The sequence below is a fragment of the Paracoccus sp. R12_2 genome, from assembly GCF_017744015.1.
Classification (GTDB): domain Bacteria; phylum Pseudomonadota; class Alphaproteobacteria; order Rhodobacterales; family Rhodobacteraceae; genus Paracoccus.
The window spans coordinates 1-55,432 of sequence record NZ_JAGHRA010000015.1; the positions used below are offsets into that span (position 1 = coordinate 1).

The 55,432-nt window shown below is 65.5% G+C and carries 54 protein-coding genes, 1 tRNA gene and 1 pseudogene (1 of these 56 cut by a window edge); 22 read left to right on the forward strand and 34 right to left on the reverse strand.

Annotated elements, in window-relative coordinates:
- Nucleotides 1-105: 105 nt before the first annotated feature.
- From J7359_RS15605 to J7359_RS15625, 5 genes are read right to left on the reverse strand one after another with little or no spacing between them, the layout of a single operon-like run.
- Nucleotides 106-1,959, reverse strand: coding sequence for a prohead protease/major capsid protein fusion protein (locus tag J7359_RS15605; protein ID WP_247740457.1), 1,854 nt, complete (start codon nucleotides 1,957-1,959; stop codon nucleotides 106-108).
- A 5-nt stretch (nucleotides 1,960-1,964) separates the two neighbouring features.
- Nucleotides 1,965-3,521: a phage portal protein gene (locus tag J7359_RS15610; protein WP_209057995.1), complete on the reverse strand. Its 1,557-nt coding sequence runs from the start codon at nucleotides 3,519-3,521 to the stop codon at nucleotides 1,965-1,967.
- Nucleotides 3,521-3,730, reverse strand: a complete 210-nt coding sequence (locus J7359_RS15615; protein ID WP_068765903.1) for a hypothetical protein — start codon at nucleotides 3,728-3,730, stop codon at nucleotides 3,521-3,523. The genes J7359_RS15610 and J7359_RS15615 overlap by 1 nt, the downstream gene beginning before the upstream one ends.
- A gap of 2 nt (nucleotides 3,731-3,732) precedes the next feature.
- Nucleotides 3,733-5,739: a phage terminase large subunit family protein gene (locus J7359_RS15620; RefSeq protein WP_209057996.1), complete on the reverse strand. Its 2,007-nt coding sequence runs from the start codon at nucleotides 5,737-5,739 to the stop codon at nucleotides 3,733-3,735.
- Complete coding sequence (locus J7359_RS15625; protein ID WP_209057998.1) at nucleotides 5,687-6,283, reverse strand: hypothetical protein; 597 nt, start codon at nucleotides 6,281-6,283, stop codon at nucleotides 5,687-5,689. The genes J7359_RS15620 and J7359_RS15625 overlap by 53 nt, the downstream gene beginning before the upstream one ends.
- Nucleotides 6,284-6,394: 111 nt before the next feature.
- Between J7359_RS15625 and J7359_RS15630 the strand changes: the two genes are divergently transcribed.
- From J7359_RS15630 to J7359_RS15640, 3 genes are all read left to right on the forward strand, one after another.
- Entirely contained in the window at nucleotides 6,395-6,667 is a 273-nt protein-coding gene (locus tag J7359_RS15630) for a hypothetical protein (RefSeq protein WP_036751164.1), read from the forward strand.
- A gap of 95 nt (nucleotides 6,668-6,762) precedes the next feature.
- Complete coding sequence (locus J7359_RS15635) at nucleotides 6,763-7,323, forward strand: DUF3489 domain-containing protein (RefSeq protein WP_209057999.1); 561 nt, start codon at nucleotides 6,763-6,765, stop codon at nucleotides 7,321-7,323.
- A 151-nt stretch (nucleotides 7,324-7,474) separates the two neighbouring features.
- Complete coding sequence (locus tag J7359_RS15640; RefSeq protein ID WP_209058001.1) at nucleotides 7,475-8,065, forward strand: poly-gamma-glutamate hydrolase family protein; 591 nt, start codon at nucleotides 7,475-7,477, stop codon at nucleotides 8,063-8,065.
- A gap of 28 nt (nucleotides 8,066-8,093) precedes the next feature.
- On the opposite strand, the gene J7359_RS15645 is transcribed toward J7359_RS15640, so the two are convergent.
- The 9 genes and pseudogenes from J7359_RS15645 to J7359_RS15675 form a co-directional block, all read right to left on the reverse strand.
- Nucleotides 8,094-8,309 (reverse strand): hypothetical protein, encoded by a 216-nt coding sequence (locus J7359_RS15645; protein ID WP_209058003.1) that lies wholly within the window; start codon nucleotides 8,307-8,309, stop codon nucleotides 8,094-8,096.
- Complete coding sequence (locus J7359_RS20025; RefSeq protein ID WP_247740472.1) at nucleotides 8,306-8,788, reverse strand: hypothetical protein; 483 nt, start codon at nucleotides 8,786-8,788, stop codon at nucleotides 8,306-8,308. Before J7359_RS20025 ends, J7359_RS15645 begins: the two co-directional genes overlap by 4 nt.
- 202 nt (nucleotides 8,789-8,990) lie before the next feature.
- Nucleotides 8,991-9,578 (reverse strand): annotated as a pseudogene (locus J7359_RS20030) (DNA cytosine methyltransferase); the annotation flags it as partial.
- Nucleotides 9,502-10,827 (reverse strand): DNA methyltransferase, encoded by a 1,326-nt coding sequence (locus tag J7359_RS15655; RefSeq protein ID WP_247740464.1) that lies wholly within the window; start codon nucleotides 10,825-10,827, stop codon nucleotides 9,502-9,504. The pseudogene J7359_RS20030 and the gene J7359_RS15655, both read right to left, overlap by 77 nt.
- A complete protein-coding gene (locus J7359_RS20035) occupies nucleotides 10,721-11,887 on the reverse strand; it encodes a hypothetical protein (RefSeq protein ID WP_247740458.1) in 1,167 nt (388 codons plus the stop codon). Before J7359_RS20035 ends, J7359_RS15655 begins: the two co-directional genes overlap by 107 nt.
- Nucleotides 11,888-11,900: 13 nt before the next feature.
- Nucleotides 11,901-15,032, reverse strand: a complete 3,132-nt coding sequence (locus J7359_RS15660) for a helicase-related protein (protein ID WP_209058007.1) — start codon at nucleotides 15,030-15,032, stop codon at nucleotides 11,901-11,903.
- A 31-nt stretch (nucleotides 15,033-15,063) separates the two neighbouring features.
- Nucleotides 15,064-15,489 (reverse strand): type II toxin-antitoxin system VapC family toxin, encoded by a 426-nt coding sequence (locus J7359_RS15665; protein WP_209058009.1) that lies wholly within the window; start codon nucleotides 15,487-15,489, stop codon nucleotides 15,064-15,066.
- Nucleotides 15,490-15,491: 2 nt separating this feature from the next.
- Nucleotides 15,492-15,740 (reverse strand): plasmid stabilization protein, encoded by a 249-nt coding sequence (locus J7359_RS15670; RefSeq protein WP_209058011.1) that lies wholly within the window; start codon nucleotides 15,738-15,740, stop codon nucleotides 15,492-15,494.
- Nucleotides 15,741-16,112: 372 nt separating this feature from the next.
- Nucleotides 16,113-16,202, reverse strand: a tRNA-Ser gene (locus J7359_RS15675).
- A gap of 122 nt (nucleotides 16,203-16,324) precedes the next feature.
- Here J7359_RS15675 and J7359_RS15680 point away from each other — a divergent pair.
- Nucleotides 16,325-16,513, forward strand: a complete 189-nt coding sequence (locus J7359_RS15680; protein WP_209058013.1) for a hypothetical protein — start codon at nucleotides 16,325-16,327, stop codon at nucleotides 16,511-16,513.
- Nucleotides 16,514-16,715: 202 nt separating this feature from the next.
- Nucleotides 16,716-16,958, forward strand: a complete 243-nt coding sequence (locus tag J7359_RS15685) for an FAD-dependent oxidoreductase (RefSeq protein WP_209058015.1) — start codon at nucleotides 16,716-16,718, stop codon at nucleotides 16,956-16,958.
- 140 nt (nucleotides 16,959-17,098) lie between these two features.
- Here J7359_RS15685 and J7359_RS15690 read toward each other — a convergent pair whose 3' ends face one another.
- From J7359_RS15690 to J7359_RS15705, 4 genes are all read right to left on the reverse strand, one after another.
- Entirely contained in the window at nucleotides 17,099-17,854 is a 756-nt protein-coding gene (locus J7359_RS15690) for an ABC transporter ATP-binding protein (RefSeq protein ID WP_209058017.1), read from the reverse strand.
- A complete protein-coding gene (locus tag J7359_RS15695; RefSeq protein ID WP_209058019.1) occupies nucleotides 17,851-18,885 on the reverse strand; it encodes an iron chelate uptake ABC transporter family permease subunit in 1,035 nt (344 codons plus the stop codon). The genes J7359_RS15690 and J7359_RS15695 overlap by 4 nt, the downstream gene beginning before the upstream one ends.
- Entirely contained in the window at nucleotides 18,882-19,889 is a 1,008-nt protein-coding gene (locus J7359_RS15700) for an ABC transporter substrate-binding protein (RefSeq protein ID WP_209058021.1), read from the reverse strand. The genes J7359_RS15695 and J7359_RS15700 overlap by 4 nt, the downstream gene beginning before the upstream one ends.
- A gap of 314 nt (nucleotides 19,890-20,203) precedes the next feature.
- Nucleotides 20,204-20,854: a L,D-transpeptidase gene (locus J7359_RS15705; protein ID WP_209058023.1), complete on the reverse strand. Its 651-nt coding sequence runs from the start codon at nucleotides 20,852-20,854 to the stop codon at nucleotides 20,204-20,206.
- A gap of 223 nt (nucleotides 20,855-21,077) precedes the next feature.
- Here J7359_RS15705 and J7359_RS15710 point away from each other — a divergent pair, with 223 nt between their 5' ends.
- Nucleotides 21,078-21,590, forward strand: a complete 513-nt coding sequence (locus tag J7359_RS15710) for a CAP domain-containing protein (protein ID WP_209058025.1) — start codon at nucleotides 21,078-21,080, stop codon at nucleotides 21,588-21,590.
- A gap of 48 nt (nucleotides 21,591-21,638) precedes the next feature.
- Here the strand turns inward: J7359_RS15710 and J7359_RS15715 are convergent, their stop codons facing one another.
- From J7359_RS15715 to J7359_RS15745, 7 genes are all read right to left on the reverse strand, one after another.
- Nucleotides 21,639-22,595, reverse strand: a complete 957-nt coding sequence (locus tag J7359_RS15715) for a hypothetical protein (protein ID WP_209058027.1) — start codon at nucleotides 22,593-22,595, stop codon at nucleotides 21,639-21,641.
- A gap of 99 nt (nucleotides 22,596-22,694) precedes the next feature.
- Nucleotides 22,695-23,210, reverse strand: coding sequence for a L,D-transpeptidase family protein (locus J7359_RS15720; RefSeq protein ID WP_209058029.1), 516 nt, complete (start codon nucleotides 23,208-23,210; stop codon nucleotides 22,695-22,697).
- Between the two features lie 63 nt (nucleotides 23,211-23,273).
- The gene (locus J7359_RS15725; RefSeq protein WP_209058031.1) at nucleotides 23,274-24,497 is read right to left on the reverse strand and encodes a class I SAM-dependent RNA methyltransferase; all 1,224 of its coding nucleotides are present in this window, start codon (nucleotides 24,495-24,497) and stop codon (nucleotides 23,274-23,276) included.
- On the reverse strand, nucleotides 24,494-26,338 hold the full coding sequence (locus J7359_RS15730; protein ID WP_209058033.1) for an ABC transporter ATP-binding protein: 1,845 nt from the start codon (nucleotides 26,336-26,338) through the stop codon (nucleotides 24,494-24,496). The genes J7359_RS15725 and J7359_RS15730 overlap by 4 nt, the downstream gene beginning before the upstream one ends.
- Nucleotides 26,335-27,510 (reverse strand): CCA tRNA nucleotidyltransferase, encoded by a 1,176-nt coding sequence (locus tag J7359_RS15735; RefSeq protein WP_209058035.1) that lies wholly within the window; start codon nucleotides 27,508-27,510, stop codon nucleotides 26,335-26,337. Before J7359_RS15735 ends, J7359_RS15730 begins: the two co-directional genes overlap by 4 nt.
- Nucleotides 27,507-28,097, reverse strand: a complete 591-nt coding sequence (locus J7359_RS15740; RefSeq protein ID WP_209058037.1) for a CoA pyrophosphatase — start codon at nucleotides 28,095-28,097, stop codon at nucleotides 27,507-27,509. Before J7359_RS15740 ends, J7359_RS15735 begins: the two co-directional genes overlap by 4 nt.
- Nucleotides 28,094-29,152 carry an Hsp33 family molecular chaperone HslO gene (locus J7359_RS15745; RefSeq protein WP_209058039.1) on the reverse strand — a complete coding sequence of 353 codons (1,059 nt, stop codon included), beginning with the start codon at nucleotides 29,150-29,152 and terminating at the stop codon, nucleotides 28,094-28,096. Before J7359_RS15745 ends, J7359_RS15740 begins: the two co-directional genes overlap by 4 nt.
- A gap of 163 nt (nucleotides 29,153-29,315) precedes the next feature.
- Here J7359_RS15745 and J7359_RS15750 point away from each other — a divergent pair, with 163 nt between their 5' ends.
- On the forward strand, nucleotides 29,316-29,765 hold the full coding sequence (locus tag J7359_RS15750) for an NUDIX hydrolase (protein WP_209058041.1): 450 nt from the start codon (nucleotides 29,316-29,318) through the stop codon (nucleotides 29,763-29,765).
- 6 nt (nucleotides 29,766-29,771) lie between these two features.
- Here the strand turns inward: J7359_RS15750 and J7359_RS15755 are convergent, their stop codons facing one another.
- Both J7359_RS15755 and ilvA read right to left on the reverse strand, forming a co-directional pair.
- Entirely contained in the window at nucleotides 29,772-31,067 is a 1,296-nt protein-coding gene (locus J7359_RS15755) for a fused response regulator/phosphatase (protein ID WP_209058042.1), read from the reverse strand.
- 95 nt (nucleotides 31,068-31,162) lie between these two features.
- A complete protein-coding gene (ilvA, locus tag J7359_RS15760; RefSeq protein ID WP_209058043.1) occupies nucleotides 31,163-32,410 on the reverse strand; it encodes a threonine ammonia-lyase IlvA in 1,248 nt (415 codons plus the stop codon).
- Nucleotides 32,411-32,535: 125 nt separating this feature from the next.
- On the opposite strand from ilvA, the gene J7359_RS15765 reads away from it, so the two are divergent.
- From J7359_RS15765 to mog, 3 genes are all read left to right on the forward strand, one after another.
- Nucleotides 32,536-33,762: an argininosuccinate synthase gene (locus tag J7359_RS15765; RefSeq protein ID WP_209058044.1), complete on the forward strand. Its 1,227-nt coding sequence runs from the start codon at nucleotides 32,536-32,538 to the stop codon at nucleotides 33,760-33,762.
- 61 nt (nucleotides 33,763-33,823) lie between these two features.
- The gene (locus tag J7359_RS15770; RefSeq protein ID WP_209058045.1) at nucleotides 33,824-34,339 is read left to right on the forward strand and encodes a DinB family protein; all 516 of its coding nucleotides are present in this window, start codon (nucleotides 33,824-33,826) and stop codon (nucleotides 34,337-34,339) included.
- A gap of 40 nt (nucleotides 34,340-34,379) precedes the next feature.
- Nucleotides 34,380-34,913 carry a molybdopterin adenylyltransferase gene (mog, locus tag J7359_RS15775; RefSeq protein ID WP_209058046.1) on the forward strand — a complete coding sequence of 178 codons (534 nt, stop codon included), beginning with the start codon at nucleotides 34,380-34,382 and terminating at the stop codon, nucleotides 34,911-34,913.
- A gap of 80 nt (nucleotides 34,914-34,993) precedes the next feature.
- Here the strand turns inward: mog and J7359_RS15780 are convergent, their stop codons facing one another.
- From J7359_RS15780 to J7359_RS15790, 3 genes are all read right to left on the reverse strand, one after another.
- Nucleotides 34,994-35,230, reverse strand: a complete 237-nt coding sequence (locus J7359_RS15780; protein ID WP_209058047.1) for a hypothetical protein — start codon at nucleotides 35,228-35,230, stop codon at nucleotides 34,994-34,996.
- A gap of 422 nt (nucleotides 35,231-35,652) precedes the next feature.
- The gene (locus J7359_RS15785; protein ID WP_209058049.1) at nucleotides 35,653-36,372 is read right to left on the reverse strand and encodes an LrgB family protein; all 720 of its coding nucleotides are present in this window, start codon (nucleotides 36,370-36,372) and stop codon (nucleotides 35,653-35,655) included.
- On the reverse strand, nucleotides 36,365-36,745 hold the full coding sequence (locus J7359_RS15790) for a CidA/LrgA family protein (protein WP_209058051.1): 381 nt from the start codon (nucleotides 36,743-36,745) through the stop codon (nucleotides 36,365-36,367). Before J7359_RS15790 ends, J7359_RS15785 begins: the two co-directional genes overlap by 8 nt.
- Before the next feature lie 164 nt (nucleotides 36,746-36,909).
- On the opposite strand from J7359_RS15790, the gene J7359_RS15795 reads away from it, so the two are divergent.
- The 4 genes from J7359_RS15795 (at nucleotide 36,910) to J7359_RS15810 (ending at nucleotide 42,959) form a co-directional block, all read left to right on the forward strand.
- Nucleotides 36,910-40,362, forward strand: a complete 3,453-nt coding sequence (locus tag J7359_RS15795; RefSeq protein WP_209058053.1) for an AAA family ATPase — start codon at nucleotides 36,910-36,912, stop codon at nucleotides 40,360-40,362.
- Between the two features lie 66 nt (nucleotides 40,363-40,428).
- Nucleotides 40,429-40,884, forward strand: a complete 456-nt coding sequence (locus tag J7359_RS15800) for a RidA family protein (protein WP_209058055.1) — start codon at nucleotides 40,429-40,431, stop codon at nucleotides 40,882-40,884.
- Nucleotides 40,884-41,639 carry a glycerophosphodiester phosphodiesterase family protein gene (locus tag J7359_RS15805; RefSeq protein WP_209058056.1) on the forward strand — a complete coding sequence of 252 codons (756 nt, stop codon included), beginning with the start codon at nucleotides 40,884-40,886 and terminating at the stop codon, nucleotides 41,637-41,639. Before J7359_RS15800 ends, J7359_RS15805 begins: the two co-directional genes overlap by 1 nt.
- 186 nt (nucleotides 41,640-41,825) lie before the next feature.
- Nucleotides 41,826-42,959, forward strand: coding sequence for a GNAT family N-acetyltransferase (locus J7359_RS15810; protein WP_209058057.1), 1,134 nt, complete (start codon nucleotides 41,826-41,828; stop codon nucleotides 42,957-42,959).
- 259 nt (nucleotides 42,960-43,218) lie between these two features.
- On the opposite strand, the gene J7359_RS15815 is transcribed toward J7359_RS15810, so the two are convergent.
- Entirely contained in the window at nucleotides 43,219-43,704 is a 486-nt protein-coding gene (locus tag J7359_RS15815) for a peroxiredoxin (protein WP_209058058.1), read from the reverse strand.
- A gap of 79 nt (nucleotides 43,705-43,783) precedes the next feature.
- On the opposite strand from J7359_RS15815, the gene J7359_RS15820 reads away from it, so the two are divergent.
- The 3 genes from J7359_RS15820 to J7359_RS15830 all read left to right on the forward strand — a co-directional run bounded on the left by J7359_RS15820 (nucleotide 43,784) and on the right by J7359_RS15830 (nucleotide 48,369).
- Entirely contained in the window at nucleotides 43,784-44,983 is a 1,200-nt protein-coding gene (locus J7359_RS15820) for an FAD/NAD(P)-binding oxidoreductase (protein WP_209058059.1), read from the forward strand.
- Between the two features lie 73 nt (nucleotides 44,984-45,056).
- A complete protein-coding gene (gene rsmD, locus J7359_RS15825) occupies nucleotides 45,057-45,629 on the forward strand; it encodes a 16S rRNA (guanine(966)-N(2))-methyltransferase RsmD (RefSeq protein WP_209058060.1) in 573 nt (190 codons plus the stop codon).
- Nucleotides 45,630-45,906: 277 nt separating this feature from the next.
- A complete protein-coding gene (locus J7359_RS15830) occupies nucleotides 45,907-48,369 on the forward strand; it encodes a 5'-nucleotidase C-terminal domain-containing protein (RefSeq protein ID WP_209058062.1) in 2,463 nt (820 codons plus the stop codon).
- Nucleotides 48,370-48,426: 57 nt separating this feature from the next.
- Here J7359_RS15830 and J7359_RS15835 read toward each other — a convergent pair whose 3' ends face one another.
- The 3 genes from J7359_RS15835 to J7359_RS15845 form a co-directional block, all read right to left on the reverse strand.
- Complete coding sequence (locus J7359_RS15835; RefSeq protein ID WP_209058064.1) at nucleotides 48,427-48,918, reverse strand: dihydrofolate reductase; 492 nt, start codon at nucleotides 48,916-48,918, stop codon at nucleotides 48,427-48,429.
- A gap of 5 nt (nucleotides 48,919-48,923) precedes the next feature.
- Complete coding sequence (locus J7359_RS15840) at nucleotides 48,924-49,730, reverse strand: thymidylate synthase (RefSeq protein ID WP_209058066.1); 807 nt, start codon at nucleotides 49,728-49,730, stop codon at nucleotides 48,924-48,926.
- Between the two features lie 73 nt (nucleotides 49,731-49,803).
- Entirely contained in the window at nucleotides 49,804-51,354 is a 1,551-nt protein-coding gene (locus J7359_RS15845) for a M10 family metallopeptidase (RefSeq protein ID WP_209058068.1), read from the reverse strand.
- Between the two features lie 219 nt (nucleotides 51,355-51,573).
- On the opposite strand from J7359_RS15845, the gene rfbC reads away from it, so the two are divergent.
- The 5 genes from rfbC to J7359_RS15870 all read left to right on the forward strand — a co-directional run.
- On the forward strand, nucleotides 51,574-52,134 hold the full coding sequence (rfbC, locus tag J7359_RS15850; protein ID WP_209058070.1) for a dTDP-4-dehydrorhamnose 3,5-epimerase: 561 nt from the start codon (nucleotides 51,574-51,576) through the stop codon (nucleotides 52,132-52,134).
- Nucleotides 52,131-53,168 carry a dTDP-glucose 4,6-dehydratase gene (gene rfbB, locus J7359_RS15855; protein WP_209058072.1) on the forward strand — a complete coding sequence of 346 codons (1,038 nt, stop codon included), beginning with the start codon at nucleotides 52,131-52,133 and terminating at the stop codon, nucleotides 53,166-53,168. Before rfbC ends, rfbB begins: the two co-directional genes overlap by 4 nt.
- Nucleotides 53,168-54,025 (forward strand): dTDP-4-dehydrorhamnose reductase, encoded by an 858-nt coding sequence (gene rfbD, locus J7359_RS15860; RefSeq protein WP_209058074.1) that lies wholly within the window; start codon nucleotides 53,168-53,170, stop codon nucleotides 54,023-54,025. Before rfbB ends, rfbD begins: the two co-directional genes overlap by 1 nt.
- Nucleotides 54,022-54,894 carry a glucose-1-phosphate thymidylyltransferase RfbA gene (rfbA, locus tag J7359_RS15865; RefSeq protein WP_209058076.1) on the forward strand — a complete coding sequence of 291 codons (873 nt, stop codon included), beginning with the start codon at nucleotides 54,022-54,024 and terminating at the stop codon, nucleotides 54,892-54,894. The genes rfbD and rfbA overlap by 4 nt, the downstream gene beginning before the upstream one ends.
- A 144-nt stretch (nucleotides 54,895-55,038) precedes the next feature.
- Nucleotides 55,039-55,432, forward strand: the start of a protein-coding gene (locus tag J7359_RS15870) for a glycosyltransferase (protein ID WP_348524402.1). Its footprint extends 638 nt past the window's final position; 394 of the gene's 1,032 nt are visible here — the first part of the coding sequence; it begins with the start codon at nucleotides 55,039-55,041; its stop codon lies off the right edge, out of view.

The window sequence follows — 55,432 nt, forward strand, 5'->3', positions numbered from 1 at the left end:
TCCATCTGGCGCAGCACACCCATGATCTGGGCTTCTGTGTATCGTGTCTTCTTCATCGGAATCTCCTCAGTCATCCTGCCGAGAAAATTCTACTTCCGCATCCCGTTAAGATCGGGGGGGATTACCGATCGACTGCGGCACCACGCTGGAGGTCGCGGCGGGCACGAGGTTCTGCGCGACCAGCTGCTCGGCCTTCAGTTCCAGCGAGGCGGGCACGATCAGGAAGGCGGGGCGGACGTTCAGCACCGTCTTCTTGTCGAGACCGGTCTGCTTGGCCATCGCCGCGCGGGCCGCACCCACGCTGCTCACGTCGAGCGCCGCGCCGGTGCCCGCGAGGTTCTTGTGCGTGGTGTGGAAGAGCGCGTTGCCGTCGGCCATGGCCGGGTTGGCGGTGATGATGCCCCAGACCACGTCCGACTCCAGCTGCGCGATGGAGTTGCCGTACATCGCCGGGATCCGGGTGAAGGCGTCGAGATCGTCGTTGATCAGCGTCTGGCGGGTGATCGCGACCACCCGGCCATAGGTCTTGACCTTGTAGCTCTCCTTGCTCTCGCCGAGCGTCCCGCGCTTGAACTCGCCGCTCTCGCCGACCTCGAGCAGCTGCGGCGCCTCGCCGAGCTGCACCCGGTGCATCGCCTTGAAGTCGGTGGCGAGCACCTGGCGGCAGAACAGCATGAAGGTGCGGGGATAGGCTTCGTAGGCCTGCCGCAGGGTCTTGTTGGTGACCGCCGAGAGGATCTCGGGGAAGTCCGAGGTCGAGTGCAGCGCGCGCGTCGCCACCTCGTCACGCGACAGGCCGCGCGTGTTCACCCCGGCATTGCCGAGGCTTTCGCGGGCGAGCTCCAGCAGCGTCATGCCGCGATACTGCCGGGCCGCATCTTCAAGCTGGAACAGCGTCGGGCTGTAGCGGTGCAGCAGCGCGTTCGCCACCGCGTCGCGGCGGGTGATGCGCTCGTCCCGGCCGCCGAGCGGTACGGAAACGTGCGGGAAGGTCCGGGTCTCGTCCGACTTCGCCGCGACCTGGTCGAGGATCAGGCGGCGGGACTCGTCGACGCTGACGCCGCGTTTCACCAGATCCTCGGCGAAGCCGCGCTCGAGGTTCAGCCGCCCGGCCAGATCGTAGATGGTGGAGACACGGTCGCGCTCGGCCTCGCGGGCGTTGGTGGCGACCGCTTCGGTGTCGGGCGCGGGAGTGGCCTGCGTCTTCGGCTGGCTGCGCGTCTCACTTGCGTGGACCTTCGGTTCGCTGGCCGCGACCTTCGGGTCCGGCGCAGCCGCTTTCGGCTCGGTCATGATGGTGTCCTCGGTTTCGACCGGCTCGGTCGGCTGGGTGGCGGGGGTTGCGGCGTCGCTCGCCGGGGTCTGGGTCTTGTCCGTCATCTGGGATGCTCCTTGCTCTGTGGGGGCGTCCCGGCGGTGAAGGACGCAGTCGTGGAGGGGATGCTGGGCGCGGAAGCCCGCGGCGGGGTCGGCGCCGACCGCGACGGCGGAGACCTCGAACGGCGTCCAGTCCACCGCGCGCCAGAGTTCGCGCGCGGCCTCGGGTTTCGAGACCTCGAAGCGGTGGACCTGGTAGCCGATGGAGACCGCGCGGATGTGCCCGGCCTGGATGTCGCGCCAGATTGGCTCGACATCGGCACGCTTGCTGATCCGCACCAGCGCGATGCCCCGCCCGTTCTCGATCCGCGCCGAACCCGGCACGACCGAGCCGATCACCGCATCAAGCGTGTCGAGCTCATGCACCTTCAGGAACGGCGCGCCCGCGTTCAGCCGGTCGAGCCGGACATGGGCGGGGTCGAGGCTGAGTTCCTCGTCATAGGGCTCGCCGAAGAAGGTGGCGCGACGGACGCGCGCCCCGGCCGACCAGACCACCTCGACGGTGCGGCTGTCGGCGTCGGCCGTGTTGGGCGCAAGCTCCGCCGACCGGCGCATGGCCGGCAGTTCGATCATCGTGTCCATGAAGGTCAGTCCTGTTGGTCGGCCTGCGCCGTATCGGTTTCCGCGTCGGCGGCCGGGTCGTCGGTGTCGGGTTCTTCGGCGGCCGGATCGGTCGCCGCGTCACTGCTCTGCGCGCTGCCGGTCTTGGTGACGCGGCGTGGGTCGCTGTCGAGCACCAGCCCCAGCGCGTCGAGCTTGGCGTTTGTCGCGGCGATCTCCGCCAGCACCGCATCGGGGTTCCGGCCCTGTTTCGCGATCACCTCGGCCAGCGTCATGGTGCCGGAGCGGATCGACAGCAGGTTCGCCATCGCGTCCTTCTGCGGATCGACCGCCTCGAACTTGGGCGGCGACCATTCCACCGGCACGGTCGGCGACGGGATCTGGCCCGCCGCCCATGCAGCCTCGGTGAACCACCGCCAGACGGGCGCGCAGAACATCGGGATGAACAGCTGCCACTGCACGGCGTCGATCTGGCGGCGGAACTCGACGAGCCCTGCCCGGATCGAGGAATAGTTCACCTGGCTGAGATCGCCGGTCAGCAGCTCGTAGGGCACCCGGAACCCGGCCGAGATCGTGTGCAGGCTCGCACGCTTGTATTCGCCGTAGCCGCCTGTGGCGGCGGGCTGGTTGAACCGGATGTCCTTGCCGCCCCGCGCATAGGCAATCAGCCCCGGCTCGAACTGCTCGACCCGATTGCCGTCGGCATCGACCACGGAGGGCGCGATGCCCTGCTGCGCCTCGTCGTCACCAAAGACGATGGCGGTGACGCAGGCCTCGGTCTTCTTGCGGACCAGCTCGGCCACCTCGTAGTCGTCGAGATCGCGCAAGCTGCGGATCACCGGCGCGCCCCACGGGACGCCGCGCGCCTGCGTGCGCTGCTTCTCGTAGACATGGGCGATCTCGCTCGCCGGGACCGGGCGGCTCTGCAGACCGTTCTGAAAGGCGCCATAGGCGTCGCCGGGATGTTCTGCATGGAGCCAGTAGGCCCGGCGCTTGCCGACCGGGTCGAACTCGATCCCTTGGACCAGCCGCCCCGCGCCGAGGACGCCGGATTTCGTGGCGTCGAGGAAGTCTGCCTCCAGCACCTGCAGTTGCAGCGGCACCGGCAGTCCGTCGCTCGCGCGCCGCAGTCGGCGGCGCACCAGGACCTCGCCCGCCTCGACCATTTCGCGGCAGATCAGCGTCTGCAGCCCGTAGAAGTCGAGTTGGCCGTCGGCGTCGCACTCCGCCGTCCAGCGCTCGAAGAGCGCGTCGACCTTCCGGTCCAGCTTGTCGTCGCCGCTGGCCGCGCGCGGCATGATGCCCGCACCGATGATATTGTTCACCAGCACCGCCACGGCCTTGGCCGCATGCGGGTTGTTGCGCACCAGATCCCGCATCCGGTCGCGCAACAGGGCTCCGGCGACGCCGATCTCGGTGTCGGCCGAGGATCCCGGCGCACGCCAGCCCTCGGTGCGACGCCCGCGCGCGGCGCCGTCATAGCCCCGCGTCAGGGTCTCGAACGCCTGACGCGCCATCACGCGGCGGGCGGCCATGCGCGGCGCCACCGTGGCGATGGCGTGATCGAACCAGGTCGCCGACATCACCGGTCCCCGCGCGAGAAGCCCGCGAGCCCGGCCACCGGCAGCGGCCGGGTCGTTCCCGCGATGGCGCGCTCGATGGTGCGGATGCGGGCGAGCAGATCCTCGGCGGAGCCGTAGTCGACCGACTTGCCGTCATAGCTGACCCGGGTGGTTCCGCTGGCATAGGCCCGGCGCAGCGCCGAGAGCTCGCTCTCTGTCCAGTCGGTCATGTTCAGAACCATCCTCCGCGCCGTCCGAGCCAGTCGGAGCGGCGCTTGCCCTGCGGGGCCTGTCCCGGCCGGTTGATCTGCCCGGCGGGATCGGTGTCGGTGGGGGCCGCCCCGAGCTGATCCTCGAGGTCGCGCCATTTCGCCTCAGACCAGCGATCCGCGCCCGCGATCCAGGCGGCGGCGCGGGCATAGACCCGGCAATCCAGCGCCTCGTTCCGCTCGCGCAGCTTCTGCCATTCCAGCCGGGCGAAGCCGCGTTTCGTGCGGACCGTCACCAGCTGTTCGGCAACGAACTGCTTCAGCCATTCGTTCTCGACCCAATGCGGCAGATGCACCGAGCCGGGCGGAAACTCCGCCCCGTCGCCCATCTCCTCTTCGGTCGGCCGCGCCAGCCGCAGGAAGCGGTAGGTCTCGGCCTTGAAGGTCGACACCGCCACGGTCCAGAGCCGTGCGCCGCGCCGCAGGCGTTTGCCGCCCTCGGTCGCATCGACGAATGTCGGTCCCGACACCGGGCTGGAACGATTGAACCCCTCGACACCCTTGACCGGCGACACCTGTGCGAACCCCTGCGCCCGCGACCAGGAATAGACCGCCGGGGCCTCGTAACCGGTGTCGATGGCGAGCCGCGCGATCCTGAGATGCGCGCCGCGTTCATGTGGCCAGCTTCGATCCAGCAGCGCGGTCAGCTCCGACCATGCGTCATGCCGATCCGGCCCGCCCTCGATGACGACATGATCGACGAGCCAGCTTTCGAGGCCACGGCCCCAGGCCCAGACATCGACCTCGATCCGGTCCTTCTGGACGTCGGCACCGGCGGTCAGGAACAGCCCGCCCGCGGGCACCGTGCCGGATGTCCAGCGCTCGCGGCGGTCGTAGAGCCGCTGCCAGTCCGGCGCTTCCCCGGTCTCGACCCATGTCTCGCCGAGGATCGTGTTCCGGAACGCCTTGATCGCCTCGTCCGACCCCTGTGCCGCGTTCCATGCCCGCACGATCCGCTCCCAGCTCAGCCAGCCGATCGGCGAGTAGAGCGCCGAGAGGTGATACCCGACCGTGGTCGGATCGGCGGCCGTGGCGGTTGCCCGCCATTCGCCGCCCTCCAGCATCGCCGTCTTGTGGTGTTCCGCGATTGCCGCGTCGCAGCCCTCGCAGTGGTATTCCGCCGTCTCCGGACCGCCTTTTTGCCAGCGCAGCCGGTCGAACTTCAGCCACTGCATCGCGCCGCAATGCGGGCACGGCACGAAGTACCGCCGCTGGTCGCTCGCCTCAAACTCGCGCTCGATGCGCGACAGCCCCCGGATCGTCGGGGTCGAGACCAGCAGCACCTTGCGCCGATGGGCGAAGGTCAGCGACCGCGCCTCGGCAAGCGTGACCGGATCCCCTTCCTCGTCGGCCGAGGCCGGATAGGCGTCGACCTCGTCGAGGAAGATGTACCGCGCCGGGGTCGATCGGAGCCCGATCGCCGAGTTGGCCCCCGTCATGATCAGGATGCCGCCCGCGAAATCCTTCGACAGCATCGTGTTGCCCGCATCGCGGGATCGCGCGGGCTTCACCCGCTCCCGCAGCTCGGGGCTTTCGTCGATCAGCGGGTCGATCCGCTGGCGCGAGTTGCGCTTGGCCAGCTCGACCGTGGGCTGGACCGCCAGCATCGGACCCGGCGCCTGGTGGATGGCGAACCCGATCCAGTTGTTGCCCGCCTCGGTCGCGCCGACCTGCGCGGCCTTCATGAACACGATCCGCTGTGTCGGATCGCCGGGCGACAGCCGGTCCATGATCTCGCGCATGTACGGCGTGCGCACCGTGCGATACCGCCCGGGCTCGGCCGAGGCGCGGCCCGACAGCATCCGGTGCCGGTCCGCCCATTCCGAGACGGTCAGGTCCGGATCGGGCCGGAGCCCGCTGCCCCAGGCGCGCAGGATCTCGCCCGCGCCGTCGAAGTCCGTCAGGCCATCGCCGTTCTCACCGGAAGTCGGGCCGGACCTCGGCGAGTTCGTCGAGGTGGGCGCGTACATGTCTCTCCAGCACCTTCTGCATCGCGGCTGGCTCCACGGTGATCTGCTGGCCCGTCGCGTCGCTGCACGAGGCTGACAGTTCGGCCGCCATCAGCGCCGCCGCGCGTGCAGGCCAGTTCACCCACGTGTCCCGTTCCTCCCGCGCCAGGCGGAACACCAGCGCCAGCGCCCGGGCCCGCTCGATCAACTCCCCCTTCAGCTTCTGGAGCCGGATGCGCCGTTCCTGGGCCTTCAGCACCTCGTTCGCGGTCTTGGCCTGCAGGAACGTGGTGCCGCCGCCCACCGCCGGAACCGCCAGCCCCTGTTCGCGCAGCGTATCGCCGACAGCCGCCACCGCCGCCTCGGGGACAGGCTTCAGCTTCGGCGCAGGCGGCTTTCTCGTCTTCGACGGGTCCGTCGTCTCGGCACGCCTGGCGTCGCTGGCCGCCGCGTTGATGCTGCCGTCGGGATAGAGAACCAGCCGCTCGGCGATCTTCGCCTTCTGGATCGCGCCGCGCGACAGCCCGACATGGGCGGCGTACTGGCGCTCGCTCATGCCCTGCATCGACGGCTCCGATTATCATTCAAAGTCAGGCGCTTATCGAGTTGATAAGCGTCGCCACCGGAGCGAACGTCAGTCCAACGAAGCGATGCAACTCACCAAGGAGCCACCACGATGACAACCCGACTGAACCCGATCACCACGCCGCGCCACGAACTCCGCGCCGAAAAGGCGCGCCGGAACAAGGAAGCGGCACTCGCCGCCTTCATCGGCAAGAAGGCCGAGATCGACGAGATGCTCGCCCGCCTGCAGGCGCTCAGCGACGACCATTTCAACTGCGCCCCCGACGAGGCGGGCTGGGCCATGGTCGGTACCCTCGAACACTACGCCAGCCTCCTGAAGCGCATCACCGACAGCGCCTTCGGCGAGGGCGAACACGCCCGCTGATCTCCGGCGCTGCCGGAACTCCCGCCGCGCGCCCTGCGCGGCTCGGGGTCGTAGAAGGCGCCGCATGACGCGGGCCCGAATACGGAGACGACCCCATGACCAAGCTTTCCGATACCCAAGCCATCATCCTCAGCGCCGCCGCGCAGCGACCCGAGCACATCGCCCTGCCGCTGCCCGAGAGCCTGCGGGGTGGCGCCGCCGCCAAGGTGGTCGGCGCGATGCTCGCCAAGGGCTTCCTCGAGGAGGTCGACGCCGACCTGCGCAAGGGCGAGCCTATCTGGCGAGAGACCGGCGACGGCCACGGCGTCACGCTGGTCGCCACCGACGCAGGCCTCGCCGCCATCGGCATCGAGCCCGAGGACGCGGACACCGCGCCTGCGAGCGCGACCGAGGAGCCCGGGCCGGACACCCCCAACAAACCGGAGGCCGCGCCCAAGACGCGCACGCCACGCGAGGGCACCAAGCAGGCCAAGCTGATCGCCATGCTGCGCGCACCGGACGGCGCGACAATCGAGGAGATCATGGTTGCCCTCAACTGGGCGGCGCATACGATCAGGGGTGCCATGGCCGGGGCGCTGAAGAAGAAGCTCGGGCTCGAAGTGACCTCGGAAAAGGTCGAGGGGCGCGGTAGGATCTATAGGCTGCCCGCTGACTGATCGCTCAGCTGGGCAACACCACATTGACGCCGTCCCACCCGGGGCGGCGGTCGATCATACCCAAAACGGGACGAAATCGACATGAAGAGCCCATTGCAGACAGGCGATGTATTCACCAGTCTGGGAAGACTGATCCTTTGGGAGAGCCGAAATGAGTAACGACCAATATTCTAGCTTCAAACAGCTTTTTGCACAAGAAAAACGCGGAATTGATTACCGCATAGTGGTCGAGGATAGAGGTTCGGACGTCTTGATCATGGCACCTCATGGAGGAAGAATTGAGCCAGGGACATCCGAGATTGCATTTGACATCGCCGGAGGTGCCTTGTCACTTTACTGTTTCGAGGGTCTTCGGACAAGGCCGCACGGCGATTTGCACATCACATCTCACAAGTATGACGAGTCGCAGGCTATTGATGCTGCAGAAAAATGCGAAGTTGTTGTTGCAATCCATGGCCGCAGCGACCGTGACGATCCCGAAACTGTTTGGTTGGGCGGACTGGACGTTCCGACTCTGGAAGAGATGGGAAAGCAACTTAAACTTGCCGGTTTTTCCGTTGAGATTCAGACAGGGGATCTTGCCGGTGCTCATCCAAACAACATTTGTAACCGAGGGCGCAAAGGGAGTGGCGTTCAGCTTGAAGTTCCGAAGTCACTTCGGAATGAACTCAAGGCAAATTTTGCGCGTCTTAGCGCGTTCTCCGAGGCAATCAGAAGGACGTTTTCGCCTGAACAAGACTGACCGCTTCATCCGCACAGCTGCCGGAAGGCTAACGCACCCGAATCGCCTCGAACAGCCTCCGCAGGACGTAGGACCGCACGATGCTGACTACGGTGAAGACCGCGCCCATCTTCAGGTTCTGCGCCAGCGTCGTCTGCAGCCCGAAGATCGGGAAGATCAGGATCTGCGTGACGACGGCGACGCCGTAGCCGACGATCACGTTGGCGACGGACTCCACGAGCGACATGAGGCGAGTCTGCTTCATGTCGCCGCCTCATCCATCGGCCAGCAGTTCAGCCGCGAGAGTTCGCAGCGCATGCGCTGCAACCAGGGGGACCACGCCGTTACCACAGAGGCGAAGCCGGTCCACCCGGTGGGCCAGCCCATCAGCGCCTCGACGAACAGCGGGTTCAAGGTCCGGCGTGCCTCGGAGGAATCGCTCCCAGCCATCGGCTTCACCAGGACCTGGCGGCCAAGCAGGCCGTTCACCGGCGTGTTGGCAAGGCTCGTCGCGCCATCCTTGTGATCGCGGGCCGTCGGCGTCATCCACAATCCTGCCGCATGGGTCAGATCGGCCGACTTGCGCTTGCCCGCGCTCGGCTTGCAGCCGTCGTTCGCCATCGGCGTCGGCCAGTCCCGCGCCATCCGATCCAGACCCTTTTCGGCCTTCCGCTCGCCACCCCGGCTGCGGAAACTGTCGATCTGCGGCGTCGGCCAGAGCGCTGCCGTCGTCGCGAGGTTCATGCCGTGCTGCCCCGCGGCCTGTGATGGCGTCGGTTTGGTCTGCCGGTTCTCGTTGGCGCTGGCGCGGGGCGTCGGCCAGAGCCGTAGCAGCTCCGTCCGGTTGCCGCCACTCGACCGGGTACCAGAGCAGGCGCGCGGGGTTGGCCAGCTCGTCTCCTTCTCGGATTGCGAGGATGAAGAGACGTTCGCGCTTGTGGGGCGCGCCGACTTCCGCCGCCGTGAAGAGGCCTGCCGCAAGGCGGTAGCCCATGCCGACCAGTCCTGCGGCGACTTCGGGGAAGCCGAGGCGGAGATGATGGGCGACATTCTCGAGGAAGACGAACTGCGGCTCGATCTCGCCAACGATCCGGGCGACATGCGGCCAGAGGTGCCGCGAATCGTCTGCACCCCGGCGCTTGCCCGCGACGGAGAACGGCTGGCACGGATAGCCCGCAGTGACGATGTCCACCGCGCCGCGCCAAGGACGGCCGTCGAAGGTGGCAACGTCGTCCCAGAGAGGCGCGCGATCCAGGGACGCGTCTTCCATCCGCGCCACGAGAGTGGCTGCGGCGTAGGTTTCCCGTTCGACATGGCCCACAGCACGATATCCGGGGATGGCGATGGCGAGCCCGAGGTCGAGTCCGCCAGCGCCGGAGCATAGGGAAAGGCCGAAGAGGCATGCGTCTCTGGCCCCGGAAGCGCTTCCGGAGGAAGGTAAAGCCAGGTCATGCATGTCACGCGGCTGTCTTGCGCTTTCGCGCGGGTTCGGGTGCGGCGTCCAGGTCCAGCGTATCGGCCCGGGCCTCGGCATCGTCGCCCAGCCGCTCGGTCCTCACCTGCGCGAAGGTCCGACCGTCGCCGTCGAGGATCGCGTCGCGGCCGGTCTCGGCCTGCCAGCGCTCTACGGCGACATCGACATAGGCCGGGCTGATTTCCATCGCGAAGACGCGCCGGCCGTTGGCCTCGCCCGCCATGATCTGCGAGCCGGACCCCGAGAAGGGCTCGTAGCACAGGCCGCCGCGGGCGACGTGCTGGCGCATCGGGATGCCGAAGGCGTCGAGCGGTTTCGGCGTCGGGTGGTCGGGCCGGTCGTCCTTGGCGAAGCTCGGCAGCGCCCATGTCGATGGCAGCGTTTCCTCGGCCACCTTCGGCGGGCGGTTCGGACGGCGCCAGCCCATGAAACAGGGCTCGTGTTTCCAGAGGTAATGGGAGCGGGTCAGAACCCCGCGGTCCTTCACCCAGATGATCTGCTGATGAACGAAGGCCCCGGCTTTCTCCCAGCAGGCCTCGAGCATCGCCTGACGGCGCGAGGCATGCCAGCAGTACCAGGCGGCGTCCTCGGCGATGGCTTCCGTTACGGCAGCCGCGATGAAGCCGTCGTAAAGCTCGGCCCCCTGCGAACTGTCATCCCAGGTCGTGCCGTAGGACGCGGACCAGTCCTTGTTGCGAGTCGGATGGTTCGAGCCGTCGTAGTCCACCAGATACGGCGGGTCGGTCGCGAACAGGATCGCCCGCTCGCCATTCATCAGGCGGCGCACATCGTCGTGGCTCGTGCTGTCGCCGCACAGGAGACGGTGGTCGCCGAGGATCCACAGATCGCCCGTGCGCGAGGCCGGGTTGCGCGGGGGTTCGGGGATGGTCACCGGCGGCACGGAGCCCCCGGCGCCACCTTCTTCACCGTCCCCCTCCGGCACGAAGGCCAGCAGCTTGTCCAACTCGCCGTCGGAAAACCCGACCAGCGACAGGTCGAAATCCTCGGCCAACAGTTCGTTCAGTTCCGCCGACAGCAGCGCCTCGTCCCAGGTGCCGAGTTCGGTCAGCTTGTTGTCCGCGATCCGGTACGCCCGGCGCTGCGCCTCGGTCAGGTGGCCCAGCACGATCACCGGCGCTTCGGTCAGCCCGAGCTGCGTAGCGGCCAGCACGCGCCCGTGCCCCGCGATCAGCTCTCCGTCTTCAGCAACGAGGCAGGGCACGGTCCAGCCGAACTCGGCCATGCTGGCGGCGATCTTCGCGACCTGATCCGCGCCATGCGCCTTCGCGTTCTTCGCGTAGGGCTGCAGGCGCGCAAGCGGCCAGGTCTCGATCGCGTCCGGGGCGAAGCTCAGCGTCATGATGGGCAAGGTTCCTCGGTCGGGTGGATGCCGGTGGCTTCCGGACTCCGGATACCGGACCGGACTCCACGCGGGGTCCAGCGTCGCGCCCTCCGATCTTAAGGAAGTTGCCGAACAACTCCTTCAGGAATGGGTTTGTCTTCGGCACCATGTCGGCCAGGTTGTCGGCAATGATGCCCGCGGGGCGCGAAATCCGCGCTGCCAGCATGCCATAGGCAATGGTCTGGGCGAACATGTCGGCGAAGCCATCATCGTCCAGGTCATGGATGAGGTTCTTGCGGAATGCTGCCTGCATCGTGGTCATGGGGCCAGTGTCGTCTTCGGCCTTCAGCAGCTGGTTGACCCGGGCGCGGATGTCCGAGGCAAGCTCGGCAAGACGCGTGGCGAGTTCCTTGGAGGTCTTGATCGTCTCGTTCAGGCCCAACTCGAACGCTGACGCCCAGTTTGCCCGCCATTGCTGCGTGTCCTCGTGATCATCAGGCCAGATCAGCCTGTTGCGCAGGAGCTTCGCCACATACTCGTTGTGAAGGCGTGTATCCTGGGCATTCCAGCCGAGCACCTTCATGACGGGGAGGTCGCCAGCCGTCTTGCCGTCAGAGAAGTGGATGAAAGCCAGCTCGCGCGCGCCCGACTTCCCGAAGCTGGCCGCGAATATCAGGTCGCTTTTATCCCAGGCGCGCCGATCAGCCGTTTGCGCCCCTGAGCGCTTCTTCACCACCAACGCCTTCAAGATACGGCGCAGAACGGTCACGGGGATTGCCTTGTTCTCCATCGAAATGAAGAAAATACCCCAGGGTTGGTTGGTCGCCAGCGGGCGCAGCTGATGGATTTCGCGAATGCTGGCAGTCTCGTCTTTTTTCAGTCCAAGCTCGCTGGCTTCATATTCGAAGACGACATCATCAAAGCCGTAATCCTCGCCGATCGGCCATTCCAGCTTGTCGCGCAGAAGCTCGACCAACTGCTCGAAGTTCGAAACCCTGTCGAGATCGGCGGCGCTAACATTTGCCATCAGAAAATCACCCTCAATTCAATTCCATCCACGCCTTCAGAATCGGCTTCACGCCGACAGGGGCCTGGACCTTGCGCAAGTATGTTTTCGCGATGTGCTTCTCGACTGACTTTCGCACCGCCGAAAGCTTTTCCTGATCGATCTGAACACGCCGGGGCGTCTTGGGATCGCAACGCACGAACTCGATGATCCGGGAGGCGTCCTCCAAGATCGCATCGCTTTCGAGATCCGCCAGATACCACTTCACGTCGCCGGCCTCCGCAGACCAGACGTCCTGACCGTCTCGCTCCGAGGCTTCGCGATCATGGGCCGGACGCGAGTAGCAGAAGAAGACGCCACGGGCACCGCGCTTCGAGTGCTGTTTGCCGGAAAACACCGAGTCAGGCAGGCTGGACAGATGCGCCTCTAGTTCAGGATCGGTGGCAAGCAGATCCTGCCATTCCAAGTGCATCTGCTCGTCCGGGCTCGCGATGCCTTCGTACTGCTCGGCGAAGTTGCGGAGGTCCTCATAGTCATCGTCCTCGCGCAGCAGCTTCTTGCCCTCGATACCGAGCGTCTTCGAGATGCGCAGCGTCTTGTGCGACACACGGTTATAGAGCCGAAGGAGGTCATCGAGCTCGTCCGGCGGCAAGAAGTTCCAGTAGCCTACGGTCCCGCGCAGATCCTTCTGGTCCGGGTGATCCGTGAGTATCCTCTTCTCGATCTCTGGGTTCATGCGGCGATCAACGCGGCCGATCCGCTGCATGAGGCGCACGGGGTTCCAGTGCAGGTCATAGTTGATCAGCCGAGTGGCGTCCTGAAGGTTCAAACCTTCCGACAGCACATCGGTCGATATCAGCACCCTGATCTCGCTCAAGCCTCGTTTCACGAGGTCAGGGGAACTCGACTCATTGTAGTAGGGTGCGAACCGCTGGATGACCCGCGACCGATCCCCCTTTGTGCCACTGTCGATCTGATCGACGCCCTCGATGCCGGCCTCCGCTAGCTGGGCCGCAACATAGCGTGCCGTCTCACCAAATTCCGAGAAGATGATCACCTTATGATCCTTCAGGATCGGATCATTCTTCAGCAGCTTCTTAAGCTCGTTCAGCTTCTTGTCCTGAGAAGGCTTGAACTTTTCAAGCTCGCTCAGGAAGTCCGCGAGCTGGTCTAAGTCCTGGATCGTGTCGTGGACGATCTTCTCGATATCGAATTCGTTGGGGTCAAGCTTCTCAACCGCGTCGCGCAACTCCTCGGGATAGAGGTCCTCTTCGCCCTCCGCTTCATCAAGGAAGTCAAGCTGCGGCTTGTATCCTATCAGCTTTCCATTGCGCCGCTTCCAGCGCTCTACTGCCTCCCGTTCATGGTCGGTTTCCGCATTCACGTCCAACCAGGCCAGTAGCTTGTAGAGCAGGCGCCAACATGACAGGCGAAAAGCTTCTGCTGAGCTTTCAAAGCGCTTCAGGAAATTTGTTCGGATCAGCGCCACCACCTGCTTCCGGCGGCCCTTCTCCATGGCGGGGACGATCTCGGGATCATCGCCCTTATAGTAGGCATACGGGTTGTAGATGCCGAGGGTGAAGAGCGGAACACGTTTGTGGAAGGCATCAGCAACCATGTCGAGCAGCTTCCCATAGGTCTGCTTGACCGAGTAGTGCGCCACCTTTGGCTTGCGCGGCTCAGGGAAGACAACTGCGCCTCCGCCTTCGCGCTGCATACTCGCCTTCACATAGCTTCGGCTCCGCTGAACGACGAGCGCATCAAATAGGGAGTCTGTCGCAAACAAGTCGCCAATGTCGGCGGCGTTGATCTCAGCAACCTCCTCATCCCCATTCGCTCGCAATTGACGCTCAATCGATCGTTCCAACTGTCGGATGTGTCCCGCGAGCGAATGGATGCCGAGCGGCGCATCGGCGAAGTGATCTGCACGGTGTCGTGAGAACAACTCGACCATGTGCTGAAAATCCAGCAGGCTGTTGTTGATCGGCGTGGCCGTGAGCATGTAAAGTTCCTTGCCCTCAGCGAGATCATACAGGTGCCAGTAGCGGGATTTGCGCTTGGCACCCTCTTCACCACGGGTGCCGGTGTTTCGAAAGTGATGCGCCTCATCGATGATGATGACATCAGCCTGGGCTTTGACTTGCTCCAGTTCTTCCTGCATCTTCTCGCGCATCAGATCCGTGTGACTGAAGATTTTCAGCCGACTGAACCCCTTGAACACTTCCGGCAGCCGGTTCCTGAGCTCCCGCTCCCAAACTGGCGACTTGGCCGACTTCGGCACGAACAGTGCGACGTTCTTGTTTTCATACTGGACAAACCGTTCGATCAGCATGAGCCCGATGAAGGTCTTGCCCAAACCAACACCGTCGCACAGGAAAGCACCGCCGTATTTCGCAGCCCTCTTAAGCAGCGCCCCATATCCATCCCGTTGGTATTTTGCGAGGATCGGGTACAGCCTTGAGGAATTCTTCTCCCATTCGGTGGCGGTCTCCTCGTGTCCGGCGAAATAAAGCTGCATCGATCGCGCATAGACATCGAACGGTGGGTAATCGCGGGTGTGGCGCTCAACCGTCTTGAGGACTTCGACCGAAACGTCCTCGGCTTCTTCCCAGCGTTCCTCATACCATTCCTGCAGGACGGCAACCGGCGTGCCCGTGATCTGGACGTTCAGTTCGATATTCTGGGTGAGCCCTGGGACAGTGAAGTTAGAGGAGCCAACAAGTGCGGATGATCCAACCACTTCGAGCCGGGCATGTGTGATGTAGGCTTTGGCATGGAACTTGTCCTTCCTATAAACCCGGCACTCGATCTTGCCCGACCGGATCGCCTCGACAATTGCTGGAACACCTCTGAGGAAGTGGTTCTTTTCCTTTTCCTGCTCGATGCTTCTGTCTAGGCGGGAGGCAATTTCCTGAAGGCCGGCCTCGAATGCGCGCTTGGTGCGTTTTGAAACCTCATCCCCCATCAGGATGCGGATATGATCGACTTTTTGCCATTCGTCGCTGAGCGCGAGCAAGGCGCCGATCTCGAAATATCCCGTTGCAATATCGATTGATTTAGAGAGCTGGCACCAGTCGTGCAGGTATCGGAGCGCCTTCCATTCATCGGCGCTATTGTCGACGATGAACAGCTCGCTGCCGGCCTTGTGGCTTTCTCTCTTCGGCATCAAATAATCCTAATCTCTGAATAAAAACTGATCACAACACCTCACCCCAGGGGTTGATCAGGTCGACGCCGCAGCCTTCGAAGTCAGGGGTGTTGCGGGTGGCGACGGTAGCGTCGCGTGTGCGCGCGATGGCAGCGATCTGGCAATGCGCCTGCGCGATCGGTAGGCCGGCAGCACGCCGGCTGGCGGCAATGGTGGCATAGGCCTCGGCGGCGGCACAGTCGAAGGCGAGTACCCGCCCTGCCAGGTCGTCGCGCAGGATGCGATCGATTGCGTCTGCCAGGCCGTCGCGGCGCTTGCCGTTATCCATGATCGCGACACCGTAGCGCAACTCGGCCTCGGAGATCGCGGTCAGGTAGATATCGAGCCCGTCCTGGGCGGCGAGCCACCCCTCGACCCGCGGTTCCGGGGTCGGGCGTAGAAGCTCGAAGACGACATTCGTATCGACGATGATCATGTTTACGCCTGATCGAACGCGGGTGGCTGACGCATGGGCTCATGCGGGGGAAGGTCCAGCTCCACCCCGCCCAGGGGCGCGATCCGGGCCCGGATCGCGGCCGCGAGGTTGTGGGCGGGCCTTTCCTGGCCAACAACCTGGCGCAGGATTTCGCGGGCCTCTTCCTCCATCGACCGACCGTGCTCGGCAGCGCGAATGCGCAAGCGGCGCTTCACATCGTCCTCTAGGTTGCGAATTGTAATGCTTGCCATGAAGTTCCCCGACCATCGGGACGATGCTAGGCGGCGATTGCATTGCAATCAAGCCATAGCGCGGCACTAGTTTTCGTTCAGTGAAAGCAGAACGAGCCTCCGATAATGAGTTCGATTTCTGTTCCCTCTCGAAGCGTGTCCCTGAAATCGAAGTGTTCGGCGAGGCTTGCCAAAAAACACTTCATTTTCATAGCCTTAAAAGAAATTCACCGGAACGGCGCAGTCATCAGGTCCGGAGAATATCGGCCCTTAGAGACCACTCGCGGGCCGCTTGGCGCCGGGGCCAGTGTTCAGCCCCACCCGCATAACCCCCGAAAACAACGGAAAAATCCGGCCGGAGCCGTATCGTGAGAACGCTTTCGCGGGGGCAAGTGGCGGAGACGAAGGGATTCGAACCCTCGAGGCCCTTTCGGGCCTGCACCCTTAGCAGGGGTGTGCCTTCGACCACTCGGCCACGTCTCCGCCGCTCCGTATATTGGGCGCGCTTGGCGGAGACAAGGGCCTTCTGCCCACAACTTTCGAGCATTGGGATTGGGATAGGTACGCTGCTCGGTAATCCTCCGCATGGAGAAGGGGATTCGGACGTGGAATTTTCCTGGCAGGATGGAAAAAGCGATTCCGATGAAGAAGCGCCGTTTCACACTTCCCGCCCCATCACCGCCCAAGAGGCCGCCACCTACAAGCCGCAGATGAACGGCTTTGAATATAGGACAAGCTCGGATGTGGACCCAATGACGTCTGTCATGTGTCGTCCAGCGTTCGCCATGCGCTGATGACCGCCCATGTTCTGGACATCGACCAGAAGGTCTGGGTCGACCGCGGCTATGAACCGGCCTATCCGTATCAGGGCTATACTTCGATTGCCGATATCGGCGGCTTGCCGGAGGTCGTCTGGCTGTCCCCTATTGACAGGACAGCGCGGCGCCCCTTGCCGGGGCAGCGGCAGGACCGGTCGCGGGCGACTGTGACGCGGCGGTGGCCGGTGCGGGCTTCACGGGCCTCGGCGTTGCCCGCCGACGGGCGATGGCGGGGAAATCCGTCGCCGTGTCGGAGGCCGCGTCGGAGGGCGCGGCTGCCTCGGGGCGCAACAGCGGGCGTCTGAACAACGGCAACAGCTACCCGGTCGCGATCAATCTGTTTGGCCCTCCGAAGGCGCGCGAACGGCATCATGCTTTCGATGGGGGGGGCATCGGCATGATCGAACGCAACATCGCTTAGTTTCGCCGCAATTTCCAAGCTGTCCATCATGAGGGCGATCCTGACACGTTTCATCCCCGATCAAGCCTGCCTGCTGATCGAGGCGCGCGGCATCCCCGACCAGCCTCTCAATACGGTCACCGCAAGCCTGCCGGCGTCGCCTAGCGAAACAGGATGTGACGCCGCCCGTCCGGCGTGTGGTGAAAATCGCAATCGACCCGGAAGACGCTTCCCAGCAGGGCAGGGGTCAGGACCTGCGCGGCGGGACCGTCCGCGACGACCCGGCCCTGTTCCAGCACCAGCAGCCGGTCGCAGAACATCGCCGCATGGTTCAGGTCATGCAGCGCGACGATGCTGGTCAGCCCAAGGGTCGAGATCAGGCGCAGCAGTTCCAGCTGATGCTGAATGTCCAGATGGTTCGTCGGCTCGTCCAGAAACAACTCGCGCGGCTCTTGCGCCAGCGCGCGGGCGATCTGGACCCGCTGGCGTTCGCCGCCGGACAGGCTCTGCCAACTGGCGCGGCGAAAGGCGGTCATGTCCACCTGATCCAGCGCGCGATCCACGGCAGCCATGTCGGCGGCCGAACATCCGGCCAGCGGCGCGCGGTGCGGCGTGCGGCCCAGCATGACGACATCCTGGACGGTGACGTTCATCTCGGTCGCGGAATGCTGCTGGACCAGTGCGATGCGCTGCGCCAGGTTGCGCCGGCGCATGCGGCCGATGTCCCGCCCGTCCAGCGTCACCCGGCCCCGGTCGGGGCGGCGCAGCCCGGCCAGCAACCGCAGCAGCGACGACTTGCCTGACCCGTTCGGCCCCAGCAGCCCCAGGATCGTGCCTGGCCGGACCGACAGCGAAACGTCGTGCAGGATCTGCTTGCGCCCCACGCTCCAGGACAGATTGGCGGCGGCAATGCTCATTCCGGGCGCCTCGCGCGATACAGGATCAGCGAAAAGCAGGGCACCCCGACCAGCGCGGTGACGATGCCGATGGGCAGCGTCTGCTGGGTCATGATGCTGCGCGACACGATATCGGCCAGCACCATGAAGACAGCGCCGACGACCGCGCAGGCCGGCAGCAGCCGCATATGCCCCGGCCCGACCAGAAAGCGCACCGCATGGGGCACGACCAGCCCGACAAAGCCGATGGATCCGACCATGCTGACGATCGTTGCGGTGATCAGTGCGGTCGTGACGAACAGCACCAGACGCACGCGACCCACGGCAATGCCCATCGAGGCCGCCGCGTCATCGCCGAAGGTAAAGGCGTCCAGCGCACGGGCATAACAGATGCAGATGGCCAGCCCGAACAGCATGACCACCACCAGCAGCTGGAACTCGGGCCAGCGGACGCCGCCGAAACTGCCCAACAGCCAGAACATCACGTCCCGGGCCTGCTGCGCATTTCCCGAGGTGGTGACGATATAGGCGGTCAGCGCGTTGAACAGCTGCGCCGCGGCCACCCCCGCCAGGATGGTCCGGTCGGGCCCGCCGCGTCCGCCGTTCGACAAGAGCGCCACGAAGGCAAAGGCCGCCAGCGCCCCCGCAAAGGCCCCGGCGCTGAGCGAGACGGCGCCCGCGCCGACACCCAGGATGATCACCGCCACCGCGCCGGTCGAGGCCCCGGCCGACACGCCCAGGACGTAGGGTTCGGCCAGCGTGTTGCGCAGCAGCGATTGCAGGATCGCGCCGCACATGGCCAGCCCCGCCCCGCACAGCGCGGCGACCAGTGCGCGGCTGAGCCGCAGATCCCAGATCACGCTGTCCTGGATGCGGCTGACCTCGGCCTGCGACCAGCCCAGGTGGCGGGCCAGCGACAATCCGACCGTGGGCAGCGGAATGCGCATCTCTCCGATACTGACGGCCAGGCCGACGGCCAGCGTCAGGGCCGCAAGGGACACGGCGACCAGGGCGGCGAATCCGCCCCGGCCGGGCAGGGCGACCGTGCTCATTCCTGGCGGGATTCCAACTGCCGGGCAAGTTCCTCGGCGCCATAGATGGTGCGGATGGTCGGATTCATCGCGGCCCCGTTCATGGTCAGGATGTTCCCCTGCTTGACGGCGGGCATCTGGCTGACCGACGGGTCGGTGGTCAGAAATTCGATCTTGGTCTCGGCCCGATCCAGATCCCACCGGTTCCGGTCCAGCGACGCAGCGACGATATAGGTCGGATCGGCGGCGATGATCCCTTCCCAGCCGACGGTGGGCCATTCGGCCTTGGTCGTGATCGCGTTGCTGCCGCCCAACAGATCGGCGATGAAGCCCGAAGCGCCGTTCCGGCCGCCCAGATAGGCGTCATCGGCCGCCGAAGGGCTGGAAAACCAGAACAGGAAAGTCGTGTCCTCGTCCTTGTCGAACCGGGCGCGCAGGTCTGCCTCGCGCTGCTTGAACTGTTCGATCAGCGCCTGTCCCCGATCGGCCACGTCGAAGATTCGCGAAAGCTCGTCGATTTCCTGATAGAGCAGGCCCATGTTCCACAGCTGATCACGGCTGCCATAGATGTCGCCGGCGTCGTCGCGCGTGTTGCAGATCCCCGGCGACAGATAGCTGGGAATGCCCAGATCCGCGAAATCCTGACGCTTGGCGACCTTGCTTTCGTCGCCCAGCAACAGCGGCAGCTGCGCCGCCACGAAGTCGGGTTCCTTGGCAAGGATGCCTTCCAGGGTGGGCAGTTCGACGGACAGGATCTCGACCTGTTCGTTGGCCTCTTCCAGTTCCGGCAGCACCTTCGTCGGCCAGAAGGCCGAGGCGGCCAGCCGGTCCTGAAGGCCCAGCATCAGCAGGATCTCGGCACTGTTCTGGCCCAGGGCGACGGCATTCTGCGGCGCCTGCTCGACCGTGATCTCGACCCCGCAATTCTGCAGCGTCAGGGGATAGCGCGTCGGCTCGGCATGCACAGGCGCCGCGAAGGCGATGGCGCCAAGAACTGCCGGAAGGAAACGTGATGTAAGGTTCATGGTCCGCCGTCCATAGCTGGATCGTGTTTCGCGGCGGATAGCACCGTGGCCACCGGGCGGCAACTAAAATAGTCAACTACTCGGGGCCTGCGGGGCGTTGTTGAAGGGGCCTCTCGGACTCTTTGCGTCAGGCATGACCAAGGCTGACGACCTGCGTGGCCTCACATGTGGTCGCGGGTCCACGCAACCTGCATGGGCGGTTCCGCGTGACAGAGCGTCGAGAAGACCGGCCCAGGCGCGTCAACCGAGACGGCGCCCGGCTGACGTTGTCGCGGCAAACTGAAAAAGGGGGCCTCGCGGCCCCACTCTGGAAGTCAGATCAGCAGCACCTGCGTGCCGACATTCGACAACCCGAACAATTCCTGGATATGTTCGTTATACAGACCGATGCAGCCGTTAGACGATTTCCGGCCGATCTTGCGCGTGTCGTGCGTGCCGTGGATGCGGTAATACTGCCAGGACAGATACAGCGCATGAGTACCAAGCGGGTTGTCCGGGCCCGGCGGCACGAAATCCGGCCATTCGGGATTGCGTTCCTTCATCTCGGGCGTGGGTGCCCAGGACGGTCCTTCAACCTTGCGGATCACCTCGGTCCGGCCGGTGCGAGTCAGGTCTTGGCTGACCGGGATCGACGACGGATAGACGCGATAGACGCTTTCGTCCTCGGACCAGAAATGCACCGCGCGCGAGGTGATGTCGCACAGGATCGCACCATTGGTCAGATGTTCGAAATAGGGCCGCCAGTCCTGTGCGCGGAAGCTGGAAATGTTGTGGCGCTGGTTGGTCTGGGCGTCGTACTGCACCGCCCCCGCATCCGGCGTTGCGCCAGTAGTCGCGCCGACGATCGGCTGGCCTGTATAGGGGTCGAACTGCTGCGCGACGGACGGCAGCGCCAGACCGGCCGCGCCAAGCGCTGCGGCCGAACCCAAGAAGGCCCGGCGGTTGAGGGCAGATGATCTGCGCATCGGCATATGTCCTTCGTTCGGATGGCCGTTCTTGCGGACGGCCTTGACTGCTCCGCCTCATGCGGATGGCGAAATATATACGCGTTTCACGGGTTTCGGGCAAATCACAAACCGCTGTCAGAGGCGGCGCTGCAACACCTTTGGCCGCTCACGGATTCTTGCGTTTGAAGCGGCGCGTGGCATTGGATAGACCTTCGCCTGACGCCTTTGAGGGATGCCGATAATGTTGAAATTCAAGTTGCTTGCGGTGATGTCGCTGATCGCGCTGGCTGCCTGCCAGCCGCGCACCGCGCCGCAACTGGGCACTGACGGACAGCCGCTGCCGGTCGCCTATCGCATCGATCAGCGCGAGGCTGCGGAAATTCCCGGCCGTGTGTTGCAGCAAATCAACATGCTGCGCGCCAATACTGGCGCGGCGCCACTGACCCTGAACCCGCAACTCAGCGCCGCGGCGCTGGCCCATTCGCGTGACATGGCGGCGCAGAACCGGGCCTGGCATTGGGGGTCTGACGGCTCGTCGCCGCTGGACCGGGTGCGCGCGCAGGGCTATCTTGGCCATGTGGCTGGCGAGAATATCTCGGAAACCTATGAAAACGACATCCAGACGTTGAATGCCTGGATGGCCGAGCGTGACACCCGCGATGTGATCATGGACCCCGCCGCGACCAATCTGGGCATTGCCTGGTATCAGGAACCCTCGGGCAAGGTTTGGTGGACGCTGCTGACCGGGGCGTAACAGCAGCCTGTCCGGGCCACGTTCCTCGTGGCCGACGGCATCATCTGCCTAGTCGCGCAAGCCGTTCAGAAACGCGATGATCGCCTTGCCGATACGGGCATGGGCCTGTTTCCGGGCCTCGGGCGATGGGCCGCACAGCGCCGGATCGCCCCCGTCTTCCAGCAGGATCCGGGCGCCCTTGGCGGTGCAGACCGGAAACGCGTCGAAGGGGCTGGCCTGGGGCAGATCCTGAATGCCGTTGCCGGCGATGGATTTCTGTTTGTCCGACAGGATCAGCAGCGTGGGGACCGCGTCGGACGCCGCGTCGCCTACAAAGGCCGCCGCATATTCCGGGTCCAGCGCAACAGCCGCGCCGATCCGCAAATCGCGCCGAGATCGGTCAAGCCTGTCCCTGTCCACCTGTTCGGGCGCGACATCATGGGCCGCGAACCATGCGCAGTCGGGGCCGCCCGCGTCGTCGCCTGAACAACTGCGAAGGTATCCGTCCGGGTCAAGCCTGCGCCCCGCGATGGACAGGGCCGCCGTGCCGCCAAGGGCGAAGCCCGCGACGGCGATCTTGTCCCTGTCCGCGTGATCCGACCAGACAGGATCGCCAAGAACCAGATCCAGAGCATCGCGGATATCGTCGGGACGGCGCCAGATTTCATCGACGGCCTGCCGCGGGTTCTCTGGGCGGGGGCCGTTCACCTCGACCACCAGAAACCCCGCTTGTGCCAGGGCCGCAGCAAGCCATGCGCCGGAATTTGCGGCGGATCTCAGACCGCCATGGGACAGCATGACCAGCGGCAACCGGCCTGACGGGACCGGCGCATCCGCGGCCGCGGGGGCGCCCTCGAACACCGCGTTTGCGCCGACCGTGACCGACGCGTCTGCTTCTGCGGGATACCAGATCGACAGGGCAAGCGGCCGTTCGGCGGTATCGATGACCTGCATCACGCCCGGTGCCGATCGGGCCATGCCGGGCGCGGCCAGCATGAACAGAAGCGGAAGCACAGCAAACTTCATTTTGCGGCTCTGCCGTGATCGGCGGGATCGGACATCACGTGTCTTGTCTCGGCGCTGATGATCCGGCTGCCCGTTGGTCCGCAGGCAGCCGACATGCAATCAGGGATAGATGACGATCGGCACGCCGGGGCGCAGCATGGCGTAGACATCCTCGATCTCTTCGTCCTTGACCGCGATGCATCCCGCCGTCCAGTCGCGCTTCTTGGGTGCAAGCGCGTTGCCCTCGGGCCCCCAGCCATGGATGAAGATGTCACCGCCGGGCTTCTGACCCAGCGCCTCGGCGAAGGCGGTGTCGCGTTCGTTCGGATAAGAGACACCCACCGACAGGTGATAGGCGCTGCGCGGGTTGAAGCGGTCGATGAAATAGACGCCCTCGGGGGTCTTGCCGTCGCCCTCGAACTGCTTGGTGCCGATCGGCTCGTTGCCCAGGCCGATGTCATAGGACTTCAGCACGGTCTGGTTGTTCAGCAGATACATCCGCCGCTTGCCCTTGTTGACGACGACCTGCGTCACCGGGGGGCCGTTATAGGTCTTGAACCTGGATTTCGTGGAACCGCACGCCGCCAGCATGGCCAGCAGCGAAATGGTGACGCTCCGTCGGGTTGCTCGATACATCACTGCCTCGGATGGTATGTCTTGTTTTTATGCGCCTTGATTAGCACGAAACCCGTAACCGGGCTAGCGGCGCAGGATCTGCGCGACGATCTCGACATGCGGGGAAAAGCGGAACTGATCGACCACCCACAGCCGCGCCAGATGCAGTCCGCCCTCGGCCAATATCCGCGCATCCCTTGCAAAATTCACCGGATCGCAGGCGACGAAGGCGATCTTATCAATCCCCGAGGCAGCGATCTGGCGGCATTGCGCCTCGGCACCCGCTCGGGGCGGGTCGATCACGATTGCGTCAAAGCGGGCAATTTCGTCGGCCAGCAAGGGGTTGCGGGCAAGATCGCGAATCTCGGTGGTGATGCGGTGCAGCCCCTGCGCGTTGCGCCATCCGGCATCCAGCGCGGCCAGCGGCGCGCCCAGCCCCTCGACCGCGTGGACCGGGGCGATCTGTGCCAGCGGCAGGCTGAAGGTGCCGCAGCCGGCGAACAGATCGGCGATCATCGATGCACCTGACGTGATCTCGCGCACGGCGGCCAGCAGCGCCGCCTCGCCCTCGGCTGTGGCCTGCAGGAACGCCCCCGGCGGCGGCACGACCTGCGCCCGCCCCATCGGCAGGGCCGGCGCACGGCGGGTGATCGGCTGGCCGTCCCAGTCCAGTCGCGCCAGATCACCCTGATCGCACAGCGCGGCCAGCGTCTGGAACAGTTCCGTATCCAGCGCCTTGCCGCCCCGCGCCGCAACGTCCAGCCCGGCCGGGCCGTGGATCACCGTCAGCGTCATTTCGGCCGACCGCGATGCGCCCGCGGCGACGATCCGGTTCAGCAAGGGCAGCGCCGCGACGATCCGAGGGTGCATGACATGGCAATCGGCAAGATCCACGATCACATCCGAGGCGCGGGAGTGAAACCCGACCAGCGCGCCCTTTTTCGTCCGCCGCGCCGACAGCACCGCCCGCCGCCGCGACCGCAGCGGCGACACATGGACCCCCGCGACCGGCGCATCCAGACCCTGCGCGGCCAGTGCCGTCTCGACCACCTGCCGCTTCCACGCGGTGGTAAAATCCTCGGTGGCATGCATCAGCGAACAACCCCCGCAGGCGCGGTAATGCCCGCAGACCGGCTTTATCCGGTCGGCCGAGGCGGTGAGAATGCGCGGCGCGGCGATCCGACCCTCCGCGGCCTCGCCCTCGATCACCTCGCCGGGCAGGGTCAGCGGGGCCAGCGCCCGGGCCTGATCGCCCACCGCGACACCGTCGCCGCGCCGCCCCAGCCTTTCGATCCGCCAGATGCTCACTCGGCGGCCTCTTCGGTGCCCAGAAACCCGCCCGACTGACGGTTCCAGTACCGGGCATACAGCCCGCCCTGGGCCAGCAACTCGGCATGCGTGCCCTGTTCGACGATGCGCCCGGCATCCATGACGATGATCCGGTCCAGTTCGGCGATGGTGGACAGCCGGTGGGCGATGGCCAGCACCGTCTTGCCATGCATCGCCCGGGCCAGCGCGTCCTGCACCTGCGCCTCGACCTCGCTGTCCAGCGCGCTGGTCGCCTCGTCCAGGACCAGGATCGGCGCGTCCTTGACGAAGGCGCGGGCCAGCGCGATCCGCTGCCGCTGCCCGCCCGACAGCTTGACGCCCCGTTCGCCCAGATGCGCGTCATATCCCGTGCGCCCGGCGTGATCCTGAAGCCCCAGGATGAACTCGTGCGCCTCGGCGGCCCGCGCCGCCGCCTCGATCTCGGCATCCGAGGCATCGGGCCGGCCATACAGGATGTTGTCACGTGCCGACCGGTTGAACATCGCGGTTTCCTGCGTGACCATCCCGATCTGACGGCGCAGGCTTTCCTGCGTGATCCGGCGCAGATCCTGACCATCGATACGGATCGCGCCGCGTTCCACGTCGTAAAGCCGCAGCAACAGGGCAACCAGCGTCGATTTCCCGGCGCCGGATGCACCGACGATCCCCACCTTCTCGCCCGGCGCGATGTCCAGCGTCAGGTCGCGCAGCCCGCCCGCATCGCGCCCATAGGCGAAATCGACGTGATCGAACCCGATCCGGCCCTGCACCCGGTCCAGCGTCGCGGCGTCCGGCGCATCGGTCAGCGCATGCGGCGGCGACAGCGTCTTCATGCCGTCCTCGACCTCGCCGATGCTGCCCCATACCCCCATCAGCGCCATGCTGACCCAGCCGGTCATCTGGCTCAGCCGCATCGCGATCGCGCCCGAGGCCGCGATGTCGCCGGGCGTCGCCAGGCCCTGCCGCCACAGGATGATCGACCCGCCGACAAGGATTACCGGCAGCACCCCTGCCACGATCATCAGCGACAGCCGGAACCATGTGGACACGATGCCGAAATCCAGCGCCCGTTCGCGGAACCCCGCCATCGCGCCAAGGGCGGCGCGATCCTCGTGCTCGGCATGGGCGAACAGCTTGACCGTCTTGATATTGGTGATCGTGTCCACGACCTGCCCGGTCACCATCGCGCGGGCCGAGGCGCGGGCGCCAGACCGTTGCCGGATGCGCGGCAGAAAGAACCGGATCAGCGCAAAATAGACCAAAAGCCACAGGATCAGCGCGACCGCCCCCCAGCCATCGACCGACAGCAGGAACACCGCCGAGCCGATGACCGAGGCCAGAGCGAAGGCCACCACGTTCACCATCTCGCTGGCGACGTCGGTCACGGCACGGGCGGTCTGCATCTGCTTTTGCGCCAGCCGTCCGGCGAAATCATCGTCGAAGAACGTCACCGCATGGCCCATCGTCCAGCGATGCAGGCGCGACAGCACCAGTGGCAGGATATTGGGGCCGATGATGACGCTGGAACTGGCCGTGGACAGGCCGAAGATCGCCGGGCGCAGGATCAGGAAGAACGCGATGAACAGCGTGATCAACAGCCAGTTCTGCGACCAGAATCCCGCGGTCGCGGTGCCGCTGACCGCGTCGACGACGCGCCCCAGAAGCATCGCGGCGATCACGTCCGCCGCACCGCCCATGGCCGAGGCGACCGCAGCGACGCCAAGGCCGCGCCACGCGCCCGACAGGCACCAGCGAAAGAACGCCAGCAGCGTGTCGGGCGGCGGCCCGTCGGCGGGGCGAAAGGCATCGACCATGCGCCCGAAACGCTGATGCAGGCTCATGGCGCGCCCTTTCCGGCCAGAATCGCGGCGTCGATCAGGGCCGGGGCAGGGACCGCGAAATCGCCTGCGATCCACATTGCCTCGGCGGCCTGCAGGCCACGCCCGACCTCGGCGCCCTGCAGGCAGGGCATCAGGTCGCGCGCGCCGATGGGCAGCGTGGCGCCCGCCGCATGATGCAGCCTCTCGGTCCAGCCGTCGGGCAGGGCCTGACCCGACGCGGCGCGGATCAGCGCATGGTCGGTCGCCACCTCGGCACCCAGCCGATAGCCCGCCTCGTCCAGCGACCATCCGGCCTGCAGCGCGTCGGCCAGCACCTGCTGTCCCCGGGCATCGTTTCGCGACAGCCGCAGCGCATCGCCGACCTGCGGAACCCGCAGGCAGGCCAGCCTGCGCTGCCACGACGGGGTGGTCGCGGGATCGGTTGCCGCCTCGGCTGCGATCAGGGCGGGCAGGGTGTCGGCCTTCGCGCCGGGCAGGATCTGCGCCAGAACGCCGGTGCTGTCCATCAGCGCGACCGAAGGCGCGGGATCGGGCGCGGCCAGCAGCTTCCTGATCTCGGCCCCGATCCGTTCGCGCGCGATCTGCGCCAGCCCGTCCTTCAGCCTCGCGCAGGCGGCGACGGCATCGGGATCGGCCTCGCGCCCATACCACGCCAGAAAGCGGAAAAAGCGCAGGATGCGCAGATAATCCTCGCGGATGCGCGCCTGCGGATCGCCCACGAACCGCAACCGGCCCGCGGCCAGATCAGGCAGCCCGCCGACCGGGTCGATCACAGTGCCGTCGCGGTCGGCATAAAGCGCGTTCATGGTGAAATCGCGGCGCCGCGCATCCTCGACCAGATCATCCGAGAAGGCGACGACCGCGCGCCGTCCGTCGGTTTCCACATCGCGCCGGAACGTCGTGACCTCGAAGCCCCGATGGTCGGCCACAACGGTGATCGTGCCGTGGTCGATCCCGGTCGGCACCGGCTTCAGACCGGCATCGCGCGCCAGTTGCACCACCGTCTCGGGCCGCGCGTCGGTGGCGATGTCGATGTCGTCCACCGCGCGCCCGATCAGCGCGTTGCGCACCGCGCCGCCGACCAGAAACCCGCGATGGCCGCCAGCCTCTATGGCGTCCAGAACCGCGCCAAGGCCCGGATCGCGCAACAGATCCGCGGGCAGCCGGGTCATCGGTTCAGCCTGTGCGCAAGGCCCAGCATGATCCGTGCCGTCGCGCCCCACAGGTAATAGGGTCCCCAGGGGGCGACGTGATAGCTGCGCCAGCCGCCGCGCCAGCGGCGCCGTTCGACGCGGTACTGCGCCGGGTCGGCGACATGGGCGAAGGGCAGGGTGAACACCTCGTCGACCTCGCCGGGTTCGGCGACCGGGACGAACGGGCCACGAATGATGCCGATGACCGGCGTCATGACAAAGCCGGTCACGGTCCGGTGCGGCGCCAGCGTGCCGATCAGATCGACCTGCGCAGGGTCCAGCCCGACCTCTTCGCGGGCCTCGCGCAGCGCCGCCGCGATCTCGTCGTCGTCGCCCGGGTCGACCTTGCCGCCCGGCAGCGCGATCTGTCCCGGATGGTGCCGCAGCCCCGAGGCGCGCTTGGTCAGCACCAGCCGCCCGTCATCCTCGTGAAACGCGGCCAGAACCCCGGCAGGCCGTGTCGGCGCGTCGGGCAGGGGGGCGTTGTCCAGATCGTAATCCGAACTTGGCCCGGCCCTGTCCGCCAGCGCCGCGCGCAGCCGCGATTCCGACCAGCCCTGCGTCACTCGGCCGCCCTGTCCTGCGCGTCATCGTCATCGTCGCCGTCCTCGCGGCCGTCCTGCGCGATCGGCTGGCCGTCAGCATCGACGGTCGCCTCGAAACCGAGGCTGTTGGGATCGAACTCGTAATGCGCGCCGCAGAACTGGCAGTCGGCGGTGACGATGCCTTCGTCCGTGGTCATGTGGGCGATGTCCTTGGCCGAATAGATCGACAGCGTGTCGCGCACCCGGTCCGAGGTGCAGGAACAGCCGAACTCGACCCGCTGCGTGTCGAAGACGCGCGGCGCTTCCTCGTGGAACAGCCGCAGCAGCAGGTCGGTCGGCCCGACCTTGGGGCCGATCAGTTCCAGCGTCTCGACCGTGTCCAGCAGGATATTGGCGCGGTTCCAGTCCTCGGATTCGGCGCCCTGCAGGATATCGGCCGCCTCGATCAGCCCGCCTTCGCCGCTGCCGCCGTCCCCCGCATCCATCGGCTGGGCCGGCAGGGTCTGCAGCATCACGCCGCCGGCGCGCCAGTGTTCGGGCTCGCCCGACAATTGCGACCGGCCATGGGCCAGCGAAAACCGGGTCGGCAACTGTTCGGACTGCGCGAAATAGGTCTGCGCGCAGGACGACAGCGATCCCCCCGACAGGGGCGTGATGCCCTGATAGGGCTGCGAACCCTGACCCTGGTCGATCAGGATCGCGAAGTAACCGTCGCCGATCTGCTCGAACGCGGGGCGGTCGTCCAGCCGGTCGGTGTCGAAACTGGCCCAGGCGCGGATGCGGGCCGGGGCGCCCTCGCTTTCGGGGGCATAGTAGTCGGCGGCAATGGTGCGCACCGCGCCGTTGCCGCGCACCTGCAGGCTCAGTTTCCAGCGCAGCTTGATGGTCGGCCCGATCAGCGCCGCCAGCAGCGCCAGCTCGGCAACCAGCGCGCTGACCGGGGCCGGATAGGCGTGCCGCGACAGGATGTGGTCCAGCACGCCATCCAGCCGCGCGACGCGACCACGGATCGACGAACGGTCCAGTTGAAAGGGCAGAACCGTGTCGTCCCAGGCGATCCGGTTGATCATGCTCATGGCGTATCCTTGAAGTTCGTTCTGGCACCGCGCCGGGCGCGGGCCGGGTCGCGCCCCAATATAATCCTTTCGCCGCCGATCCCAAGGGGGCGCGCGCGGCACGGTTTGCCCGTCGGCATCAGCCGGGCTATGCATCGGTTCCGCAGTGCTAGCAGGAGCGATCATGATTCCCCGCCTCGGCCCGCCACCGCGCGCCAGCGCAACCTATCGCCGCCGCCCCGGCGCCTATGCGATCCTGGTGCGCGACGGGCGGATCCTGCTGACCCATCAGACCGCGCCCCGCCCCGAATACCAGCTGCCCGGCGGCGGCGTCGATCCGGGCGAAAGCCCCCTGCCGGCGCTGCACCGCGAGGTGATGGAGGAAACCGGCTGGACGGTCGGCGGGCTGCGGCGGCTTGGGGCCTATCGGCGCTGCTGTTTCATGCCAGACTACGACCTGATGGCCGAAAAGCTGTGTTCGGTCTGGCTTGGCCGTCCGATCCTGCGGCGCGGCCCGCCGCGCGAGGCGGGCCACAGCGCCCATTGGATGACACCCGCGCAGGCGCTGGACCGGCTTGCCGATCCCGGCGGAAGGAGGTTCTTGGAACGGGCCATTGCGGCCGGTCTTCTGTAGCCGCGATCAGCGGCCCGGCAGGCTGACCGGGTCGGCGGGTCGCAGATATTCGACCAGCACCGCCGACATGTCGTCGGGGCGTTCGCCACGGCAGTATTCCGATACCGACCACGCCATCGATTCCAGAAAGGCGTGTCCGCCCAGGAAGGCGTTCGTGCGCATGATCGCCTCAAGCCCCTCGTCGCCCAGCATTCGTCCGCCGGGGGTCGTCGCCTCGGTGATCCCGTCCGAGGTGATCAGCAGCCGGTCTCCCGGCTCCATCCGGAACTCGATCTCGTCGAAGATCGGCCGTTCGAACACCCCCACCGGCATGCCGCCATCGCCGATCCTGATGACCCGCCCGTCCTGTTTCTGCAGCACCGGATGGGGATGGCCCGCCTGAACCATCTGGACCTGTCCGGTGGCGTGGTTCAGTTCGGCATAGATCATCGTGAAATAGGTGTCGGTGTTCATCTCCTCCAGCATCATGTTGTTGAAGAAATGCGCCAGCGCCGCGGGCGGCACGGCGTCGCTGCCCGATTGCGCGGCGCGCAGCGCAACGTTCTGATCCGATGCGCCCGACAGATGCACGGAAAGCTGGGCGGTCAGCAGCGCCGCCGTGACCCCGTGCCCCGAGACGTCCAGCGCGTAAAGCCCGACCCGGTCGCGGCTGATCGGGAAGAAACCCACCAGATCGCCGCCGATATGCCCCGCAGGCCGCAGCAGCAGCGACAGCTGGATTGGCCCGAACCGGCCCGCGCGTTCGCGCACCAGCCCCTGTTGCAGCTTGCGCGCCTCGCGCAGGTCGCGGTCGATGGCGGACTGGGTTTCGCGCAGCGCATCCAGTGCCTTGCGCAGCTGGTCGTTGCTGGCACGCAGTTCCTCTTCAACGCGCAGGATCCGCTCGCCCGCCGACAGACGCGCCAGCAGTTCCTGCCCGGCGACCGGCTTGGTCAGGAAATCGTCGGCCCCCGCTTCCAGTCCGCGGGCGATGTCGGCCTCGTCCGCGTCCGAGGTCAGCAGGATGAAATAGCCGTGTCCGCTGCGATCCCGCCTGCGGAACGCACGGCACAACTCCAGCCCGGACATGTCCGGCATCGTCCAGTCCGACAGGATCAGATCCGGCTCGTCCTCATCGCAGGCGGCCAGCGCGGCATCGCCGTCCGCAGCCACCGACACCCGATACCCCGCGCGCCGCAACTGCCGTGCGATCAGGTCGCGCTGCGGCCGGTCGTGATCGACCAGCAGCACACTGCGCGCCCGTCGGACGGCACCGGTGGCAGGGGGGGGGGGAACGGCAGAGGGTCGATTCGCGGCTGTCATGATCGCCGTTCTAGATCCGGCCGCGTAAAGACGCGGTAAACCCGTCCGGGCGTTTCGTTCAAACTGTGCCTATCTGCGGCCTCGGCGTGCCGCGATCAGACCAGCAGCTCAGCCAGAATCGTGTCGTTGGTGATGTCGCGATAGGCGAACCCGGCATCGCTCAGCCTGCGGGCCAGCGTGATCAGGTTGTCCGGTTCCGTCGTTTCGATCCCGATCAGGACCGAGCCGAAATTGCGCGCCGACTTCTTCAGGTACTCGAATCGCGCGATGTCATCATCCGGTCCCAGAAGCTGCAGGAAGTCGCGCAGCGCGCCGGGGCGCTGCGGCATGCGCAGAACGAAATATTTTTTCACGCCGCTGAACCGCTGCGCGCGTTCCTTGACCTCGGGCAGCCGCTCGAAGTCGAAATTCCCGCCCGAACAGACGCAGACCACGGTCTTGCCGCCCAGATCGCCCAGATCGCCCAGCACATCCAGCGCCAGCGCCCCGGCGGGTTCCAGCACCACGCCTTCGGTATTCAGCATCTCCAGCATGGTCCGGCAGATCCGGTCCTCGGGCGCCAGATACACGTCCGAGGGCGAAAAGCGGCGCAGCGCCTCGAAGGGCAGGCCACCGATCCGGGCGACCGCCGCGCCGTCCACGAAACTGTCCACCGCAGGCAGGGCGACGGGCGCGCCGGTTTCCAGCGCGGCCTTCAGGCTGGCCCCGCCAAGCGGCTCGGCAAAGGCGAATTGCGTCGCGGGCGCGGTCTCGCCCAAATAACGGGTGACCCCCGCCGACAGGCCGCCGCCGCCCACCGGCAACACCACCAGATCCGGCGCCCGGCCAAGCTGGCCCAGCATCTCCAGCCCCACCGTGGCCTGCCCCTCGATGATGTCGGGGGCGTCGAAAGGCGACAGGAACTGCGCCTGCTTCTCGGCGCAGAAGGCCTGCGCCGCGGCCAGCGTCTGGTCGAAATAATCGCCGGTCAGCACGATTTCGACCGCATCACCCCCGAAAAGCTGTGTCTTGTGGATCTTCTGCTGGGGCGTGGTGATCGGCATGAAGATCGTGCCGCGCGCGCCGAAATGGCGACACGCATAGGCCACGCCTTGCGCGTGGTTTCCGGCGCTGGCGCAGACGAAATGGGCATTGCTGCCGGGCGTTCCGTCCATCAGCTTGCGCATCGCGTTGAAGGCGCCGCGCAGCTTGTAGCTGCGCACCGGCGTCAGGTCTTCGCGCTTCAGCCAGATATCGGCGCCATATTTCGCCGACAGGTGGTCGTTGCGTTGCAGCGGCGTTGGCTCGAACAGGTCGCGAAGCGCGGCCTCGGCATTCCGGACGGAGGCGACAAAGTTTTCCATAACCGCTGCCCATGCCGCGAAAGCGCCGGTTTGGCAAGGGGCTGGGGCGCTTGCCGGTCGTCCGGCCCTTGTGAGCGCGCGCGATTGGCCGTATTCCCCCACGGAAATTCGAAAAGGGTTCCGCCATGTCCGACGCGCCGAAGAAAGTCGTCCTCGCCTATTCCGGGGGGCTCGACACCTCGATCATCCTGAAATGGCTGCAGACCGAATATGGCTGCGAGGTCATCACCTTCACCGCCGATCTGGGTCAGGGAGAGGAGCTGGAACCCGCGCGCCAGAAGGCCGAGATGCTGGGCATCGCCCCCCAGAACATCCATATCGAGGATCTGCGCGAGGAATTCGTGCGCGATTTCGTCTTCCCGATGTTCCGCGCCAATGCCTTGTACGAAGGACTTTACCTGCTGGGCACCTCGATTGCCCGGCCGCTGATTTCCAAGCGGCTGGTGGAACTGGCCCATCAGCACGGCGCCGATGCGGTGGCCCATGGCGCGACCGGCAAGGGCAACGACCAGGTCCGCTTCGAACTGTCCGCCTATGCGCTGGACCCGGCGATCCGGGTCATCGCGCCCTGGCGGGAATGGAACCTGTCCTCGCGCACGAAACTGCTGGAATTCGCCGAACAGAACCAGATCCCCATCGCCAAGGACAAGCGCGGCGAGGCGCCGTTCAGCGTCGATGCCAACCTGCTGCACACCAGCAGCGAGGGCAAGGCGCTGGAGGATCCCGCCGTCGAGGCCCCGGAATATGTCTATCAGCGGACCGTGAACCCCGAGGACGCCCCCGACACGCCCGAATATATCGAGGTGACCTTCGAACGTGGCGACGCGGTGGCGATCAACGGCGCCAAACTGTCGCCCGCCACGATCCTGACCGATCTGAACCAGTACGGGCACAAGCATGGCATCGGCCGGCTGGATTTCGTCGAGAACCGCTTTGTCGGCATGAAGTCGCGCGGCATCTATGAAACCCCCGGCGGCACGATCCTGCTGGAGGCCCATCGCGGCATCGAACAGATCACGCTGGACAGCGGCGCAGGCCATCTGAAGGACAGCCTGATGCCGCGCTATGCCGAATTGATCTATAACGGCTTCTGGTTCAGCCCCGAACGCGAGATGCTGCAGGCCGCCATCGACAAATCGCAGGAACATGTCACCGGCACCGTCCGGCTGAAACTCTACAAGGGCAGCGTCACCTGCGTCGGCCGCTGGTCGGATCACTCGCTTTACAGCGAAGCCCATGTCACCTTCGAGGACGACGCCGGCGCCTATGACCAGAAGGACGCGGCGGGCTTCATCAAACTGAACGCCCTGCGGCTGAAACTGATCGGCAATCGCAACGCGCGGGTGAAATAAGGAAAGAGAGATGGGGCCGCGCCTGCCGCGCGGCCCCGTTCCCGGCGGACGGAGGATGGCCATGGCGAGCCCGGACTATGCCCTGACGATGGCACGGTATAACCGCTGGCAGAACGCGAACCTGCTGCGTGCGGCGGACAGGATCGGCGTCGATCAGCTTGCGCTGGACAGGGGCGCGTTCTTCGGATCGATCGAAAAGACCTTTCATCACATCTACTGGGCCGACCGGATCTGGATGAGCCGCTTTTCCGATGTCACGGCACCGGCGGGCGGCATCGCGGACTCGGTGAACTTCGACGGCGGCTGGGACGATTTCCGGGACGCGCGGACCGATCTCGACGACAAGATGCTGACCTGGGCCAAGGGCGTCCGGGCAGACTGGTTTGACGGCGATCTGACCTGGTTTTCGGGCGCGATGGGGCGCGAACTCAGCAAGCCAAAGCGCCTCGTGGTGATGCATATCTTCAACCACCAGACCCATCATCGCGGCCAGATTCACGCGATGCTGACCGCCGCCGGGGAACGGCCCGGCGACACCGACATCCCGTTCATGCCGGACGACTACGCGACGGCGTGATCCTCCGCGTCGCAACGCCCCAGACCGAAAGGCCCCGCCCATGACCCGTCCCGCCCGCATCGCCATCCTGACCGTTTCGGACCGTGCTGCGCGCGGCGAATACGCAGACAAGGGCGGGCCGGGTGCCGAGGAGTGGCTGCGCGACGTGATCACCTCTCCGGTCCAGATCGATCGCCACATCGTGCCCGATGGCCGCGATGTCGTGGCCGCGAAGCTGCGCGATCTGGTTGAGGGCGGCGCCGACCTGATCCTGGTGACCGGCGGCACCGGCCCCGCGCCCCGCGATCAGACGCCCGAGGCGGTCATGGACATCGCCCACCGCGAATATCCGGGCTTCGGCGAGGAAATGCGCCGCGCCAGCTTGCGCGAGGTGCCGACCGCGATCCTGTCGCGCCAGACGGCGGTCAGCCGCGATGCCACGCTGATCATCACCATCCCCGGCAAACCCTCGGCCATCGCCACCTGCCTGAACGCGGTGTTCGCGGCGGTGCCCTATTGTCTGGACCTGCTTGGTGCCGGCTATATCGACACTGACCCGGCGAAGATCCGGGCGTTCCGCCCGAAGGCAAAGTGACCTGTGCCGGCACCGGAAAGCCGGTGTGTTCGTCACTTCACGATCTTGCAAGCATCCCCACGCGCTGCGCGGCGACCGCCTCAGCCGGATTTCTTGCGGGATGGGCGCGCCTTGGGCTCGACCTGTGCCTGTGCGTCTGCCGCGCGCTTTTCGTCCCGTTCCAGCCGTGCCTCCTTCAGCTTTGCTGATTGCTCGTCCCGGCGCGCCCGATCCTCGTCGATGATCTGCATGGCGGCCGCGGTCGTGCGGTCCTGAAGCGTTTCCGGCGGTTTGAAATACTGGCCGAACAGCGGGCTTGGTTTGCTTTTGCGCGTCACATGGCTCTCCCTGAAAATATTGGCATGCGGTGTGAAGGTCCCGACGGGCGGGGTTCTGTGCCCCGGATCCGGTGTCGTCGGGAATCCCCGGTGCCGTATCTATGACGGTTTGCGTCGCGGCCGTGATGTAGGCTTGGGCGGGTGATGATCGCAAGATCTCCGTGACGCCCCGCGAAAATGCCGGGTTACACCCCTCTATATGGGAAGTCTGCGGCAGAATACATCCTTGTCATCGCCGATTGTCGAACCATGCGACCCGCAACAGGGTCAGGCGACCGTGCGTTGCCTGTGTACGCGCTGTGCACGCCCGGTGCCGCCCCGGTGGACGGGATGTGCAGCGAAAAATCCAGCAATTCCTGGGCCTGTCGCGGATGGACGTGGTAAACCGGCCTCACGCAACGCCCGCCCCGTTGCGCAACGCCTCAGCCGCCGAACAGTCGCAGCGCAAGGGGGGCGATGATCGCCGTCAGCACCGCGTTCAGCCCCATGCCGATGCCGGAAAAGGCGCCCGCGGTCTCGTTCACCTGAAAGGCGCGGGCGGTGCCGATCCCGTGCGCCGCGACGCCCACCGAAAACCCCCTTGCGCGCCAGTCCCTGACCCGCAGCGCGTTCAGCAGCGGCGTGACGATGATCGCACCGAAGATGCCGGTCAGCAGGACCAGTGCGGCGGTCAGCGTGGGCTGGCCTCCGATCCGTTCCGCGATGCCGATGGCGACCGGCGCGGTGGTGGATTTAGGTGCCAGCGACGCCAGCACAGAGCCTTGGATTCCAAAGGCTTTCGCAATCGCCAGCGCCGAGAGGACGGCGACCGACGATCCCACGACAAGCCCCGCCAGCATCGGCCAGGCGGCCTTCTTGACGCGCGGAAGATTGTCGTAAAGCGGCAGTCCCAGCGCCACTGTTGCAGGCCCCAGCATGAAGTGGACGAACTGCGCGCCCTCGAAATAGGTCGCGTAATCCGTGCCGGTGCCCCACAGCAGCAGGCCAAGCACGACAACCGCGATCAGCACCGGATTCGCCCAGCTTTTCCTGTGGGTTGCGCGAAATACGGCGTCGCCGATCAGATAGGCGACCAGCGTCGCGGTCAGCCAAAGCAGCGGACCTTCGGACAGATAGGACCAGATCAGCAGCGGATCAGTCATCGCCGGGTGCTTTCATCGCCGACGGATCCTCGGACCCAGTCAGCCGTGCCACCGCGGTGAAGGCCAGCGCGCCTGCGCCGATGGCCAGCACCGTCGATCCCGCCAGCGCCAGTGCAAGCCCAAGCCCGTATTCGCGCAGCAATCCCCAATGCGCGACGATGCCCACGCCCGCCGGAACGAAGAACAGCGACAGATGTTGCAGCAGCCCCAGCGTCGTGGGCCGGATCCGTTCGGCGATCGACGGTCGCAGGATGCAGGTCGCGACAAGCAGCAGCAGCCCGACGACGGGGCCGGGCAATGGCAGGTCTAGCGCTCGGGCGGCGATTTCACCGACAAGCTGGAAGGACAGGATAATGGCAAGCGTCGCGATCATGCCGGGACGCTAGCGCCGTCCGTGCATTTAGGCCAGCGGCATCACGACGGGCGCGCATCTTGTGGATAACTATTCGTGCGATCCCATATCTGGGGTTTTGGTTGACTTGTTGCGGTGGCAGGGCGACAATTCCCTAATCGAGCAGAACATGACGGAGCGCCAGCGTGCGATTCGACCGACTCCGCCTCAACGGCTTCAAGAGCTTTGTCGACCCCACGGATCTGGTGATCCGCGAGGGTCTGACCGGCGTGGTGGGGCCGAATGGCTGCGGCAAGTCGAACCTGCTCGAGGCGCTGCGCTGGGTGATGGGCGAAAATCGTCCCACCGCCATGCGCGGCGACGGTATGGAGGACGTGATCTTCGCCGGAACCTCGCGCCGCTCGGCGCGCGGCCATGCCGAGGTATCGTTGACCCTTGATAACCGCGACAGGCTGGCGCCGGCGGGCTTCAACGACGAAGATCATTTCGACATCGTTCGACGCATCACCCGCGATGCGGGGTCTGCCTACAAGATCGCCGGCAAGGATGTGCGGGCGCGCGACGTGCAGATGCTGTTCGCGGACGCCTCGACCGGGGCGCATTCACCCGCGCTGGTCCGGCAGGGACAGATCAGCGAACTGATCAACGCCAAGCCGAAAAGCCGCCGCCGGATCCTGGAAGAGGCCGCCGGGATCAGCGGCCTGTATCAGCGTCGGCACGAGGCCGAATTGAAGCTGAACGGCGCCGAGAACAACCTGACCCGCGTTGATGACACGCTGGACCAGTTGACGACGCAAGCCGCAAGCCTCGCCCGACAGGCGCGCACGGCCGCCAAATACCGAGAGATCGGCGCGGCCCTGCGGCTGGCCGAGGGTGTGCTGCTGTATCGTCGATGGGCCGAAGCCGAGGCCGCGCGGCTGGCGGCAGCCGAAGCGATGGCCGAAGCCGTAAAGGCGGCAGGTGCCGCGGAAACCGCATCAAGCGAGGCCAGTGCACGGCGTGAGGCCGCGGACCAGGCGCTGCCACCGCTGCGCGAAGAGGAACAGGTTGCGGCGGCGATCCTGTCGCGGCTGGTCGTCGAACGCGAGGCGCTGGACGAGGCCGAGGCGCGGGCCGCCGACACGGTTCGTGCGTTGGCCGCGCGCATCGCACAGCTTGATCGCGACATCGAACGGGAAGAGGCGCTGAACCGCGATGCGGGCGAAGTCGTGGAACGCTTGTCGTGGGAGAAGGCCGAGCTGGAGAAATCCGGTCAGGGCCATGACGGACGGCTGGATGCGGCCGCTGCTTGGGCGGACGAAGCCGCCGAGGCACTGCGCGAGGTCGAAGGGCGGCTTGCCGAACTGACCGACGAATCGGCGCGGCTTGCCGCGCGGCACCAATCGGCGGAACGGCTGGTGTCGGATCTGCGGGCAATGCTGGAGCGCGCGGAACGCGCCGCCGCCGAGGCCGATGAGAATGCGCAGCGCGCCGCTGCGACCGGCGCCGACGCCGAACAGGCGCTGCGCGACGCCGAAGCAGCGCTGGAGGCCGCAAGCCAGCGTGCCGAAGCCGCGGAGGATGCCTTGGCCGACGCCGAGGCCGCGCGGGCAGAGGCCGAGACGGGCGAAGCCGCTGCCCGTGCCGCAAGGTCCGAGGCAGAGGGCGAATCCGGTGCGCTGGCGGCCGAGATGGCGGCGCTGCGTCGGCTGGTCGAACGTGGTCAGTCCGATGGCCACGCGATCCTTGACCGGGTGCGGGTGGCCAAGGGATACGAGGTCGCTTTCGGTGCGGCGCTTGGCGATGATCTGCGCGCCGGGCTGGCCGAGGATGGCGAAACCGGCTGGCATCTGCTGCCGGGTTGGGACACGCCGCAGGCGCTGCCGCAAGGCGCGACGCCGCTGGCGGAACAGGTTTCCGGCCCGGACGCCCTTGCCCGGCGGCTGTCGCAGGTGGGGCTGGTGGCGAATGCCGCATCTGGTGCCGCGATGCAGGCCGATCTGAAGCCCGGTCAGCGGCTGGTGACGACCCAGGGCGATCTTTTCCGCTGGGACGGAATGCGGGTGATGGCGGGGGATGCGTCGTCGTCGGCCGCGCTGCACCTGCAAAAGGTCAATCAGCTGAACGAGATCACCACGCAGGCCGAAGAGGCGGAGGCCCGTGCCGCGACCGCGGCCGAGGCGCATGACGCGGCCAAGGCCCGGCTGGCCGATGCCGCAGGGCGCGAGAAATCCGCCCGCGACGCCCGGCGCGATGCGGAAAGACTGCTGTCGGATGCCTCGCGCGCGGCGACCCGGGCGGAGTCGGATCTGGCGATGGCTGTCAGCCGCGCGGAATCCGCGCGCGGCGAGGTCGCCCGGCATCAGGCTGACGCGCAGGACGCCCGTAGCCGGCTGACGCAGGCGGAACGCGCGCTGTCGGACCTGCCCGATCGCGGCGACGCAGCGGCAGCGGTCGAGAATGCCCGCACCGGCGTCGAGGCCGCGCGCATCGCCACCATGACACGCCGTGCCGCACTGGACGAACTGCGCCGCGAAGGCAATGCGCGGATCAAGCGGCTGCAAGAGATCGCCAAGGAAGAATCGGGCTGGAAGCTGCGGCTGCAACAGGCCGGCACGCGCGCCTCGGAACTGGCCGCGCGCCGCGACGGCACGGCCGACGAACTGGAAGGAGCCGAGGCACAACCCGCCATTCTTGCCGAGAAACGCGATAGCCTGTCCGAGCGTGAGGCCGAGGCCGAGGCCCGCATGACCCGCGCCCGCGAGGCGCTGTCCGTGGCCGACGATGCGGCCCGGTCGGCCGCCCATGCCGAACGCGATGCCGAGCGCGCCGCATCCGAGGCGCGCGAGATCCGCGCCGCCCGCGAGGCACGGGCCGAAGCTGCGCGCGACAGCGAAGCCGCGGCGCGCGCGCGCATCCGCGATGAGACGGAAGGCACGCCACAGGCCCTGCTGGACAGTCTGGGCGATGCCGACACCGACACGCCGGCGACCGCGCTGGAAGACAAGATCGCCCGCCTGCGCACCCAGCGCGACGGGCTGGGCGCGGTCAATCTGCGCGCCGAGGAGGACAAGCGCGAACTGGAAGAGGAACGCGACCGGCTGGCAGGCGAAAAGACCGATCTGGAAGAGGCGATCCGCAAGCTGCGCGCCGGGATCGGCAGCCTGAACCGCGAGGGTCGCGAACGTCTTTTGGCGGCCTTCGACACGGTGAACGCAAACTTCACGACGCTGTTCACCAGCCTGTTTGGAGGCGGTGAGGCGCGTCTTGTGCTGGTCGAATCCGACGACCCGCTGGAAGCCGGGCTGGAAATCATGTGCCAGCCGCCGGGCAAGAAACTGTCCACGTTGTCGCTGCTGTCGGGCGGTGAACAGACGTTGACTGCGCTGGCGCTGATCTTTGCGGTGTTCCTTGCCAACCCGGCCCCGATCTGCGTCCTGGACGAGGTCGATGCGCCGCTGGACGACGCCAATGTCAGCCGGTTCTGCGACCTGCTGGACGAAATGACCCGCCGCACGGAAACCCGCTTCCTGATCATCACCCACCATGCGGTGACCATGGCGCGGATGGACCGGCTGTTCGGCGTCACCATGGTCGAGCAGGGCGTCAGCCAGCTTGTCAGCGTCGATCTGAAACGTGCCGAGGCTCTGGTCGCCTGACCTGGGTCGCGCTAGGCTGCGCACCGAATCCGGCCTGTCCGGAGCCACAGCTTGACGAGGACCATCATGAGCATCGAAGCGACCCTTGCCGAAAAAGGCATCACCCTTCCGGACGCGCCCGCGCCGGCGGCGAATTATGTGCCCTTCGTGAAAAGCGGGAACCTGATCTTCGTGTCGGGCCAGATCAGCGCGGACGAGAACGGGCTGATCAAGGGCAAGTTGGGCGACGGCATGTCGGTCGAGGACGGCGCTGCCGCCGCCCGCCGCTGCGGGCTGTCCTTGATTGCGCAACTGAAAGCCGCGATCGGCGATCTGGACGGCGTCAAGCGGGTCGTGAAGCTGACCGGCTTCGTGAACTCGACCTCCGACTTCACCGATCAGCCCAAGGTCATCAACGGCTGTTCCGACCTGATGGTCGAGGTGTTCGGCGATGCCGGACGCCACGCCCGCGCCGCCGTCTCGGCCCCGTCGCTGCCGCTTGGCGTCGCGGTCGAGATCGAGGCGATCTTCGAGGTCGCGTGATGGCCGGCCTGCCGCCCGAATTCCTGCGCCTGCCCATCGCGCATCGCGGCCTGCACGGCGAGGGCGTGCCCGAAAACAGCCTGGCGGCCGCGACGGCGGCCATCGAGGCGGGATATGCCATCGAGATGGACATCCAGCCCGCTGCGGGTGGTGTGCCGATGGTGTTTCACGACTATGACCTTTCGCGGCTGGCGGGCGATCAGGGGTTCATCGCGGATATCGACCCCGACGACCTGGCCGGGATGCGGCTTCTGGACAGCGACGAGCAGATCCCGACGCTGGCCGCCATGCTGCGGCTGGTTGACGGGCGGGTGCCGCTGCTGATCGAGATCAAGGATCAGGACGGTCGCCTTGGCCCGCATATCGGTGATCTGCCCGGTCACGTCGCCGACCAGGTGAAGGGCTATCAGGGTCCGGTCGCGGTGATGTCGTTCAATCCGCATGTCGTGAAGGCGTTTCACGATCTGGCGCCGGATATCGCCGTCGGCATCACCTCTTGCGGTTTTCCGGGCAAGGACTGGCCCGCGCTGGACGAGGAGACGCGCAAGCGTCTGGCCGACATCGACGATTTCGCGGATTGTGGCGCGTCCTTCATCTCGCATGACAGGCAGGATCTGACCAACCCGCGTGTCGATGCCTTGAAGGCACAGGGCGTGCCGATCCTGTGCTGGACAGTGCGCAGTCCCGAACAGGAGGAGGCCGCGCGCCGTGTCGCCGACAACATCACCTTCGAAGGCTATGCCCCGCAAATCTGAGAGTATCGGGCGCCGCGGAAAATCCGCGGCGCCTCTTTGCGTCCCGCGATGGCCGGGGGAGTTGCACCCCCCGGGCCCCCTGCGCGGGCGGGCCGTTCGAGGCCGCATGCCCTGTACAGGCCGCGCCGCATCCCGTGATGACACGGCGGGCTGACAAACCGGATCGCAACGCATAGCTTGCCACGCATGAGCGCGCCTCTGACCCTGACCACGCATCCCGCCATTGCCGCCATCCCGCCCGATCGCTGGGACGCGCTTGGCGACGGCAATCCGTTTACCGCCCACCGGTTTCTGCATGCGCTGGAAAGCTCTGGCTCGGTCGGCAAGGGCACGGGCTGGCAGCCGCTGCATCTGACGGTCGAGCGCGGGGACGAGATCGTGGGCGCCGCGCCGCTTTATGCAAAGTCCCACAGCCAGGGCGAATACATCTTCGATCACGCATGGGCACAGGCCTATCTGCGCGCCGGTGGTGACTATTACCCCAAGCTGCAATGCGCGGTGCCGTTCACACCCGCATCCGGCGCAAGGCTGCTGTCGCCAGATCCCGCTGTGCGGCAGGCGCTTCTGGCCGGGATGACGCAGATTGCGGAACGGGGCGGGGCGTCGGGTGTGCATGTCACCTTCTGCACAGAGGCAGAGGCCGGGCTGGGGGCGGACGCGGGTTTCCTGCCACGCGTGACCCAGCAGTTCCACTGGTTCAATCGCGACTATCAAGACTATGACGATTTTCTGGCCGACCTGTCGTCGCGCAAACGCAAGGCCTTGCGCAAGGAGCGTCAGCGCGCCCGGGAATTCGGCGGCACGATCCGGCACCTGACCGGCGACGATCTGCGCCCCGAACATTGGGATGCGTTCTGGGTCTTCTATCAGGATACCGGCAGCCGCAAATGGGGCACGCCCTATCTGACACGCGCCTTCTTTGACGAGGTCCAGCGAACCATGCGCGATGACGTGCTGCTGGTGCTGGCCGAACGCGAGGGACGTCCGGTCGCGGGGGCGCTGAACTTCATCGGGCCGGACGCGCTATACGGTCGTTATTGGGGCTGTGTCGAGGATCACGCCTTCCTGCATTTCGAACTGTGCTACCATCAGGCGATCGACTATGCGATCGCTCACGGTCTGGCGCGGGTCGAGGCTGGGGCGCAGGGCGAACACAAGCTGGCGCGGGGGTATCTGCCTGCCGAAATCCATTCGTTGCACTGGGTTCGCGACGAGGGTTTTCTGCGCGCACTGGCCGAATATCTGGATCAGGAACGCGCCGCCATGGGGCAAGAGATCGAATTTCTGACCGATTGGGGCCCGTTCCGAAAATCGGGCTAGCCGCGCAACGGCAGGGGTGGAGAGCGGACACATAAGTCGCCGGGCCGGAATCCCTTGGCCTGAGGGCCCAGTGTGTGACCAATCTATGCGATTGGGCCCGTGCCCAAACCGTTTGGCGACGCCTTGTCCGGGTTGGTCGCGCCTATATATGCGACCAGGCTCGATTTCGCCGCCTGCCGGGATGGAGCGCAAGAGACGAAATCGAGCCTGGTGGTGTTGAAGGCGCCGACCTTGAAGTCAGTCGGCCAGGACGCCGCGATCAGACTTTCTCAAGCAGCGCCTCGCCGGCACTGACGCTGCATGTGCCGGGCGAATCCTCGACATCGATGACCTCGACAGCGCCATCGCGCAGCAGGGCGGCAAAACGCTTGCAACGCCCGAACAGACCTGCCGGTGGCGCATCGAAATCCAGGCCCAGTGCCTTGGTCACCTGTCCGTCGGCATCGGCCAGGACGTCGATTCCGGCGTCGGGTGCGCCGGTCGCCTTGGCCCATGCGGCGCACACGAAAGGATCATTGACCGTCAGGCAGACGATCCGCGAAACGCCCTTGTCGCGAAACTGCTGCGCGGTCCGGATGAAGCTGGGCATATGCGCGTTGGTGCAGGTGCCGGTGAACGCGCCGGGCAATCCGAAAACGGCCACGCGCCCGCTGGCCAGTTCGGCGGTATCCACCGCTTCGGGGCCGTCTGCCCCGACTTTCAGCAATTGACCTTCGGGAAACTTGTCGCCGGGCTGGATGCTCATTGCGTACTCCATGAATTGCAACGGATTCGCGCCGACTATAGGCTGCGGTCGAAAGACAGGCCAGCGGCGGAAAAATCTTATGCGTATCGTGATCCTTGGGGCAGGGCAGGCTGCGGCATCCATGGCGGCGCGCCTGCGGGCCAAGGGGCATGACGGGCCGTTGACAGTGATCGGCGCCGAGTCGGTCGCCCCGTATCAGCGCCCGCCACTGTCCAAGGGATACCTGCTGGGGCAGATGGGGTTGGACCGGTTGCTGCTGCGCACGCCTGAATGGTGGGTCGAACAGGGCATCGATCTGCGCCTGTCGGAGACCGCCACCGCCATCGACACCGCCGCGCGTCTGGTCACCACGGATCGCGGCAGCGTTGAATACGACGCGCTTGCGCTGACGCTGGGGTCGGCGCCGCGCCGACTGCCTGCCGAGATGGGTGGCGATCTGGCCGCCGTGCATGTCGTGCGCAGCCTTGCCGATGTCGATGCAATCCAGCCCGAGATGCGCCCCGGCCGCCGCCTGATCGTGATCGGTGGCGGCTATATCGGGTTGGAGGCCGCAGCCGTAGCCCGAAAGCTGGGGCTCGAGGTGACGCTGCTGGAATCCGCGCCGCGCATCCTGGGCCGCGTCGCCGCGCCCGAGACGGCCACGATGATCCGCGACCTGCACCTGTCCCGCGGGGTCCGGATCCGTGAAGCCGTCAGCATCGACCGGATCACCGGCACCGACCGCGCCACGGGGGTGGTCCTTGCGGACGGGCAGGAACTGCCCGCCGATCTGATCGTGACCGGCATCGGCGTCTTGCCGGAAACCCGGCTTGCGCAACAGGCGGGGCTGACAATCGACAACGGCATCACAACGGACGATCGCGGTCTGACCTCGGATCCGGCGATCTGGGCGGCCGGAGACTGCGCAAGCTTTCCGTTCCAGGGCGAACGGATCCGACTGGAAAGCGTTGGCGGCGCGATCGACATGGCCGAGGCGGTCGCCGACAACATGCTGGGGGCAGACCGGTCATACGAGGCAAGGCCATGGTTCTGGTCCGACCAGTTCGACGCCAAGCTGCAGATCGCGGGTCTTGGAACCGGCTACGACCAGATCGTGACGCGCAAGGCCGACGGCATGCATGGCGGATCGGTCTGGTATTTCCGCCTGGATCGCCTGATCGCGGTGGACGCGCTGAACGACGCCCGCGCCTACATGATCGGGAAAAGGCTGATCGAGGCCGGTCGCTCGCCCGATCCACAGGAAATCCGGACCGCCACGAACCTCAAGGCGCTGATGTGACCTTCCTCTTTGCCGAAATACCCTCGGGGGGGGCGGGGGGCAGACAGCCCCCCGGCTGTCGCGGGACGCAATCATGAGGATCGTCGGCGGCAATCTGCGCGGCCTGAAGCTGGCCGAACTGGGCGATGGCGACATCGCGGCGCATCTGCGTCCCACCACCGACAGGGTGCGCGAGGCGATCTTCAACCTGCTGACGAACGGGGCACAGGGCAATCCGGTGCCGGGCGCGCGGGTGCTGGACCTTTTCGCTGGGACCGGCGCGCTGGGACTGGAGGCGTTGTCGCGCGGCGCGGCGCGCGCAGCCTTTGTCGATGACGGTGTGAAGGCGCGGGCGCTGATCCGAGCCAACGTCGAAAAGGCGCGGGCGATGGGCGTGACCGATTTATGGCGTCGCGATGCGACCCGGCTGGGGGTCAACCGTGCCGCGCCCTACAACCTGATCTTTCTCGATCCGCCCTATGGTCAGGGGCTGGGCGAACAGGCGGTCGCCTCGGCCCTGCAAGGGGGGTGGGTCGCGCCCGGCGCGATCCTGGTCTGGGAAGAGGCCCGTCCGCCGCTGGTGCCCGCGCCACTGATGCAGATCGATCAGCGGCGCTATGGTGACAGCGTGGTCACACTGGTGCGGGCACCCGACGATCTGGCCTGACATGCGTGCGGACCCGAATTGCTGCCATGCATTCATGGCTTTCGTCTTGTGTGACCGACGCCATTGCGCATTCAGGCCGGCGATCTGTCGGCACCGCGACCGGACCCGTGATCGTCCCGACAGGAAAGCCCTGATGCGGAATCCTTCGGCGGCGGGGCGCCGCGATCACAGAAGCTTCAGCCATGCGTCACGCGGTCGTCACAGTCCTGCCTAGGATAGCGTGATCCCGCGCCGCGAAGCGGTGCGGTGTTCAACGCGATCTGCAGGGATGGAAGCTATGAGCTGGAATATTGGCGGCTGGGGTGGACACGCATCGTTGTCGGGCCTTGGGGATTGGGGCAAGGCGTTTGATCGGCTGGAGTCGTTCAGCCACAAGTTCGACCTCGACTGGTCGGCAAAACCGTGGTTCGGTCATGGACCGGGCAAGGGATGGTGGTGGGATTGCCGCCCCGACAAGCCGGAACCCGACAATGCCGCGCCACTGGCGGCTGACGACTATCTGCGCACGGATGATCGGCGATTCTCGGTCGATGTGCTTGCCAATGACAGCGACTCCGATGGCGACAAGCTGACGATCACCCACATCAACGGGATCGAAGTTGGCCGTCGCGACAAGGTCTTGTTGAAGAACGAGGACGGCGAAAAGCTGGGCTGGGCCAAGCTGAACAAGCAGGGCGAAATCGTCATTCACAAGTTCAAGAATGTCGATCAGATCGACCTGAGCTATACCGTGTCTGACGGCAAGGGCGGCGAGGATGAAGGCAAGCTGACCGTAGGCAACGCGGACAGCACCTTCCGCCTGAACCTGCTGCATTTCACCGATCAGGAGGCCGGTGCCCGCGCGGTCGAGGACGCGCCGCGCCTGTCGGCGGTGCTGAACGCCCTGCGTGACGAGGACGTGGATGCCGATGGCACGCTGACGCTGTCATCGGGCGATGCCTATATTCCGGGCCTGTTCTTCGACGCATCCGCTGATGTCTATGATGCGCCGGGCGTCGCCGACATCCTGATCCAGAACGAACTGGGTGTGCAGGCCGTGGCGCTTGGCAACCACGAATTCGATTTCGGCACCGCCACGCTGGCCGGTCTGATTTCGGGCGATGCGGCCGAAGACTTTGCGGGCACAGCCTTCCCCTATCTGTCGGCCAATCTCGATTTCTCGACCGACCCCAATCTTGCGCCGCTTGCAGTGGCCGGTGGTCAGGCCCCGTTGGCCAACACCGTCACGTCTTCGGTGGTGCTGGAATCGGGTGGCGAACTGATCGGCGTCGTCGGCGCGACAACCCCGACGCTGGACCGCATTTCCAGCCCGGGATCAGTGGGAATTCTTCCCGAATGGGCCGATACCACCCCGACCGAGGCCGAAATCGCCGCGCTGGCCGAACTGATCCAGGCCGAGGTTGATGCGCTGCTGTTGGCCAATCCCGGCATGAACAAGGTGGTGCTGCTGGCCCATATGCAGCAGCTTTCCATCGAACAGGCGTTGGCGCCGTTGCTGGAGAATGTCGATATCATCGTCGCTGGCGGATCGAACACGCGCCTTCTGGATGAGAACGACCGCTTGCGCGACGGCGACACCGCGCAGGGCCCGTATCCGATCTTTGTCGAAAACGCCGCCGGGACCACGACCGCGATCGTGAATACCGATGGCAGCTACAAATATGTGGGCCGCCTGGTCGTCGATTTCGACGCCGACGGCAACATCATCCCCGCCAGCTATGATGCGGATGTCTCGGGCGCCTATGCGACCGATGCGCAGGGCGTTGCTGACTTGGGCGCCGAAGATCTGGTCGATCCCGAGATCCAGCAGATCGCGGACAGCATCCTTGATCAGATCCTTGCGTCGGAAGGCAATGTCCTTGGTGTCTCGAACGTTTTCCTGAACGGAAACCGCTCGGGGATCGATACCGCGGCCGATCCCGACGGCGTGCGAACGCAAGAGACCAATCTGGGCAACCTGACCGCGGACGCCAATCTTTCCTACGCCAACGATGTGCAGGACGACGTCGATGTCTGGCTGTCGCTGAAGAATGGAGGCGGAATTCGCGCCTCGATCGGTGAGATCGTCGTGCCCGCAGGCGGGTCCGAGGCCGTGCGGACCGTCAATGCCGAAGTGCGCGACGCCGAAGGCAATGTCGTGAAGCCCGAGGGCGGCATCAGTCAGAACGACATCCAGACAGCGCTGGCGTTCAACAATGATCTGTCGGTCGGCATGCTCAGCGCGGCAGAGATCGCGACATTGCTGGAATACGGCGTTGCCGGCCTGCCCGACGCGAATGGGCGCTTCCCGCAGATATCCGGGATCCGGTTCAGCTTCGATCCGACGGCGGATGCGGGCGACCGCATCGACGACGCCGTCTTCATCGATCCGGAGACCGGCGAGATCCGCGGTGTGCTGATGAATGACGGCGAGATCGTGAATCCCGGTCAGGAATACGGCGTCGTGACGCTTGGCTTCCTGGCGACCGGCGGCGACGGCTATCCGTTCCCGACCGGTGATGATCTTGATTTCGTCTCGTTGACGAATGGCGGCGGTCGCAGCGGCGACGCGACCTTCGCCGACGACGGCACCGAACAGGACGCGTTCGCCGAATATCTTCTGGCCAATCATGCCACGACCGAGACCGCGTTTGACGATGCGGATACCGGTCGCGACATGGACAGCCGGATCGTTAACCTGGCGTGGCAGGACGGTCTGGCGCTGGATACCGCGGTGGACGAATTCCTGTTTGCCGCCTGATCCTCTCCGACCATCGCCCGCCGCGCATGAATTGTGCGGCGGGTTTGACCGCACGGATCAGGACGCCGCGATCCGGCGATACTCGGTCAGGCGGCAGATCGGATCTTCCTGCCGCAGAACGCGGCTGTCAGTGACCATCCAATCGACCGGGTTCAGCGCGGGAAAGAACGTGTCCGCCCCCTCGACGCGGGTCTCGACCGTGGAGAGCAGGATGCGATCGGCAAGCGGCATCATCTGGCGATAGATTTCGCCTCCGCCTATGCAATACACGCGCTGATAGCCCGCCGTCCGTGCGACGCTCAGCGCGTTGTCGAAGGTGGTGAAGATGGCACCCTGCCGGTCATCGCCTGATGCGCGAGAGATGACGATGTTCAGCCGGTTGGGCAGCGGCCTTTTGGGCAGGCTTTCCCATGTCTTGCGGCCCATCACGATGGCGCCGCCCGTCGTCTCGCGCTTGAAGAAGGCGAAATCCTCGGGGATGTGCCAGGGGATGGTGTTGCCACGGCCGATGGCGCCATTCAGATCCTGGGCTGCGATCAGGGTCAGCATGACGATCAGACCGCAACCGGCGCCTTGATCGCGGGATGCGGATCATATCCCTCGATCACGAAATCCTCGAAGCGGAAATCGGACAACTCGGCGACCTGCCGCGCGATCGTCAGACGCGGCAGCGGACGAGGCGCGCGGGACAGTTGCTGTTTCACCTGTTCCATATGGTTGTCATAGATATGCGCGTCCCCGATCGTGTGGACGAAATCGCCCGCGCGATAGCCCGTCACATGGGCCAGCATATGGGTCAGAAGCGCATAGCTGGCGATATTGAAGGGCACCCCAAGGAACATGTCGCCCGAGCGCTGATAAAGCTGCAGATGCAGTTTTCCGCCCAGGATCCTGACCTGCCACAGCGTGTGACAGGGGGGCAGCGCCATCTGCCGCAGTTGCAGGGGGTTCCAGCCGGACACGATCAATCTGCGGCTATCCGGCGTGGTTCTGATGGCGTCGATCAGCGACCGGATTTGATCGGCCTCGACAGGGGCTTCGGTTCCGACCTCGGTGCCGAAGCGGCGCCATTGATGGCCATAGATCGGCCCCAGATCGCCGTTCTCATCTGCCCATTCGTCCCAGATCGAAACGCCGTTCTCCTTGAGATAGCCGATATTCGTGTCGCCCGACAGGAACCACAGCAATTCATGAATGATGGATCGCAGATGCAGCTTCTTGGTCGTGACCAGCGGAAACCCCTGCGACAGATCGAACCGCATCTGCATCCCGAACATGGACCGGGTGCCCGTCCCGGTCCGGTCGGTCGAATTTTCGCCGTTCGCAAGCACGCTGGCCAGCGCATCCAGATATTGCTGCATCAGTTCCCCTGCGGCTGAACCGTCCCGATGCGAAACAGCTATCTTTCTTGGCGGCCCGTGCCAAGAAGGGAAGCTAGAACAACAGATCTCCGTCGCTCAGCGGGCGGTCGTCGGCCAGAACGATATGCAGATCGGAAACGCCGTCTCCGTCCAGATCAGCGAACAGGTGCAGCTTGTCGTTCCTCTCGACCGCGCGAAGGACACCTTCCTCCAATGATCCACGCCCGCGACGGAAGTCGTCCAGACCCAAATTTCGCAGGTCAAGAAGATCCTGGCTGCGCGTGAAGTCGCGGATCAAGTCCACATCGCCGCGTCGAATATCCTGTGATCGGAACACAAACACATCCGCGCCTGCGCTGCCGCTCATGATGTCTGTTCCGCGACCGCCGCGCAGGCGGTCGTTTCCGCCCCCGCCGGACAGCGAATCGTCGCCATGATCACCCCATATGATGTCATCGTCGGCGTGCCCCCACAGCAGGTCGTTCCCGGATTGCCCTCGCAGGCGGTCATTGCCAGTCCCGGCCAGCATCCTGTCATTGCCACTGCCGCCGCGAAGAATGTCGCTGTTCGGACCGCCGTCAAGAAAGTCCGCGCCATTGTCGCCGATCAGCAGGTCCGCACCCAATTGACCATACAACCGGTCATTGCCGGAACCGCCGTCAAGATTGTCGCTGTCGTTGCCGCCGTGCAGAGTGTCCGCGCCACCCGACCCCGCCAGCCTGTTGGCGGCGCGGTTTCCCAGGATCACGTCATCGCCGCTGCCGCCGCGGGCATTTTCGATCAAGGTGCCATAGGCGATCCCCAGCGTGCCGTGCCAGCCCAGCACGTCCGAAAAAGACCCGGGCTGCAGATCGATGCGTTGATCGTGCGGGTCGCGGGACATGTTCAGCATATCGATGCCCCCGGTGTCGTGGATCGTCAGCAGGACCGGCTGAAGATCGCTGCGGTTGTCCAGCAGGTCGCTGAACTCTTGATAGATGTCCGTCGCTGTGCCGTCGAAACCATAGACATCGCCGCGCTTTTCGACCTTCGGCGTCCCGTAAAGCCGATGGATCGCCAGAATATCCGCGGGCATCGGGGTCAGCACATAACCATAGCTGGCGCTGACATTCGGGTTCTCGAATGGTGCGAAATACGACATGACCGACATCTGCCAGCTGTCCAGCGCGAAATTCTGATCCCCCCAGCCGGCCGATCCGTTGTAGTTTCCGGCATGTCCCAGGCCCAGGGCATGACCGATCTCGTGAATCCAGGTCTGCGTGTAGTAGCTGACAGTCTCGCTTCCATAGGCGTTCAGCCAGTCGCGCCCGACATTCGCGACCGACCACAGCAGGGTATGATCATTGGATCGGTAACCATAGGAATAGGCGCCGACATCGCTGTCGGTCAGGTGCAGATCGTGATTATTCGCCGTGCCGTTCATCGCGAATCTCAGCCCCGAGACCGCACTCCAGGCATCCAGCGCAAGCCTGACGATTCCGCGATCCGCGCCGGTCGTGAAATCCGTGTAAACGCGCAGCGCATCACCGGTCTGCACATCGAAAGAGGCAGCAGGGTAGCCCGCATCGTTGAAATAGCCGGTGGTCAGATAATTCGCGATTCGAGAGGCGTCCGCATACGACATCACAAAATTCCTTCTCAAATTGCGTGTGCATTAGCGCCTTGCGATTCGTCGCTCAAGCTGCAGACGGCCAATTTCGGAGTGATTGAAATTCAAATGCAACACAGCTGTTTCATTGCAGAGCATAGCATGGCTATTTGGACATGAAGGGGTGTCGGCCCCGTGACTCGGGCGACGTGCTTGCCTATACGGACCGGGACAGGTGTTAAATGGTTCGAAAAGATGCAGATTGAGCAGACTTCCCTGCCCGGCGTGCTGGTCATCACACCGGCAAGACACGGCGATGATCGCGGGTTCTTTTCCGAAAGCTGGAATCGCAAGGCCCTGGCAGCGGCCGGTGTGGACATGCCCGAGTTCGTTCAGGACAATCATTCGATGTCGCGTCAGGCGGGAACATTGCGGGGGCTTCATTACCAGGCGCCGCCCCATGCACAGGGCAAGCTGGTGCGCTGCGGGCGCGGGCGGCTTTTCGATGTGGCTGTGGATGCGCGGCGCGGCAGCCCGACCTATGGCGAATGGGTTGGCGCGGAACTGTCGTTCGAGAACGGCCGGCAACTGTGGATCCCTGCGGGTTTTCTGCACGGCTTCGTCACGCAGGAACCGGACACGGAAATCATCTATAAATGCACCGCATATTATGATCGCGACAGCGACGGCGCTGTGGCATGGGACAGTCTTGGGATCGATTGGGGCGTGACCGCGCCGATCCTGTCGGGCAAGGACCGTGCCGCGCCGGGCTTCGCGGAATGGAATTCTCCTTTCGTTCATGAAGGTGACGCATGAAAATTCTTGTGACGGGCGGGGCGGGGTTCATCGGTTCCGCGGTGGTGCGCCTTGCGGTTCAGCGTGGCTTTGACGTCGTGAATCTGGACGCGCTGACCTATGCGGCGAACCTGTCCAACGTCGCGCCTGTGGCCGGCAGCCCGCGCTATAGCTTTGAGCATGCGGATATTCGCGACCGCGCCGCGCTGGACCGGATCCTGGCGCAGCATCGACCCGATGCGGTGATGCACCTCGCCGCCGAAAGCCATGTCGACCGTTCCATCGACGGGCCGGGCGAATTCGTCGAGACGAACGTGATCGGCACCTTCAACATGCTGGAAACGGCGCGGGCCTATTGGGTGCGCGAAGGTCGCCCCCAGACATTTCGGTTCCACCATATCTCGACCGACGAGGTATTCGGTTCGCTTGGCAAGACCGGGCAGTTCACCGAAGATACGCCCTATGACCCGCGCAGCCCCTATTCGGCCAGCAAGGCGGGGTCGGATCATCTGGTCCGTGCGTGGCACGAAACCTACGGCTTGCCGGTTGTGCTGACCAACTGTTCCAACAATTACGGCCCCTATCATTTCCCCGAGAAGCTGGTCCCGGTGGTGATCCTCAGGGCGCTGGCTGGTGAGACGATCCCGGTCTATGGCGACGGTGGTAACGTCCGCGACTGGCTGTATGTCGAGGATCATGCCGACGCCCTGTTGCTGGTGCTTGCGAAGGGGAAGATCGGGCGCAGCTACAATATCGGCGGCGAGAACGAGGCGACGAATATCGATCTTGTGCGCACGATCTGCGCACATATGGATGAACTGCATCCTACCGGCGCCGCGCATGATCGGCTGATCTCGTTCGTGCCCGACCGTCCCGGTCACGATCGTCGCTATGCGATTGATCCGACGCGGATCCGGGATGAGCTGGGCTGGCGCCCGTCGGTCACCGTTGACGAGGGGCTGCGCCGCACCGTCGCCTGGTATCTGGACAATCGGGACTGGTGGCAGCCGCTGCTGTCGCGCGATGGCGTTGGTCGGCGGCTGGGGACCGCGTGATGCAGGGATTGCTGGTCTTTGGCCGGACCGGGCAGGTCGCGCGGGAACTGGCAGAACGTGCGCCGGGGGCCGTTTTCCTGGGCCGCGATGACGCCGATCTGACCGATCCTGATGCCTGCGCGCAGGCGCTGCGTTCTGCCGCCCCGCGCCTTGTGATCAACGCTGCCGCCTATACCGCGGTGGATCGTGCCGAGGCCGAGGCCGAGGCCGCGCATCTGGTCAACGCATTGGCGCCCGCTGCGATTGCGCGTGCGGCGGCCGGTCTTGGCGTGCCGCTGTTGCATGTCTCGACCGATTATGTCTTCGACGGCAGCGGCGACGCCCCACGGACCGAGGATGCGGCGACCGCACCGCTTGGGGTCTATGGCTCCACCAAGCTTGCGGGCGAAAATGGCGTGATCGATGCCGGGGGGCAGTCGGCCATCCTTCGGACATCCTGGGTGTTCTCGGCTCATGGCGGGAATTTCGTGAAGACCATGCTTCGGCTTGGTGCCGAACGTGACGAACTGGGCATCGTTGCGGATCAGGTGGGCGGGCCGACCGCCGCCGCCGACATCGCCGATGCGCTTCTTGCGATGGGCAAGGCGATGCTGGCGAAACCCGAGCGTCGGGGCATCTATCACTTTTCAGGGACGCCGGACGCAAGCTGGGCCGATCTTGCGGTCGAGATCTTCGCCCAGGCGGGGTTGGCCTGCAATGTGCGACGCATCGCCACGTCGGAATATCCGACTCCGGCGCGGCGCCCGTTGAATTCGCGGCTGGATTGCGGTGCCATCGCCCGCGATTTCGGTATCACGCGCCCGGATTGGCGCAAGGGGCTGGCCGAGGTGCTGGCAAGGCTGGAGCAGGACAGATGACACAGCGCAAAGGCATCATTCTGGCGGGCGGGTCCGGCACCCGGCTGTATCCGATCACCATGGGCGTGTCGAAGCAGCTTCTGCCGCTATATGACAAGCCGATGATCTACTATCCGATCACCGTGCTGATGCTGGCCGGCATACGCGAGATCGCGATCATCACCACCCCCGAGGATCAGGCCCAGTTCCAGCGGCTTCTGGGCGATGGCGACCAATGGGGGCTGCGTTTCGAATGGATCATCCAGCCGTCGCCCGACGGGCTTGCGCAGGCCTATCTTCTGGCCGAGGATTTCCTGGCCGGCGCACCGTCCGCGATGGTACTTGGCGACAATATTTTCTTTGGCCACGGCTTGCCGCTGTTGATGGCGGCGGCCGATGCGCGGGATACGGGCGGGACTGTCTTCGGCTATCGCGTCAGCGACCCCGAACGCTACGGGGTGGTCGATTTCGATCCGCAGGGACGCGCGCGGGCGATCGTCGAAAAGCCCGCCAAGCCTCCGTCCCACTATGCGGTGACGGGTTTGTATTTCCTTGACGGCACCGCCCCCAAGCGTGCTGCGCAGGTCAAGCCATCGGATCGCGGCGAGCTTGAAATCACGACGTTGCTGGAAAGCTATCTGGCGGATGGCGAACTGACGGTCGAAAAGATGGGGCGCGGTTTCGCGTGGCTGGACACCGGCACCCATGCCAGCCTTCTTGATGCAGGGAACTTCGTCAGGACTTTGGAAAACCGGCAGGGCCTGCAGACCGGCTGCCCGGAAGAGATCGCGTTCGAAGCCGGATGGATCGATGCGGATCAGCTTCGCGACCGCGCCGCGAAATTTTCGAAGAACGCCTATGGCAAGTATCTGCTGAATTTGCTCGACTGATCGGCGGCTGGCCGGCCCGTTCGCGGCATGTCTGCCAGAACCATGGCGACAAGGGACTTTCACGGCAGTCCTGCTGCGGATAGGAACGCAGCCGGTCGGCGTGTCTGCGCAGTCCTGGGAAGTCAGTCCAAACAAGAGAACGCCGTGAGCCAGCCAGACCCTACCAGACCCAGAATTGCGGCGATCGTCGTCACCTTCAACAGGCGGGCGCATCTGCAGAAAACACTGGCGCGGCTATTGGCCGAGCCGCTGGATCACGTGGTCGTCGTCGACAACGGATCATCAGACGGCAGTCGGGAATGGCTTGCCGCGCAGGATGATCCAAGACTTCAAGTGATCGAGATGCCGCATAACGGTGGCGGGGCGCTTGGCTTCGAGACCGGGATGCGCAAGGCGCAGGCGCGCTTCGATCCGGATTGGTATCTGCTGATGGACGATGACGCGCGTCCGCAGACAGGCGCGATCGCCGAATTCAGACAAGGGCTGGAACTGGATCGCTGGGGGGATGCCGACGCGCTTGCCGCAGCGGTGCGTTTTC

Excerpts from the sequence above, each read along its gene's own strand:
- J7359_RS15605 (WP_247740457.1), bottom strand. The coding sequence starts at position 1,959 with ATGGACACGATGATCGAACTGCCGGCCATGCGCCGGTCGGCGGAGCTT.
- J7359_RS15610 (WP_209057995.1), bottom strand. The coding sequence starts at position 3,521 with ATGTCGGCGACCTGGTTCGATCACGCCATCGCCACGGTGGCGCCGCGC.
- J7359_RS15615 (WP_068765903.1), bottom strand. The coding sequence starts at position 3,730 with ATGACCGACTGGACAGAGAGCGAGCTCTCGGCGCTGCGCCGGGCCTAT.
- J7359_RS15620 (WP_209057996.1), bottom strand. The coding sequence starts at position 5,739 with ATGTACGCGCCCACCTCGACGAACTCGCCGAGGTCCGGCCCGACTTCC.
- J7359_RS15625 (WP_209057998.1), bottom strand. The coding sequence starts at position 6,283 with ATGCAGGGCATGAGCGAGCGCCAGTACGCCGCCCATGTCGGGCTGTCG.
- J7359_RS15630 (WP_036751164.1), top strand. The coding sequence starts at position 6,395 with ATGACAACCCGACTGAACCCGATCACCACGCCGCGCCACGAACTCCGC.
- J7359_RS15635 (WP_209057999.1), top strand. The coding sequence starts at position 6,763 with ATGACCAAGCTTTCCGATACCCAAGCCATCATCCTCAGCGCCGCCGCG.
- J7359_RS15640 (WP_209058001.1), top strand. The coding sequence starts at position 7,475 with ATGAGTAACGACCAATATTCTAGCTTCAAACAGCTTTTTGCACAAGAA.
- J7359_RS15645 (WP_209058003.1), bottom strand. The coding sequence starts at position 8,309 with ATGAAGCAGACTCGCCTCATGTCGCTCGTGGAGTCCGTCGCCAACGTG.
- J7359_RS20025 (WP_247740472.1), bottom strand. The coding sequence starts at position 8,788 with ATGAACCTCGCGACGACGGCAGCGCTCTGGCCGACGCCGCAGATCGAC.
- J7359_RS20035 (WP_247740458.1), bottom strand. The coding sequence starts at position 11,887 with ATGGCAAATGTTAGCGCCGCCGATCTCGACAGGGTTTCGAACTTCGAG.
- J7359_RS15660 (WP_209058007.1), bottom strand. The coding sequence starts at position 15,032 with ATGCCGAAGAGAGAAAGCCACAAGGCCGGCAGCGAGCTGTTCATCGTC.
- J7359_RS15665 (WP_209058009.1), bottom strand. The coding sequence starts at position 15,489 with ATGATCATCGTCGATACGAATGTCGTCTTCGAGCTTCTACGCCCGACC.
- J7359_RS15670 (WP_209058011.1), bottom strand. The coding sequence starts at position 15,740 with ATGGCAAGCATTACAATTCGCAACCTAGAGGACGATGTGAAGCGCCGC.
- J7359_RS15690 (WP_209058017.1), bottom strand. The coding sequence starts at position 17,854 with ATGAGCATTGCCGCCGCCAATCTGTCCTGGAGCGTGGGGCGCAAGCAG.
- J7359_RS15695 (WP_209058019.1), bottom strand. The coding sequence starts at position 18,885 with ATGAGCACGGTCGCCCTGCCCGGCCGGGGCGGATTCGCCGCCCTGGTC.
- J7359_RS15700 (WP_209058021.1), bottom strand. The coding sequence starts at position 19,889 with ATGAACCTTACATCACGTTTCCTTCCGGCAGTTCTTGGCGCCATCGCC.
- J7359_RS15705 (WP_209058023.1), bottom strand. The coding sequence starts at position 20,854 with ATGCGCAGATCATCTGCCCTCAACCGCCGGGCCTTCTTGGGTTCGGCC.
- J7359_RS15710 (WP_209058025.1), top strand. The coding sequence starts at position 21,078 with ATGTTGAAATTCAAGTTGCTTGCGGTGATGTCGCTGATCGCGCTGGCT.
- J7359_RS15715 (WP_209058027.1), bottom strand. The coding sequence starts at position 22,595 with ATGAAGTTTGCTGTGCTTCCGCTTCTGTTCATGCTGGCCGCGCCCGGC.
- J7359_RS15720 (WP_209058029.1), bottom strand. The coding sequence starts at position 23,210 with ATGTATCGAGCAACCCGACGGAGCGTCACCATTTCGCTGCTGGCCATG.
- J7359_RS15730 (WP_209058033.1), bottom strand. The coding sequence starts at position 26,338 with ATGAGCCTGCATCAGCGTTTCGGGCGCATGGTCGATGCCTTTCGCCCC.
- J7359_RS15735 (WP_209058035.1), bottom strand. The coding sequence starts at position 27,510 with ATGACCCGGCTGCCCGCGGATCTGTTGCGCGATCCGGGCCTTGGCGCG.
- J7359_RS15745 (WP_209058039.1), bottom strand. The coding sequence starts at position 29,152 with ATGAGCATGATCAACCGGATCGCCTGGGACGACACGGTTCTGCCCTTT.
- J7359_RS15750 (WP_209058041.1), top strand. The coding sequence starts at position 29,316 with ATGATTCCCCGCCTCGGCCCGCCACCGCGCGCCAGCGCAACCTATCGC.
- J7359_RS15755 (WP_209058042.1), bottom strand. The coding sequence starts at position 31,067 with ATGACAGCCGCGAATCGACCCTCTGCCGTTCCCCCCCCCCCTGCCACC.
- ilvA (WP_209058043.1), bottom strand. The coding sequence starts at position 32,410 with ATGGAAAACTTTGTCGCCTCCGTCCGGAATGCCGAGGCCGCGCTTCGC.
- J7359_RS15765 (WP_209058044.1), top strand. The coding sequence starts at position 32,536 with ATGTCCGACGCGCCGAAGAAAGTCGTCCTCGCCTATTCCGGGGGGCTC.
- J7359_RS15770 (WP_209058045.1), top strand. The coding sequence starts at position 33,824 with ATGGCGAGCCCGGACTATGCCCTGACGATGGCACGGTATAACCGCTGG.
- mog (WP_209058046.1), top strand. The coding sequence starts at position 34,380 with ATGACCCGTCCCGCCCGCATCGCCATCCTGACCGTTTCGGACCGTGCT.
- J7359_RS15785 (WP_209058049.1), bottom strand. The coding sequence starts at position 36,372 with ATGACTGATCCGCTGCTGATCTGGTCCTATCTGTCCGAAGGTCCGCTG.
- J7359_RS15790 (WP_209058051.1), bottom strand. The coding sequence starts at position 36,745 with ATGATCGCGACGCTTGCCATTATCCTGTCCTTCCAGCTTGTCGGTGAA.
- J7359_RS15800 (WP_209058055.1), top strand. The coding sequence starts at position 40,429 with ATGAGCATCGAAGCGACCCTTGCCGAAAAAGGCATCACCCTTCCGGAC.
- J7359_RS15805 (WP_209058056.1), top strand. The coding sequence starts at position 40,884 with ATGGCCGGCCTGCCGCCCGAATTCCTGCGCCTGCCCATCGCGCATCGC.
- J7359_RS15810 (WP_209058057.1), top strand. The coding sequence starts at position 41,826 with ATGAGCGCGCCTCTGACCCTGACCACGCATCCCGCCATTGCCGCCATC.
- J7359_RS15815 (WP_209058058.1), bottom strand. The coding sequence starts at position 43,704 with ATGAGCATCCAGCCCGGCGACAAGTTTCCCGAAGGTCAATTGCTGAAA.
- J7359_RS15820 (WP_209058059.1), top strand. The coding sequence starts at position 43,784 with ATGCGTATCGTGATCCTTGGGGCAGGGCAGGCTGCGGCATCCATGGCG.
- rsmD (WP_209058060.1), top strand. The coding sequence starts at position 45,057 with ATGAGGATCGTCGGCGGCAATCTGCGCGGCCTGAAGCTGGCCGAACTG.
- J7359_RS15830 (WP_209058062.1), top strand. The coding sequence starts at position 45,907 with ATGAGCTGGAATATTGGCGGCTGGGGTGGACACGCATCGTTGTCGGGC.
- J7359_RS15835 (WP_209058064.1), bottom strand. The coding sequence starts at position 48,918 with ATGCTGACCCTGATCGCAGCCCAGGATCTGAATGGCGCCATCGGCCGT.
- J7359_RS15840 (WP_209058066.1), bottom strand. The coding sequence starts at position 49,730 with ATGCAGCAATATCTGGATGCGCTGGCCAGCGTGCTTGCGAACGGCGAA.
- J7359_RS15845 (WP_209058068.1), bottom strand. The coding sequence starts at position 51,354 with ATGTCGTATGCGGACGCCTCTCGAATCGCGAATTATCTGACCACCGGC.
- rfbC (WP_209058070.1), top strand. The coding sequence starts at position 51,574 with ATGCAGATTGAGCAGACTTCCCTGCCCGGCGTGCTGGTCATCACACCG.
- rfbB (WP_209058072.1), top strand. The coding sequence starts at position 52,131 with ATGAAAATTCTTGTGACGGGCGGGGCGGGGTTCATCGGTTCCGCGGTG.
- rfbD (WP_209058074.1), top strand. The coding sequence starts at position 53,168 with ATGCAGGGATTGCTGGTCTTTGGCCGGACCGGGCAGGTCGCGCGGGAA.
- rfbA (WP_209058076.1), top strand. The coding sequence starts at position 54,022 with ATGACACAGCGCAAAGGCATCATTCTGGCGGGCGGGTCCGGCACCCGG.